Below are 57671 nucleotides of genomic sequence, written 5' to 3' on the forward strand. Positions count from 1 at the left end.
CAGGCGACCCGCCTGGGTGTAGGTGGTGCCGAGCACGGCGACCAGACCGAAGAACACGAAGACGCCGACCTCGCCGAGACCGAGGTAGCCGTAGGGGCGCTTGCCGCCGGTGTAGAACCAGGCGGCCAGCACGCACACGGCGCCGATCGCGAGCAGCCACCACTGGCCGGTCGCGGCGACCAGTCCGAACCCGAACAGCCCGGCGACGCCGAACGCCGCGAACGCGGCGAGCTTGACCTCGCGCGGGCGGGCGAGCGCGCTCGCGGTCAGCCGCAGCGGACCGACCCGGTTGGTGTCCGTGCCGCGCACGCCGTCGGAGTAGTCGTTGGCGTAGTTGACGCCGACCTGGAGCGCCAGGGCGACGCCGAGCGCCAGCAGGGCCAGGCCGAGGTGCGCGGCGTCGATCTGCGCGGCGGCTCCGGTGCCGACCAGCACGGGCGCGGCGGCGGCGGGCAGGGTGCGCGGTCGTGCGCCGGCGATCCACTCGGACGGGGTGGCCATGATGCTCCTGTCGTGCGGCGGGACGGGCGGGGGTGCCGAGGGCCGCGCAGCGACCGTACCCGGCGCGGCGGGCCGGGACGCAGCGGCCGGGGCGTGCCGGTGGTCACCCCGGTGTACGGTCCCGCGGGTCGGCGCCCGGGATGCGGCGGGCGAGCGCGTCGGCGGCGAGCGCGGCCGCACCCCGCCGGTCGGGCTTCCCGGGCCCGCGCAGCGGCAGCGCCGCGACGGTGACGAGGTGCCGGGGCGCGGCGGCGCGGCCCAGGCGGTCGGCGGCGGTGCGCCGCAGGTCCACGAGGTCGGGGCCGGTGGTGCCGGCGGCCGGGACGACGACCGCGACCAGCGCCTGACCCCACTCCGGGTCGGGGACGCCGACGACCAGCACCTCGCCGACGCCCGGCAGCCCGGCCAGGGCGCGCTCGACGGCGGCGGGGGCGACCTTCTCGCCGCCCGTGACCAGGACGTCGTCCGCCCGGCCCAGCACCTCGAGCCGCCGGTCCGCGCCGGAGCCCGTCCAGCGGCCCAAATCGCTGGTCCGCAGCCACCGGGTGCCGTCGGCGACCTCGAACAGCTCGGCGTCCAGGTCGGGTCGGCCGCGGTAGCCGGTGGCGAGCACCGGCCCGGCGAGCCGGATCCGCCCGTCGGCCTCCAGGTCGACCGTCACGCCGTCGAGCGGCACGCCGTCGTACACGCAGCCCCCGGACGTCTCCGACATGCCGTAGGTCGTCACGACGTGCGCGCCGGCGGCGAGGGCCCGGTCGACCAGCTCGGGCGGGGCCGCCGCACCGCCGAGCAGCACGGCGTCGAACGCGGCCAGCGCGTCCCGGCCGGCGGGGTCGTCGAGCAGCCGGTGCACCTGCGTGGGGACCAGCGAGGTGTACCGGGGGAGGCCGTCCGCGGGGAGCGCGGCGACGGCGACCGCGAACGCGTCGACGCGGAACGGCCCGGCCAGCACGTGCGGCGTGGTGCCCGCGACGATCGACCGCACCAGCACCTGGAGCCCGGCGACGTGCGCGGGCGGCAGCGGCAGCAGCCACCGGCCGGGTCCGGCGAGCCGCACCTCGGTCGCGCCCGCCGACGCCCGCAGCGCGGCGGCGGTGAGCATCACCTCGCGGGGGGCGCCCGTCGACCCCGACGTCCGGACCAGCAGCGCCACGTCGTCGGGCACCGGAGCGCCCGGGTCGGTCGTCGCCCCGTCCTCGACGGGCAGCACCGCAGGTCCCGACCCGTCGAGCGCGGCTGCGAGGGCGGCGGTCAGCGCGGGCACCGTGCGGGCGGACGCGGGCACGACGCGGACAGGGCGGCTCACACCGTCAGCGTAGGTGCGCCCGTAGAGTGTCGCGGGACGCGCGACCGGGCACCGCTGGGGCGCGGGACGCTGCACGAGGGGTTTGTCGCACATGATCCACACCACCAGGGGCCGCCTGCGGAGCGTCGCCGGGCTCACGCTCGCCGCCGCGATGCTGCTCGCGGGCTGCTCGCAGGGCGGCGAGCCGGCGCCGGAGGCGAGCACGGTCGGGCCGTCGCTGCAGGCCGACAAGGTCGCGGTGCCCGAGCCGGTCGTCGCGCCGACGTGGCCGCTGACCGGTGTCGCCGGCGAGCCGGTGAACCGCCCGGCGCTCGCGGTGAAGATCGAGAACACCGCCGTCGCGCGCCCGCAGTCCGGGCTGGACCAGGCGGACGTGGTCTGGGAGACCATCGTCGAGTTCGAGGTGTCCCGCCTGATCGCGGTGTTCCACTCGCAGACCCCCACGGAGGTCGGTCCGATCCGGTCCGTGCGTCCGATGGACCCGCCGATCGTGGCGCCGCTGAACGGTCTGCTGACCTTCTCGGGCGGTCAGGCGGGGATCCTGGCGCTGGTGGCCGAGGCCCCGGTGCAGGCCATCAGCCACGACGCCGGCGCGCCCGGGCTCTACCGGCTGAAGTCGCGGTCGGCGCCCCACAACGTGTACGCCGACACCAGCGACCTGTGGGTGCAGGCCGACGCGAACCACCAGAACAGCCCCGGGGAGCAGTTCGCGTTCGCCCGGTCCGCCGAGCGCGCCTCCGCCGTCCTCGCGGGCACCCCGGCCACGACGCTCGCGTTCAGCCTGTCCGGCCAGTCGAAGCCGTCCTGGACCTGGAACGGCTCCGTGTGGGAGCGCTCGGAGGGCAGCACGCCCGCCACCTCGGCGACCGGCGCGCGGCTGTCCGCGGTCAACGTCGTGTCGATCACCGCGTCGCACCCCGGTACCGGGTTCGGCGCGCAGAACGGCGCGGTCGTGCCCACCTACACCCTGGTCGGGACCGGTGAGGGCGTGCTGGCCACCGGCGGCAGGACCGTCCCGGTGACCTGGAAGAAGGACTCGCGCGACGCGCCGATGCAGCTGTTCACCGCGGACGGCGCGCCCGCGCAGCTCGCGCCGGGCAACACGTGGGTGGAGCTGGTGCCCGCGGAGACCGGCTCGCTCGCGATCTCCTGACCGGACCCGCCCGTCAGTAGGAGTGCGGGAACCGGCTCCAGTCCGGGTCGCGACGCTCGAGGAACGCGTCCCGGCCCTCGACGGCCTCGTCGGTCATGTACGCCAGCCGGGTCGCCTCGCCCGCGAACACCTGCTGGCCCGCGAGGCCGTCGTCGGCGAGGTTGAACGCGAACTTGAGCATCCGGATCGCCTGCGGGGACTTCGTCGCGATGACCCGGGCGTACTCCAGGGCCGCCTCCTCGAGCCGGGCGTGGTCGACGACGTCGTTGACCGCGCCCCAGTCGTAGGCGTCCTGCGCCGAGTACTCGCGCGCGAGGAAGAAGATCTCCCGCGCCCGCTTCTGGCCGACCTGGCGGGCCAGCAGCGCCGAGCCGTAGCCGCCGTCGAACGAGCCGACGTTCGCGTCGGTCTGCATGAAGCGCGCGTGCTCGCGCGAGGCGATCGTCAGGTCCGCGACGACGTGCAGCGAGTGCCCGCCGCCGGCCGCCCAGCCGTTGACGACCGCGACGACGACCTTCGGCATGGTCCGGATCAGGCGCTGCACCTCGAGGATGTGCAGCCGGCCGGCCCGCGCCGGGTCGATGTGGTCCGCGGTCTCCGCCTGCGTCGTGTCGGTGTACCGGTAGCCGTCCCGGCCGCGGATCCGCTGGTCGCCGCCGGAGCAGAACGCGTAGCCGCCGTCCTTGGGGCTCGGGCCGTTGCCGGTGAGCAGCACGGTGCCGACGTCGGACGTCATCCGCGCGTGGTCGAGCGCGCGGTAGAGCTCGTCGACGGTGTGCGGGCGGAACGCGTTGCGGACCTCGGGCCGGTCGAACGCGATCCGCACCACCGGCAGGTCGCGGGTGCCGTCCTCCCCGCGCACGACACCGCGGTGGTAGGTCAGGTCGGTGAGGTCCTCGAACCCGGTGACCGTGCGCCAGCGGCTCGGGTCGAAGGTGTCGGAGACGCGCGGGGGCAGGGAGTCGGTCACCGCCCCAGGGTAGGACGGCCGCGGACCCTCTACCCTGGCGACGTGCACGTCTACGCGATCCCCCTGCGGACGCGCTTCCGCCGGATCACCGTGCGCGAGGGCGTCCTGGTCCCCGGGGACGCCGGGTGGGGCGAGTTCAGCCCGTTCTGGGACTACGACGCCGCCGAGTCCGCCGCCTGGTGGCGCGCGACCCGGGAGGCGGCGGACGTCGGCTGGCCCGCGCCGGTGCGCGACCTGGTGCCCGTGAACGTCACGATCCCGGCCGTCGGCCCCGACGAGGCCCGCGCCCTGGTGCTCGCGTCCGGCGGGTGCACGACCGCGAAGGTCAAGGTCGCCGAGCCCGGGCAGGACGCCGCGCAGGAGGCCGACCGGCTCGCCGCCGTGCGGGACGCCCTGGGGCCGGGCGGCCGGATCCGGGTCGACGCGAACGCCGGCTGGGACGTCGACACCGCCGTGGACCGGCTGCTGCTGCTGGACCGGGCCGCGGGCGGGCTCGAGTACGCGGAGCAGCCGGTCGCGTCGGTGGCGGACCTGGCTCGCGTCCGCCGGCGGACACACGTGCCGATCGCCGCCGACGAGTCGATCCGCCGCGCCGAGGACCCGTTGGCCGTGGTGCGCGCCGACGCCGCGGACGTCGTGGTGCTCAAGGTCCAGCCGCTCGGCGGGGTGCGGGCGTGCCTGGAGCTGGCCGAGCAGGTCGGGCTCCCGGTGGTGGTGTCGTCCGCTCTGGAGACGTCCGTCGGCCTGGCCGCCGGGGTGGCCCTGGCGGCCGCGCTGCCCGAGCTGCCGTTCGCGTGCGGCCTGGCGACGGCCCAGCTGCTCACCGCCGACGTGGTGACCCACCCGCTGCTGCCGGTCGACGGCGCCCTGCGGGTCGCCGCGGCCCGGGACCTCGTGCCCGACCCGGAGCGGCTCGACACGACCGCCGCCGACGAGGCCACCGCCGCCCGCTGGGCCGAGCGGGTCGAGGCCGTCCTGGCGGTGTCCCGGTGACGCCCGGCGTCCCCGCCCCGGCACCCGCGCCGCACGCCGCCCGGGTGCTGGTCGCCGAGCTCGCCGCCCACGGGGTCCGGGACGTCGTGCTCGCCCCCGGGTCCCGCAGCGCGCCGCTCGCGTACGCGCTCGCCGAGGCCGCGCTGCCCGCGGACGAGCGCCCGGCCGGCGCCCCGGAGGTCCGGCTGCACGTCCGGGTCGACGAGCGGTCCGCGGCGTTCCTCGCCCTCGGGCTGGCCCGCGCCGCCGCCGTCGACGGACCGCCGCGGCCGGTCGCGGTCGTCACGACGTCCGGCACCGCGGTCGCGAACCTGCACCCCGCGGTGCTCGAGGCGCACCACGCGGGCGTCCCGCTGCTGCTCCTCACCGCCGACCGTCCGCACGAGCTGCGCGGCACCGGGGCGAACCAGACCACGGTGCAGACCGGCATCTTCGGCCCGGCGGTCCGGCTGGACGCCGACGTGCCGGCACCGGCGGGCCGCCCGGGGGAGGACCGCGACCTGCGGCACCTCGTCTCGCGGGCGGTCGCCGCGGCGCTCGGCACCCGCACCGGTGACCCCGGTCCGGTGCACCTCGACCTCGCCTACCGCGAGCCGCTGACCCCGGGTCCAGAGCCGTGGCCCGCCGCGGAGCCGTCGCCCGGCCGGGTCCAGGTCGCCGCGCGCGGCACGGCCGACGTGGCCGCGCCCGCCCGCGCCGCGCTGCCCGGCCCGGTGGTCGTGGTCGCCGGCGACGGCGCGGGACCCGACGCCCGGCGGCTCGCCGAGTCCGCCGGGTGGCCGCTGCTCGCCGAGCCGTCCTCCGGCGCCCGCGGCGGCACGCACGCGCTCGCGGCGTACCGCGTGCTGCTGGGCGACCCCGCGCTGGGCGGCCGGGTGCGCTCCGTCGTGCTGCTCGGCAGGCCCACGCTGTCGCGTCCGGTGAGCGCGCTGCTCGCCCGGGACGACGTCGACCTCACGGTCATCGCCCCGACCGGTGCCGGCTGGCCCGATGCCGGACGGGCCGCCGACCGGGTGCTGCCCGGCGTCCCGGCCGCGTGGCTCGCGGAGCCGCCGACCGAGCCCGGCACCTGGCTGCGCGCGTGGCAGCGGGCCGACGCCGCCGCGGGCACGGCCGTCGACGCCCTGCTCGACGACGACCCCGCCGCGCCGCCGACCCGCAGCACGCCGCCGATGACGGGGCCTGCCGCGGTGCGGGCCGTCGCGGCGGCGAGCGTGCCCGGCGACGTCCTGGTGGTGGGCTCGTCCAACCCGGTGCGCGACCTGGACCTGGTCGCGCGGTGGGACGAGCCGCCGGTCGTGCTCGCGAACCGCGGGCTCGCGGGGATCGACGGGATGCTGTCGACCGCCGCGGGCGTCGCGCTCGGCCTGCCGCGGCGCCGGGTGCGGGCGCTGGTCGGCGACCTCACGTTCCTGCACGACGTCGGCGGGCTGCTGCGGCCCGGTACGGAGCCGGACGTCGACCTCCAGGTCGTCGTGCTCAACGACGCCGGCGGGTCGATCTTCGCGACCCTGGAGCACGGCGCCCCCGAGCGCGCGCGGACGTTCGAGCGGGTGTTCGGCACCCCGCACACCGCCGACCTCGCGGCGCTGTGCGCGGGGTACGGGGTGCGGCACGTGCGCGTGTCCGACGCGACCGCGCTGGCCGCGGCGCTCGCGGCGCCCGGCCGGGGGACGTCCGTGGTCGAGGTGCGGGTGGACCGCGCCGACCGCCGGGGGCTCGGCGAGCGCCTGGTGGCGGCGGTCCGTGCGGCCGCGCGCACCGGCGCCGACCCCGGCTGAGCCGCCACCGCGCGCCACGCGTCATCGACGATTCGCAGCGGACTCCCAGGTTCCCCCGAGCACGGTTCCAGCGACGTGGGGTCTGATGGTGTCCACGAAGGAGGTACACCCCATGAGCAGCACCCCCGAGGGACCCCAGGACGCCGCCCGCGAGCCGCAGCCGGAGGGCACCGAGGCCGCCGAGCGCGCCGCGCACGAGCCCGCGACCGAGGTCGTCCCCACCCACGACGCCACCCCCGCGACCGAGGCCGTGCCGGCCCGCGACGCGCAGGACCACCCGGCCGCGCAGGACCACCCGCAGGACGCCCCGACGCAGCGCATCGCCCCCGCGGCGACGCAGCAGCTCCCGCAGACCCCGGCGAACCACACCCCCGCGCCGCAGGCCCCCGCGCAGCAGGCCCCCGCCGCGCCCCCGACGTCCGCGTACCCCGCGCCGTACCAGCAGCAGGCGCCGTACCAGCCGGCCCCGCAGCAGCAGGCGCCGCAGGGCTACCCCGGCGCGCCCGACCCGCGGCAGCAGCCGCGCTACGGCCAGTACGCCCCGCACCACCCGGGCGTGCAGCAGCACCCGGGGCAGCACCAGCACGCCGCAGGCCCCCAGCAGCACCCCGGCCCCCAGCAGCATGCCGGGCAGGGCCAGCAGCACCAGCAGCGGTCCGGCGACCCCCTGGCCGCGTTCCGCACGCCGGCCCCGGGCGCCCCCGGTGCGCCGGGTGCCCCCGGCCAGCCGCCGACCGGCGGCGGCGAGCACCCGACGGGCCTCGGCGCCGCGGGTGCGCCCGACGGGCACGGCGGCACGACCACCCGCACCCGCGAGCGCAGCATCTGGCTGCCGGTCGCGAGCGTCGGCGTGGCGGCCGCCCTGCTCGCCAGCCTCGGCACCGCGGCCCTGACCGGTGCGTTCGACGAGGGCACGTCGCGGGCCGCGGACATCAGCACCGTCGGCCGCTCCGGCACCGACACCGCCCCGGTCTCGGGCTCGACGGCCGAGAACCCGGACTGGCAGGCCGTCGCGTCGGCCGTGCAGGCGTCGGTCGTCGCGATCCAGGTGACGACCTCGTCCGGCGGCGCGGAGGGGTCCGGCGTGATCGTCGACACCGACGGGAACATCGTCACGAACAACCACGTCGTGTCCGGCGCCCAGGACGACAAGGTGCAGGTGACCCTCACCGACGGCCGCATCTTCACGGCGGACGTGGTCGGCACGGACCCCACGACGGACCTCGCCGTCATCCAGATCACCGACGCGCCGGACGACCTGACCCCGGCCTCGCTGGGCGACTCGACCGACGTCACCGTCGGCGACCCGGTGATGGCGGTCGGCAACCCGCTCGGCCTGGCCAACACGGTGACGACCGGCATCGTCTCGGCGCTCGACCGTCCCGTGTCCACCACGGAGAACGGCAGCAACGAGTCCGTCGTGACGAACGCCATCCAGATCGACGCCGCGATCAACCCCGGCAACTCGGGCGGTCCGCTGTTCGACGCGCAGGGCCGGGTCATCGGCATCACCTCGTCGATCGCGACGACGTCCAGCCAGTCCGGGTCGATCGGCCTCGGGTTCGCCATCCCGGTGAACCTCGCCGACATGGTCGCCCAGCAGCTGATCGCCGACGGCACCGCGGAGCACGCGTTCCTCGGGGTCGGCCTGTCGGACGGCACGGCGACGGCCGACGGCGTGACGCGCTCCGGCGCGCAGGTCGAGTCGGTGACCTCCGGGTCCCCGGCGGCCGAGGCGGGCGTCCAGAAGGGCGACGTCATCGTGGCGATCGACGGCAAGGCCGTCGCGGGCGCCGAGTCGCTCACCGGCTACGTCCGGGCGCAGGCGTCGGGCGACCAGGTCGCCCTCACGCTGGTCCGCGACGGCGCGTCGCAGGAGGTGGACGTCACGCTCGCTGTCCGCGAGGAGACCGCCGCGGACTCCGGCTCCGGCTCCGGCCAGGGCTCGGCCCCGTCGAACCCGGAGGACATGACCCCCGAGCAGCTCTGGGAGTGGTTCCAGCAGCAGCAGGGCGGCGGTCGCTGACGACCCCCTGATCGACCCGGGCGGGTCCCCCCTGCCCCGCCCGGGTCCCGGCGACCCCCGACGCGCGCTCACCCCCGGCCGCGCGTCGGGGGTCGCGTGCGTCCACCCCCGCGCCCCGAACCGCCGGGATGGCAGCGCTCGCCTGCGTCACCGGCCTCGCGCGGAGGCGGGCACTGCTATCTCGGCGAACGGGGTGGCGGAGGGGCGCGGGTGCGTCAGTCCGTGGCGAGGGCCGTGCGCATGGGGACGAGCTTCGCGCGGGACTCCGCGAGCTCCGCGGCGGGGTCGGACGCCGCGACGATGCCGCAGCCGGCGAACAGCCGCAGCCGGTGCGGGTCCTCGGCGTCGACCTGGGCGGACCGCAGCGCGATGCCCCACTCGCCGTCGCCGTCCGCGCCGACCCAGCCCACCGGCCCGGCGTACCGGGCGCGGTCCATGCCCTCGATGCGGCGGATCAGGTCGCGGGCGGCCTCGGTCGGCGTGCCGCAGACCGCGGCGGTGGGGTGCAGCGCCGCGGCGAGCGCGAGCGACGTCGGGTGCCCGGCGACGGCGGCCGGCGCCCCCGGCAGACCGGGGACCGTGCCGAGGGGCTCGCCGACGCCGGCCAGCACGCCGGTGACGTCGGAGGCCAGGTGCAGCACGTTCGGCAGGTGCAGCACGAACGGGGCGTCGGGCACGTTGGTGGAGGAGCAGAACGGCGCGAGGGCCCGGGCCACCGAGGTGACCGCGTACTCGTGCTCCTCGAGGTCCTTGGACGAGTGCGCGAGGATCGCCGCGCGGGCGAGGTCGGCGTCGTCGTCGCCGGTGCGCCGGATCGTCCCGGCGAGCACGCGCGAGGTGACCAGGCCCTTCTCGGACCGGACCAGCAGCTCGGGGGTGGCGCCGATCATGCCGTCGACGGAGAACGTCCAGCAGGTCGGGTAGTGCTCGGCGAGCCGCCCGAGGGCGTGCCGGACGTCGAGGGGCTCGGCGGTGCGCGCGATCTCGTCGCGGGCGAGCACGACCTTGTCGACCTCGCCGGCCCGGATCGCGGCGACCCCGCGGGCGACGACGTCGGTCCAGTCGTCGGCGGCGACGGAGCCGGGGGCGTAGGTCACCTCGCCCGGGGCGTGCACCGGGGTCAGCCCCGCGACGTGCCGGGCGAGCAGGCCCGCGTCGGGGGCGGCGCCGAGCGTCCCGGCGGTCTCCACCACGGTGAGCCAGGCGCGCCCGTCGCGCCGGCCGACGACGACGCGCGGGACGACGAGCACCCCGCCGGCGGCGGACGCGTCGTCGAAGGCGAACGACCCGAACGCGACGGGCCCGGTGCCGGGCAGCCGCACCTCGTCGCGGACGACGGCGTGCGCGACCAGCCGGTGCCACGCGCGCTCGGCGTCGGCGAACCGCTCGGCGCCGGCGACCTCGACGCGCACGGCCTCGCCCCAGCCGACGAGCCCGTCGCCGCGGCGCACCCAGGTCAGCGGCGCGTCCTGCGGCAGCAGGGACAGCAGGTCGTCGGGGGCGTCGAGGGCGATCGTGCGCACCACGAGGGGGCCGGGGTGCGAGGACGGCGCGCGGTCGTCGTCGCGCAGGGGGCTGGTCATCGCCGACCAGGGTACGACCGCCGCGGGAGCACCTGCGCGCCGGGCCCGGGTGACGCGTGCGCCGGTCCCCGGACGACGCGTGCGCCGGTCCCCGGACGACGCGTGCGCGCCGGGGGCACGACGACCTGACACGATGGGCCCATGCCTCGCGCCTCCCTCGACAAGGACCCCCACGACGTCGCCACGATGTTCGACGGCGTCGCCCGCCGCTACGACCTGACCAACGACGTGCTGTCGCTGGGCCAGGACCGGATGTGGCGCCGCGCGACGCTGAAGGGCCTGGCGGCGCTGCCGGGGGAGACGGTGCTGGACCTGGCGGCGGGGACGGGCACGTCGAGCGAGCCGCTGGCGGACGCGGGCGTGAAGGTCGTCCCGTGCGACCTGTCGACGGGGATGCTCGCGGTCGGCAAGCTTGCGGCGGCCCGACCTGCCGTTCACCGCGGGCGACGCGACGGCGCTGCCGTTCGCGGACGCGTCGTTCGACGCGGTGACGATCTCGTTCGGGCTGCGCAACGTCGTGGACACCGTCGGCGCGCTGCGCGAGATGCGCCGGGTGACGAAGCCGGGCGGCCGGCTGGTGGTGTGCGAGTTCTCGGCGCCGACGTGGGCGCCGCTGCGGACCGTGTACTCGGGCTACCTGATGCGGGCGCTGCCGAAGGTGGCCCGGGTCGTCGCGCGGGAGTCGGACGCGTACGCGTACCTGGCGGAGTCGATCCGCGACTGGCCGGACCAGCTGGGGCTCGCGGAGCTGCTGCAGGAGGCCGGCTGGCGCTCGGTGGCGTACCGGAACCTGTCCGGCGGGATCGTCGCGCTGCACCGGGCGACAAATCCTGGGATCAATTAACGACAAAACGTGGGACGAAAGTCCCGGCACGTCCTCAGGGAAGCGACGACGCTACTCAGGCAACCCTTCGCAGACATCCGGCGCGACTTCTCACTAGACTCGGTCGCATCAGGTGTGAAGGCATTCACAAATGGGGCGGACAGTGCACAGTGGCAAGAGCGACGACGCGGACGTCATCGTCGTCGGAGCCGGACCCGGCGGGTCCAGCGCGGCCTACCACTGCGCTGCCGCGGGCCTGTCGGTGCTGCTGCTCGACAAGGCGGAATTCCCCCGTGACAAGGTCTGCGGCGACGGTCTGACCCCGCGCGCGGTCGCCGAGCTCACCCGGATGGGCGTGCCGCTGCGCGAGCAGGACGGCTGGATCCGCAACGTCGGGCTGCGCGTGCTCGGCGGCGGCCACGTGGTCGAGCTGCCCTGGCCCGAGCTCTCCTCGTACCCGTCGTACGGGCTCGCGCGGTCGCGGATGTCCCTCGACCACCTGCTGCTCGAGCACGCGCGGGCCGCCGGGGCCAAGGTCCAGGACAGGACCAACGTCACGGGTCCCCTGATCGACGAGCGGACCGGCCGGGTCGTGGGCGTGCAGGCGCGTCCGGTCGACGGCGACGGCCGCCGCGCGGGCGACCCCGTCACGTACCGCGCCCCCGTCGTGATCGCCGCCGACGGCGTCTCCGCCCGGCTCGCGACCGGTATGGGCCTGGAGAAGCGGGTGGACCGCCCGATGGGCGTGGCCGTGCGCACCTACTTCCGGACCCCGCGCCACGACGACCCGTGGATGGAGTCGCACCTGGAGCTTCTGGGACGGCAGGCCGGGCGAGTCGGACCTGATGCCCGGCTACGGCTGGATCTTCTCCCTCGGCGACGGCACCGCCAACGTCGGCCTCGGCTCGGTGTCCTCGACCGCCGCCGCGACCAAGGTCGACTACAAGGACCTGTTCGCGAAGTGGATGGCGAACGCCCCTGCGGAGTGGGAGTTCACCGAGGAGAACCAGATCGGCCCGGTCCGCGGCGCCGCGCTGCCGATGGGCTTCAACCGCGGGCCGCTGTACGGCCGCGGGCTCATGCTGGTCGGCGACGCCGCCGGGATGATCAGCCCGTTCAACGGCGAGGGCATCGCCTACGCCCTGCAGGCCGGCCGCGTCGCCGCCGACGCGATCGTGCAGGCCACCGCCCGGGGCACCGCCGCCGGCCGGGAGCGCGCGCTCGCCACGTACGGCGCGCGGATGAAGGACGACCTCGGCGGGTACTACACGCTCGGCCGGGTGTTCGTGAAGCTGATCGAGCACCCGCAGGTCATGCGCGCGTGCACGCGGTACGGCCTGCCTCGCCCGCTGGTCATGCGCTTCACGCACAAGCTGCTCGCCGACTGCTACGAGCCGCGCGGCGGCGATGCGGTCGACCGGGTGATCGCCGGCCTGGCACGTCTGGCGCCGGCCTCGTGACCGCCCCGCCCTGACCCACGGGGGCACCGGCCTCGCCCGCCGGACCGCCCCCCCGCACACCTCCACAACCCCGCGGAAGCACTCCACCCCCCACCGGGAGAGCACCGATGACCAACCCGTACGTCCCCCTCCTCGTCATGATGGGGATCGCCGCGCTCCTCGCGATCGGCGGTCTCGCCGCCAGCGCCGTGCTGGGCCCGAAGCGCTACAACCGCGCGAAGCTCGAGGCCTACGAGTGCGGCATCCAGCCGACCCCGCACGCGGTCGGCGGCGGCCGCTTCCCCGTGAAGTACTACCTCGTCGCGATGACGTTCATCGTCTTCGACATCGAGGTGGTCTTCCTCTACCCGTGGGCCGTCGACTTCACGGAGCTCGCGATGTTCGGGCTCGTCGCGATGGTGGGTTTCCTGGCGCTGATCACGGTGCCCTTCCTGTACGAGTGGCGCCGCGGCGGCCTGGACTGGGACGAGGACTGACATGGGGATCGAGGACGCCCCCTCGGGGTTCGTGCTGACGACGGTCGAGAAGTTCGCGGGCCTGGCCCGCAAGGGCTCGGTGTGGCCGGTGACGTTCGGCCTGGCGTGCTGCGCGATCGAGATGATGGCGACGGGCGGGTCCCGGTTCGACATCTCCCGGTTCGGCATGGAGGTGTTCCGCGCCTCGCCGCGCCAGGCGGACCTGATGATCGTCGCGGGCCGGGTGAGCCAGAAGATGGCCCCGGTCGTGCGCCAGGTCTACGACCAGATGGCCGAGCCCAAGTGGGTCCTGTCGATGGGCGTGTGCGCCAGCAGCGGCGGCATGTTCAACAACTACGCGATCGTGCAGGGCGTCGACCACGTCGTGCCGGTCGACATCTACCTGCCCGGCTGCCCGCCGCGCCCGGAGATGCTGATCAACGCGATCCTCGAGCTGCACGAGCAGATCAAGGCCGAGCCGCTGGGCGGCAACCGCAGCCGGATCGCCGCCGAGGTCGAGGCCGCGGCGCTGCGGGCCACCCCCACCTCGCACATGACGGGACTGCTGCGATGAGCGACGAGAAGCGCGACGCCGCCGCGGCGGTGACGACCGGTGACGCGGCCGCGGCCGACGCGGGCTCCCAGCGGACCAGCGAGACCGCCCTCGAGGCCGGCTCGCAGCACGTCCCGGCGGACCGCACGATCCCGCTGGAGGTCGTCGACGTCCGGCAGGGCATGTTCGGCGTGCACGGCTCGGGCGACACCTCCGGGTTCGGCGGGCTGGTGCAGACGGTCGTGCTGCCCGGGCCGAGCGAGCGGCCCTACGGCGGCTGGTTCGACGAGGTCGTCGACGTGCTGGCCGAGCTGCTGGACGCGTCGGGCACCGGGTTCGACGCGGCGGTCGAGTCGGTCGTGGTCGACCGCGGCGAGCTGACCCTGAACATCGCCCGCGAGCACGTCGTCGAGGTGTCGCAGCACCTGCGCGACGACCAGGACCTGCGGTTCGAGCTGTCGCTCGGCGTCTCCGGCGTGCACTACCCGCACGACGCGGGCCGCGAGCTGCACGCCGTCTACCACCTGGTGTCCGTCACGCACGGCCGCCGGCTGCGCCTCGAGGTCGCGGTGCCCGACGGCGACGCGACCATCCCCACGACGGTCGGGGTCTACCCGGCCAACGACTGGCACGAGCGCGAGACCTGGGACTTCTTCGGCATCGTCTTCACCGGCCGCACCGACCTGGCGCGGATCGAGATGCCGGACGACTGGCCCGGGCACCCTCAGCGCAAGGACTACCCGCTCGGTGGCATCCCCGTGGAGTACAAGGGCGCCACCGTCCCGCCGGCCGACCAGCGGAGGCAGTACTCATGAGCACCCAGACCCCTCCGGACGTCCGCGCGACCGGGCACGTCGTCGACGACGAGACCGAGGGCGTGCGCACCTTCGAGGCCACCGGCGGCGACTGGTCCGACATCGCCGAGGAGGCCGCCCGGCTCGGCGAGCAGCGCATCGTCGTCAACATGGGCCCGCAGCACCCGTCGACCCACGGCGTGCTGCGCCTCATGCTCGAGATCGACGGCGAGACGGTGACCGAGGCCCGCGCGGGCATCGGCTACCTGCACACCGGCATCGAGAAGAACATGGAGCACCGCACCTGGACCCAGGGCGTGACGTTCTGCACCCGCATGGACTACGTCGCCCCGCTGTTCCAGGAGGCCGCCTACTGCCTGGCGGTCGAGAAGCTGCTCGGCATCACCGACGACATCCCGGAGCGCGCGACCCAGATCCGGGTCCTGATGATGGAGCTCAACCGGATCGCGTCGCACCTCGTGTGCCTCGCGACCGGCGGCAACGAGCTCGGCGCCACGACGATCATGACCATCGGGTTCACCGCCCGCGAGGAGGTCCTGCGGATCTTCGAGCTGGTCACCGGCCTGCGGATGAACCACGCGTACATCCGCCCCGGCGGCGTCGCGCAGGACATCCCCCCGGGCGCGCTCGACCAGGTCGGCGAGGCGCTGACCGGGGTCCGCCGCTACATGAAGCAGCTCGAGGACCTCATGCTCGGGCAGCCGATCCTCAAGGGCCGGCTGAAGGACGTCGGGGTGCTCAACCTCGCGGGCTGCATGGCGCTGGGGATCACCGGCCCGATGCTGCGCTCCACCGGCCTGCCGTACGACGTCCGCAAGGCCGCCCCGTACTGCGGGTACGAGACCTACGACTTCGACGTGCCGGTCTCCGAGGGCGCGGACTGCTGGGACCGCCTGGTCCTGCGCATCGAGGAGTGCTACCAGTCGATGCGGATCGTCGAGCAGGTCGTCGAGCGCCTGCAGCGGTCGGCCGGGCAGCCGGTGATGGTCGCGGACAAGAAGATCGCGTGGCCCGCGCAGCTGGCCATCGGGTCGGACGGCATGGGCAACTCCCTCGACCACATCCGCGAGATCATGGGCACCTCGATGGAGGCCCTGATCCACCACTTCAAGCTGGTGACGGAGGGGTTCCGGGTCCCGGCGGGCCAGGTGTTCCAGACCGTCGAGCACCCCCGCGGCGAGCTCGGGGTGCACCTCGTGTCCGACGGGGGCACCAAGCCGTACCGGGCGCACTTCCGCGACCCGTCGTTCAACAACCTGCAGTCCGTGTCGGTGCTGTGCGAGGGCGGGCAGGTGGCCGACGTGGTCTGCTCGGTCGCGTCCATCGACCCGGTGCTCGGAGGGGTGGACCGCTGATGTCGACGATCGACCACCCGCGCATGCCCGGTTCGGGGCGCCCGCGCGCGACCTACGACGAGGCCACGCGCGCCCGGCTCGCCGCCGACGCCGCGCAGGTCGTCGCGCGGTACCCGGACCCGCGGTCGGCGCTGCTGCCGCTGCTGCACCTCGTGCAGAGCGAGGACGCGTACGTCAGCCCCGCGGGCATCGCGTTCTGCGCGCAGACGCTCGACCTGTCCACCGCCCAGGTGTCCGCGGTCGCGACGTTCTACACGCAGTACAAGCGCCGCCCCAACGGCCGGTACACCGTGGGCGTCTGCACCAACACGCTCTGCGCGATCATGGGCGGCGACGCCATCTGGGAGCAGCTGACCGACCGGCTGGGCATCGGCAACGACGAGACCACCGCGGACGGCGCCATCACGCTCGAGCGGATCGAGTGCAACGCGGCCTGCGACTACGCGCCGGTCATGATGATCAACTGGGAGTTCTTCGACAACCAGACGCCGGAGTCCGCGGCCGACGTGGTCGGCCGGCTGATCGCGGGGGAGCCCGTGGCCCCGACCCGTGGCCCGGCGCAGGTGCAGACCTTCAAGCAGGTGTCCCGCGTGCTCGCCGGGTTCCCCGACGGGCTGGCGGACGAGGGCGTGGCCGCCGGCGAGCCGACGCTGCGGGGCCTGGCGCTGGCGCGCGAGCGCGGCTGGACCGCCCCGGCGTTCGAGGGCGGCACGCAGGGTGACTCCGCCCACGTCGACGCCCCGCACGCCGCCGAGGTCCCCACCGCGCCCGCCTCCGGCGGCGAGCAGTCGAGCGTCGACCGCCCCGCGGCCGGTGCCGAGGACCGCGGCGCCGAGCAGTCGGAGGCCGAGCACCGTGCGGACGACACCAGCGAGCCCGCCACCGACGAGACGAAGGAGTCGTGATGGGCGACACGACGCTCACCCCGGTGCTCAGCGAGCGCTGGGACGCCGACCGGTCCTGGACGCTGGCGACCTACCAGGCGCGCGGCGGCTACCGCGGCCTGCGCCGGGCGCTGACGATGGACCCCGCCGACGTGGTCACCACCGTGAAGGACTCCGGCCTGCGCGGCCGTGGCGGCGCGGGGTTCCCGACCGGCATGAAGTGGGGCTTCCTGCCCGCTCCGGACGGCGGCCCCCGCTACCTGGTCGTCAACGCCGACGAGTCCGAGCCCGGCACCTGCAAGGACATCCCGCTGATGATGGCGGACCCGCAGGTGCTGATCGAGGGCGTGGCGATCACGTCCTACGCGATCGGCTGCCACCACGCGTTCATCTACGTGCGCGGCGAGGTCGTGCACGTCTACCGCCGGCTGCTGAAGGCCGTCGAGGAGGCGTACGCGGCCGGGCTGCTCGGGAAGGACATCGAGGGCTCGGGCTACGACCTCGACGTCACCGTGCACGCCGGCGCCGGCGCGTACATCTGCGGCGAGGAGACCGCGCTGCTCGACTCGCTCGAGGGCAAGCGCGGTCAGCCGCGCCTGAAGCCCCCGTTCCCCGCGGTCGCGGGCCTCTACGCGCGGCCGACCGTGGTCAACAACGTCGAGTCCGTCGCCTCCGTGCCGGGCATCCTCGTCGGCGGCTCCGACTGGTTCCGCTCGATGGGGACCGACCGGTCGCCGGGCCACGGCCTGTTCTCGCTGTCCGGCCACGTCGCGCGGCCCGGGCAGTACGAGGCGCCGCTCGGCATCACGATGCGCGAGCTGCTGGAGATGGCCGGCGGTGTCCGCGAGGGCCACGAGCTGAAGTTCTGGACCCCGGGCGGCTCGTCGACGCCGATCTTCACCGCGGAGCACCTCGACGTGCCGCTCACCTACGAGGAGGTCGGCGCGGCCGGGTCGATGCTCGGCACCCGCGCCCTGCAGGTGTTCGACGACACCGTGTCGGTGGTCAAGGCCGTGGCGCGCTGGACGCAGTTCTACAAGCACGAGTCCTGCGGCAAGTGCACCCCCTGCCGCGAGGGCACGTTCTGGCTCGCGCAGGTGCTCGGCCGGCTCGAGGCCGGGCAGGGCACGTCGGGGGACATCGACCTGCTGCTCGACCTGTGCGACAACATCCTCGGCAAGGCGTTCTGCGCCCTCGGCGACGGCGCGACCAGCCCGATCACCTCGGCCATCCAGTACTTCCGGGACGAGTTCGAGGCCGGGACGCACACCCCGGCGGACGTGCTGTTCCCGCCGGAGCGCTCGACGCTCTTCCCCTACACGCCCCGCCGCACCGGCGCGCAGCTCGCGGGAGCCCACGCATGACCGTGACCGATCAGAAGAGCGCCGTGCCTGCGGTCCAGGACGGCGTCACGTTCACCATCGACGGCATCGAGACCACGGTGCCGAAGGGCACCCTGGTGATCCGGGCCGCCGAGCAGCTCGGCATCCAGATCCCGCGGTTCTGCGACCACCCGCTGCTCGCGCCCGCCGGCGCCTGCCGGCAGTGCATGGTCGAGGTCTGGGCCCCGGGCCGCGACGGCAAGGTCGCGAAGATGCCCAAGCCGCAGGCCTCCTGCACGCTGACCGCGACGCCCGGCATGGACGTCCGCACGCAGCGCACCTCGGCCGAGGCCGACAAGGCGCAGCACGGCGTGATGGAGCTGCTGCTCATCAACCACCCGCTGGACTGCCCGGTCTGCGACAAGGGCGGCGAGTGCCCCCTGCAGAACCAGGCGATGTCGAACGGCCGCAGCTCGACCCGGTTCGTCGACGTCAAGCGCACGTTCCCCAAGCCCCTGGCGATCTCCACGGAGATCCTGCTCGACCGCGAGCGGTGCATCCTCTGCCAGCGGTGCACCCGGTTCTCCCGGGAGATCGCGGGCGACCCGTTCATCGACCTGCAGAAGCGCGGGGCGATGCAGCAGATCGGGCGGTTCGACGCCGACGTGCTCGGGTTCGCGGGCGCGGGCGCGGGCGACGATCCTGACGGCTCGACGGGCACCCTCCCGGCCGGCGGCCCGGTGCTGCTCGGTGCGGAGATCCCCGTCGGACCCGCTGCGCCCACAGTGGACGACGACCGCTCTGGATCGCCGTTCGCCTCCTACTTCTCCGGCAACACCGTGCAGATCTGCCCGGTGGGCGCGCTCACCGGCGCGGCGTACCGGTTCCGCGCCCGGCCGTTCGACCTGGTGTCGACCCCCGGCGTCAGCGAGCACGACTCGTCCGGCTCGGCGCTGCGCGTCGACCACCGCCGCGGCGTGGTGCTGCGCCGGCTGGCCGGCGAGGACGCCGAGGTCAACGAGGAGTGGCTGACCGACAAGGACCGGTTCGCCTTCACCTGGCAGGCCGCCGCCGACCGGATCGCCACCCCGCTGGTGCGGGACGTCGCGGCGGACGGGACCCGCGGCGAGCTGCACCCCGCCTCCTGGGTCGAGGCCCTCGAGGTCGCCGCGCACGGCCTGGCGCAGGCCCGGGACGCCGGCGGCGTGGGCGTGCTGCCCGGCGGCCGGCTGACCGTCGAGGACGCCTACGCGTACGGCAAGTTCGCCCGCGTGGTGCTCGGCACCAACGACGTCGACCTGCGGGCCCGCCCGCACTCCGACGAGGAGCTCGCGTTCCTCGGCCACGCCGTCGCCGGCACCGGCCTGGGCGTGACGTTCCGCGACCTGGAGGCGGCCCCCGCGGTGCTGCTCGTCGGCCTGGAGGCCGAGGAGGAGGCGGGCGTCGTGTTCCTGCGGCTGCGCAAGGGCGTCGTCGCCGGTCGCACCCGCGTGCTGTCCGTCGCCCCGCTCGCGACCCGCGGGCTGGAGCGCCTCGACGGCGACCTGATCGCCGCCGCACCCGGCACCGAGCCGGAGGTGCTGAACGCCATCGGCACCGGCGACCTCGCCGACGCCGCCGCGGCGCTCGGCGCCGAGGGTGCGCTGGTCCTCGTCGGCGAGCGGCTCGGTGCCGTGCCCGGCGGTCTGTCCGCCGCCCTGCGGCTCGCCGAGCGCACCGGCGCCCGGCTCGCCTGGATCCCGCGGCGCGCGGGGGAGCGCGGCGGCGTCGAGGCCGGCGCCCTGCCGACCCTGCTGCCCGGCGGCCGCCCGGTCGTCGACCCGGCCGCCCGCGTCGACGTCGCCGCCGCCTGGGACGTCGAGCAGCTGCCCGCCGCGCCGGGCCGGGACGCCACGGCGATCCTGGCCGCCGCGGCCGACGGCACGCTCGGCGGCCTCGTGGTCGGGGGCGTCGAGCTCCGCGACCTGCCGGACCCCGCCGCCGCCCGGGCCGCGCTCGAGGCGTGCGGGTTCGTCGTCTCGCTCGAGGTCCGCGCCTCCGAGGTGACCGCCCTGGCCGACGTCGTGCTGCCGGTCGCCCCGCCCGTGGAGCGCCCCGGCACGTTCGTCACGTGGGAGGGCCGCCCGCGGCCGTTCCCGCAGGCGCTGACGTCCACCGCCATGCCCGACCACCGGGTGCTGGACGCGCTCGCGGACGAGATGGGCGTGACCCTGGGCCTGCGCACCGTCGCGGCCGTGCACGCGGACGCCGAGGCGCTGCGCGAGGGCTGGGACGGCGCACGCGTCGACGCCCCGGCCGTGCCCGCCGCCGAGCCGCCCGCCGTCGCCCCCGGGCACGCGGTGCTGGCGACCTGGCACCTGCTGCTCGACTCCGGCCGGCTCCAGGACGGCGAGCCGTTCCTCGCCGGCACCGCCAAGCGCGCGGTCGCCCGGCTGTCCGCCGCGACCGCGGCCGCCGCGGGCATCACCGACGGCGCACCGCTGACCGTGGCGACCGACGCGGGGACGATCACGCTGCCGGCGGTGGTCACCGAGATGGCCGACCACGTCGTCTGGCTGCCGACCGCCTCGGGCGCCAGCCAGGTCCGGTCCGCGCTGCACGCGCTGCCCGGCGACCTGGTGCGGATCGCGCCCGCGATCGACCCGACCGGCTCCACCGAGGACGAGGAGGGGGCCGCATGATCGGCACCGGCGCGGCCGACTTCAGCCAGGACGTGTTCTGGGTCTGGCTGCTCAAGGCCGTCGGCATCATCGTGTTCCTGCTGGTGAGCGTGCTCATCGCGATCTGGTTCGAGCGCCGCGTCGTCGGCCGGATGCAGCTGCGCCCGGGCCCGAACGTGCACGGCCCGTTCGGCCTGTTCCAGTCGCTCGCGGACGCGATGAAGCTGCTGCTCAAGGAGGACGTCACCGTCAAGGCGGCCGACAAGGTCGTCTACCTGGTGGCGCCGTTCATCGCGGTGTTCTGCTCGCTGCTGACCTACGCCGTGATCCCGTTCGGGCCCGAGGTGTCGATCTTCGGCGTCCTCACCCCGCTGCAGCTCACCGACTTCCCGGTCGCGGTGCTGTACGTCCTGGCGTGCGCCTCGGTCGGCGTCTACGGCATCGTGCTCGGCGGCTGGTCGTCCAACTCGACCTACCCGCTGCTCGGCGCCGTGCGGTCCACCGCCCAGGTGATCTCGTACGAGCTGTCGATGGGCCTGTCCCTGGTCAGCGTGTTCATCCTGGCCGGGTCGATGTCGACCTCCGAGATCGTGTCCTCCCAGACCACGGTCTGGTGGCTGATCCCGCTCGCGCCGGCGTTCGTCATCTACGTCATCTCGATGGTCGGCGAGACCAACCGGCTGCCGTTCGACCTCCCCGAGGCCGAGGGCGAGCTGGTCGGCGGCTACACCACCGAGTACTCGTCGATGAAGTTCGCGTGGTTCTTCCTCGCCGAGTACATCAACATGCTCAACGTCTCGGCCGTCGCGACCACGCTGTTCTTCGGCGGCTGGCGGGCCCCGTGGCCGCTGTCGGCGATCAACGACGGGATGTTCAACGAGGGCTGGTGGCCGCTGCTGTGGTTCGTCGGCAAGGTCTGGCTGTTCATGTTCCTGTTCGTCTGGATCCGCGGCACGCTGCTGCGGTTCCGGTACGACCAGTTCATGAACTTCGGCTGGAAGGTGCTGATCCCCTCCGCGCTGGTCTGGCTGGTCTGCGTCGCGGTGGTGCAGGGCGTGCGGCAGTTCGCCGACGTCGACATCCGCACGGTCGCCGGCGTGCTCGGCGGGATCATGGCCCTGGTCGTGATCGCGTCGTTCCTCATCCCGGAGAAGAAGCCCGCACCGGACGGCCCGGCGGCCGACGAGCCGTTCGACGCGTTCGCCGGCGGCTTCCCCGTCCCGCCGCTGCCCGGCCAGGTGCTGCCGCCGTCGCCGCGCGCCGCGCGCCGCGCCGCCCAGCAGCCCGCGGCCCCCGCCCTCGTCGGCGGGCCCGCGACCGACACCGAGCAGCCGGACCAGGGCGACGCGCCCGGGTCCCCCACCCAGGAGGTGCCGCGTGGCTGACACGCCCGACAAGGCCGTCCAGAAGCGTGCCGTGGGCGGTGAGGTCGCCGCCCACCAGCCGTACGAGTCGCTGATCCCGAAGCGCGGCCCGGTCGCCGACGCGCTCGGCCCCGCCGCCGGCTTCGGCGTCACGATCAAGAACTTCTTCAGCAAGACGGTCACCGAGCAGTACCCGTTCGAGACCGCCCCCGTGAAGCCGCGGTTCCACGGCCGGCACCAGCTCAACCGGTACCCCGACGGCCTGGAGAAGTGCATCGGCTGCGAGCTGTGCGCCTGGGCGTGCCCCGCGGACGCGATCTACGTCGAGGCGTCCGACAACACCCCCGACCACCAGATGTCGCCCGGGGAGCGGTTCGGCAGCGTCTACCAGATCAACTACCTGCGCTGCATCTTCTGCGGCCTGTGCATCGAGGCGTGCCCCACCCGCGCGCTGACCATGACCAACGAGTTCGAGCTCGCGGGCCCCACCCGCGAGGGCCTGATCTTCGAGAAGCAGGACCTGCTCGCGCCGATGGCCGAGGGCATGCTCGCCGCCCCGCACCCGATGGTCGAGGGCACCACCGACACCGAGTACTACCGCGGCGAGGTCATCGGGCCGACCGCCGCGCAGGTCGACTGGGTGGCCGGGCTCCGCCCCGAGGACCCGACGCTGGACGCGGCCCGTGCGCGCGCCGCCGCGACGTCCGCGCCGACCGGCACCGCAGGGCAGGAGGCCCGATGACCCCGAGCACCGCCGAGGCGGTCCTGTTCTGGGTGCTGGCGCCGATCATGGTGCTGGCCGCCCTCGGTCTGCTGCTGTCCCGCAAGGCCGTGCACGCGGCCCTGTGCGTCATCACGATCATGATCTCGCTGGCGTTCCTCTACATCGCGCAGGAGGCGCCGTTCCTCGGCGTCGTCCAGGTGGTCGTCTACACCGGCGCCGTGATGATGCTGTTCCTGTTCGTCCTCATGCTGGTCGGCGTCGACGCGTCCGACTCCCTCGTGGAGACCATCCGCGGGCAGCGGTGGGTGGGCTGGATCGCGGCGCTCGGCCTGATGGCCGTGCTCACCGGCGTCGTCGGCCGCGCGGTCTACCCGGACGCCGTCGGCCTGGCCGAGGCGAACGGGCCGGGCAACCCGGTCGGCGTCGCGCGGATCATCTTCGGCGAGCACGTGTTCGGCCTCGAGGTCGTCGGCGCCCTGCTGGTCACCGCCGCGCTCGGTGCGCTGGTGCTGACGCACCGCCAGCGGCTCAAGGCGGTCGTGAAGCAGCCCGAGCGGGCCGCCGCGCGCGTCGCCGCCGGCGCCCGCCTCACGCCGCTGCCCGCCCCCGGCGTGTTCGCGGGCCGCAACGCGATGGACGTCCCCGCGCTCGACCCGCAGGGCCGGCCCATCGAGGAGTCGGTGTCCCGCGTGCTGCGGATCCGCGGCCAGCAGGCGTCCACCACCCCGTACCGGGCCGACGCCGCGGCGATCGCCGCGGCCGACGGCGGCGACGGCGCGCCCGTGGCCGCCGACCCCGGCTCGACCACCGGGCCCACGAGCGACGTCGCGCTCGGCGGGGCCTCGACCCGGACGGAGACCCAGCCGTGAGCCTCACGCACTACCTGGTGCTGTCCTCGATCCTGTTCTCGCTCGGCGCCGCCACGGTGCTGCTGCGCCGCAACGCGATCATCGTGTTCATGGGCGTCGAGCTGATGCTCAACGCCACGAACCTCGCGCTGGTGACCTTCGCGCGGCTGCACGGCGACCTCACGGGCCAGGTCATGGCCTTCTTCGTGATGGTGGTCGCCGCGGCGGAGGTGGTCGTCGGCCTGGCGATCATCGTGTCGATCTTCCGCACCCGGAAGTCGGCGTCCGTCGACGACATCAACCTGCTGAAGAGCTGAGGGGACCGTGGACCTGAACTCCCTCGCACCGCTCCTGGTGGCGGTGCCCCTCGCGAGCGCGGCCGTGCTCCTGCTGCTCGGCCGGCGCGCCGACCGCTGGGGCCACTGGCTCGGGGTGCTGGCGTCCGGCGCGGCGTTCGTCGTCGCCGCGGTGCTGCTCACCGACCTGCTCGGCCGCGACGCGCACGACCGCGTGGTCGACGTGCACCTGTTCGACTGGATCTCCGCCGGCCGGTTCGACCTGGCCGCCGGGCTCCGCGTCGACCCGCTGTCGCTGACCTTCGTGCTGCTGGTGACCTTCGTCGGGACGCTGATCCACCTGTACTCGGTGGCGTACATGGCGCACGACGCCGCGCGCCGCCGGTTCTTCGCGTACCTCAACCTGTTCATCGCGGCGATGCTCGTGCTGGTCCTCGCGGACTCGTACCTGCTGCTGTTCGTCGGCTGGGAGGGCGTCGGCCTGGCGTCCTACCTGCTGATCGGGTTCTGGAACCACCACACCCCGTACGCGGTCGCCGCGAAGAAGGCGTTCGTCGCCAACCGCGTCGGCGACGTCGGCCTGCTGGTCGCGCTGATGCTGATGTTCGCGACGTTCGGCGCGGTCGACTTCGACACCGTGGCGGCGGGGGTCGGGGGCGCGTCGCAGGGCACGCTCACCGCGATCGGCCTCATGCTGCTGCTCGCCGCGTGCGGCAAGTCGGCGCAGTTCCCGCTGCAGTCCTGGCTCGGCGACGCGATGGCCGGCCCCACGCCGGTGTCCGCGCTGATCCACGCGGCCACGATGGTCACCGCCGGCGTCTACCTGATCGTCCGGTCCGCGCCCGTGTTCGAGGGTGCACCCACCGCGCAGCTCGTCGTCACGATCATCGGCGCGATCACGCTGCTGATCGGCGCGATCATCGGCTGCGCGAAGGACGACATCAAGAAGGCGCTCGCCGCCTCGACGATGTCCCAGATCGGCTACATGGTGCTCGCCGCCGGCCTCGGCCCGGTCGGGTACGCGTTCGCGATCTTCCACCTCGTCACCCACGGGTTCTTCAAGGCCGGGATGTTCCTCGGCGCCGGGTCCGTCATGCACGGCATGGACGACCAGACCGACATGCGCCGGTTCGGGGGCCTGCGGAAGTACATGCTCGTCACCTGGGTGACGTTCGGGGCCGGCTGGCTCGCGATCCTCGGTGTCCCGCCGTTCTCCGGGTTCTGGAGCAAGGACAAGATCATCGAGTCCGCGTTCGTGGTCCCCGAGGTCGGCGGCGAGTGGCGCGCCTGGCTGTTCGGCGCGGTCGCGCTGGTCGGCGCCGGGATCACCGCGTTCTACATGTCGCGGCTGTTCTTCCTGACGTTCCACGGCAAGCAGCGCTGGGCCCCGAAGGCCGACGGCCACGAGCAGCACCCGCACGAGTCGCCCGCGCTGATGACCGTCCCGATGGTCGTCCTCGCGATCGGCTCGGTCGCGCTCGGCTTCGTGCTCCAGCTCGGCGGCGGGTTCACCACCTGGCTCGAGCCGGTCACCGGTCACGTCGAGCACCACGAGCCCGTGCTCCCGGTGCTGGTCATCCAGGTCGCCACGCTGGTCGCGGTGGCGCTCGGCCTCGCGCTCGCCTGGCGGCAGTACCTGTCCCTGCCGGTGCCCGAGGTGGCGCCGGACGGGTCCGTCCTGACCCGCGCCGCCCGGGTGGACCTCTACCAGGACGCGGTCAACGACGCGGTCCTGGTCGAGCCCGGCCGGCACCTGACCCGCTCGCTCGTCTACGGCGACCGCACCGCGGTCGACGGGGCGTTCACGGGCCTCGGCCGTCTCACGGTCGGGATCGGGGAGATCGTGCGGAAGCTGCAGTCGGGCTACGCCCGGCAGTACGCCGCCACGATGCTCCTCGGCCTCGTCGTCCTCGCGGTCGTCGTCCTGGCGCCCCGGATCTGAGGGGAACTCGATGTCGTCTCCCGCCCTCGCCGCCACGGTGCTGTCCCCGGACGTGCCCTGGCTCACCCTCCTCGTCGTGTGGCCGCTCGTCGGCGCCGCGCTGCTCTGGGCCCTGCCCGGCGGCACCGCCGCCGACGGCACCAGCACCGGCGCGCGCCGCTGGTCCCGGCAGGTGGCGCTCGGCGTCGCCCTGGTCGAGGTGCTGCTCGGCGTCGCCGCGCTGCTCGCCTTCGACACCGGGTCCGCCGCGGTCCACCAGCTCACCGAGACGCACGGCTGGATCCCGCAGCTCGGCGTCTCCTACGCCCTCGGCGTCGACGGCGTCGGCCTCGCGCTGGTGCTGCTGTCCGTGGTCCTCGTGCCCGTCGTGATCCTCGCGGCGTGGCGGGAGCAGGACTCCGGCGCGGCGCCCACCGACCGGCTGCGGCACTACCTGGCGCTCGTGCTCGTGCTGACCACGTTCATGGTCGCGGTGTTCGCCGCCCGGGACGTGTTCCTGTTCTACGTCCTGTTCGAGGCCATGCTCATCCCGGTCTACTTCATGATCGGCGGCTTCGGCGGGGCGCAGCGGCGGTACGCGGCCGTGAAGTTCCTGCTGTTCTCGCTGGCCGGCGGGCTGATCATGCTGGCCGGCGTCATCGGCCTGTACCTCCAGGGCCCGGGCGGGGAGCAGGGGTTCCTCACCGAGAACCTGGTCGGCGTCGACATGCCCGTGGGCACCGAGCGCTGGCTGTTCCTCGCGTTCTTCGTGGCCTTCGCGGTCAAGGCGCCGATGTTCCCCGTGCACACCTGGCTGCCCGACGCGGCCGAGCAGGCCCCCGCCGGGACGTCCACGCTGCTGGTCGGCGTGCTCGACAAGGTCGGCACCTTCGGGATGCTCACGCTCTGCCTGCCGCTGTTCCCCGACGCGTCCCGCTGGGCGGCGCCGGTCATCATCGTGCTGGCGATCGTGTCGATCTTCTACGGCGCGCTGCTGGCCATCGGGCAGCAGGACCTGTTCCGGCTGGTCGCCTACACGTCGGTCTCGCACTTCGGGTTCATCGTGCTGGGCATCTTCGCCTTCACGTCGACCTCGATCGCCGGCTCGTCGTTCTACATGGTCAACCACGGGCTCTCGACCGGGGCGCTGTTCCTCCTGGTCGGGTTCCTCGCGGCCCGGCGCGGGTCCGCCCGCATCGAGGACTTCGGCGGCCTGCAGAAGGTCACCCCCGTCCTCGCCGGCGTGTTCCTCGTGACCGGCCTGTCCGCGCTGTCGCTGCCCGGCCTGTCGACGTTCGTCTCCGAGTTCCTGGTCGTCGTCGGCACGTTCGGCACCAACCGGGCGGCGGCCGTGATCGCCGCCGTCGCCGTGGTGCTCGCCGCCGTGTACGTGCTCTGGACCTACCAGCGCGTGTTCACCGGCCCCGTCCGCGACGACCTCGCCGGCACCCGGGACATCGGCGGCCGCGAGCGGTGGGTCGTCGGCCCGCTCATCGCGATCATGCTGGTGCTCGGCTTCTACCCGGCCCCGGCGCTGCGGCTGGTCGACCAGCCCGCCGCCGAGTCCGTCACCCAGGTCGGCGGCGTCGACGCACCCCCCGCGGAGATGCCCCTGACCGAGAGCCTCGAGGGGAGCGACCAGTGAGCGGCTTCACGGCGCCCGACATCGCGTGGGCCCAGCTCACCCCGATCCTGCTGGTGCTCGGCGCCGGCGTCCTCGGCGTGCTGGTCGAGGCGTTCGTGCCCCGGCGCGCCCGCCGGCCCGTCCAGCTGACCGTCGCCCTGCTCGCGCTCGCGGGGGCCGTCGTGGCCGTCGCCGCGCTCTGGTCCGACGTCGACGCGACCGGCGGCACCGACGTGCTCGGCGGGTCCGTGCTCGTCGACGGCCCGACGCTCGTCCTGCAGGGCACCATCGCGGTGCTCGCGCTGCTGGCGGTGCTCGTCATCGCCGACCGGACCGACACCGGTGAGGACGCGTTCGCCCCGCAGGGCGCCGCCATCCCCGGGTCGGGCTACGAGGAGGCCGCGCGCGCCGCCGGGCTCCAGCAGACCGAGGTCTACCCGCTGGTGCTGTTCGCGACCGGCGGCATGCTGATCTTCCCCGCCACCGGCGACCTGCTCACCCTGTTCGTCGCCCTCGAGGTGCTGTCGCTGCCGCTGTACCTGCTGACCGGGCTCGCGCGCCGTCGCCGCCTGCTCAGCCAGGAGGCGTCGATGAAGTACTTCCTGCTCGGGTCGTTCGCGTCCGCGCTGCTGCTGTTCGGCATCGCGCTGCTCTACGGGTTCGCCGGGTCGCTGCGCTACGTCGAGATCGCCGCCGCGATCCGCACCGTCACCGGCATGGACGGCCTGCTGCTCGCCGGCGCGCTGCTCGTGCTCGTCGGCCTGCTGTTCAAGGTCGGCGCGGTGCCGTTCCACTCCTGGACGCCCGACGCCTACCAGGGCGCGCCCACCCCGATCACCGGGTTCATGGCCGCGTGCACCAAGGTCGCCGCGTTCGGCGCGCTGCTGCGGATCTTCTACGTGGTGCTGCCCGACCTGCGGTGGGACCTCGAGCCGATGATGTGGACCGTCGCCATCGCCACGATGGCCGTCGGGACGGTCGTCGCCCTCGTGCAGACCGACGTCAAGCGGGTGCTCGCGTACTCGTCCGTCGCGCACGCCGGGTTCGTGCTCACCGGCGTCGTCGCCCTGACCCAGTCCGGGATCACCGCGGTGCTGTTCTACCTCCTGGCCTACGGCGCGGCGACGGTCGGGGCGTTCGGGATCGTGTCGCTGGTGCGCGAGCGGGGTGCCGTGCGCGGCGCCGCGCGGGTGCCCGCGGCGGCGGGGGCGGTCGCGGGGTCCGGGACGGTCGCGGTCGCCGGGGCGGGTCCGGTCGCCGGGACGGACGACACCGGCGACGGCTCCGACGGCGACGCGCCGCTCGAGGCCGAGGGTCCGGTCCTCGGCGAGGCGACCCACCTGTCGCAGTGGGCCGGGCTCGGTCGGACCAACCCGGTCCTGGCGGGCACGTTCGTGCTGTTCCTGCTGTCGTTCGCGGGCATCCCGCTGACCGCCGGCTTCACCGGGAAGTTCGCGGTGTTCAGCGCGGCCGTCGAGGGCGGCGCCTGGCCGCTGGCGGTCGTCGGCGTGGTGGCCTCCGCCGCCGCCGCGTTCTTCTACGTCCGGATCATCGTCCTGATGTTCTTCACGCACCCCGAGGGCGGACCGCAGACCCCGGCCGGCGGCGAGGCCACCGCCACCACCGCCGCCGCCCTGCGGCCCGGCACGGTCGTCGTCGGGTCCCAGGGGTTCGCGGTCGTCGCCATCGGGGTGTGCGCCGTGCTCACCCTCGCCCTGGGCGTCGTCCCCGGGCCCGTCCTCGACGCGATCGCGTCGGTCGCCCAGCTCCTCCCGTGACCGTCCGGCCACGCACCCGGTGCCGACCGCACCGGGTGCGTGGCCGCGTCGGTTCTGCCACGGCCCGTCCGGCCAGATAGGTTCGACCCGTGACCTCCCCGACCGCCCTGCCGCTCGCCGACCCCGTGCTCGCCGAGCGCATCGCGGGACGCCTCGACGTCGTCGAGGACCGCCTGCGCGGCGCCGTCGCGTACGCCGACCAGCTCGTGGACGACGCCGCGCACCACCTGGCCAACGCCGGGGGCAAGCGCCTGCGCCCGCTGCTGACCCTGCTGGCCGCCGAGCTCGGCGACGGCAGCCGCGACGAGGTGCTCGACGCGGCCGTCGTGGTCGAGCTCACGCACCTCGCCTCGCTCTACCACGACGACGTGATGGACTCCGCGCCGCTGCGCCGCGGGGCGCCCGCCGCGCACGAGGTCTGGGGCAACAACGTCGCGATCCTCGTCGGCGACCTGCTGTTCGCGCGCGCGTCCACCACCGTCGCCCACCTCGGCCCCGAGGCCGTGCTCATCCAGGCCGGCACCTTCGAGCGGCTGTGCCTCGGCCAGCTGCACGAGTCCCTCGGCCCCGGCACCGACGGCGACCCCGTCCAGCACTACCTGCAGGTGCTCGCGGACAAGACCGCCTCGCTCATCGCCACGTCCGCCCGGCTCGGTGCCATGTACGGCGGCTGCACGCCTGACGTCGTCGAGACCGTGGCCGCGTTCGGCGAGCGCATCGGCGTCGCGTTCCAGCTCGCGGACGACGTGCTCGACCTGACCTCCGACGGCGACGTCTCCGGCAAGACCCCCGGCACCGACCTGCGCGAGCAGGTGCCCACGATGCCCGTGCTCCTGCTGCGCGAGCGCGCGGCCACCACCGGGGACCCCGACGACGTCGCGCTCGTCGCCCGTCTCGACGGCGACCTGTCCGACGACACGGTGCTCGCCGAGGTGCTCGCCGCCCTGCGCGCCCACGACGTCGTGCGCGACACGCGCGCCCGCGCGATCGCCCTGGTCTCCGAGGCCGTCGAGCTGCTCGCGCCGCTGCCCGACGGGCCGGTCAAGGACTCGTTCGTGTCGTTCGCCGACGCGCTCGTCGACCGGGCGGCGTGACGCAGGAGCGCGACCGGCCCCGACGGCCGGTGCGCAGCGAGGGGGAGCAGTGACCACGGTCGGGAGCGGGAGCGGGGCTGACGCCGACGCCGCGTTCTGCGCCGCCTGCGGGGCCGCGCTCGAGCCCGGCGCGGTGTTCTGCGGGAGCTGCGGCGCGCGGGTGGAGCGCGTGGCGGGCCTCGAGCCGGGAGGCGCGTCCGGTCCGGGAGCCGCGTCTGCGGCCGGTACCGGGGCCGGAGCCGTCCGGCCGTTCGGCGACGCGACCCCGGTGGCGCCCGGTCCGGCGTCCGCGCGGCCCCTCCCGGCACCCCAGGCCCAGCCGCGCCGGACGCCGACCTGGTCGCTGGGCACCGACGTCGACGACGCCGTGGCCCCCGTGTGGCGGCGCCTGGTCGCGCTGCTCGTGGACCAGGCGCTCGCCGTGCTGGTCGGCGGGCTCGGCGCGCTCGCCGTGCTCCCGTCGCTGCGCGGCGACGGGTCCGTGGGCGCGCTGCTGGTGCCGGGCCTGCTCCTGCTGCTGCTCGCCGCCGGCCAGTGGTTCGCCGAGGCGTTCGCGGGCCGCACCGTCGGCGGCGCGCTGCTGGGCACCCGCACCGTCTCCGCCCGCACCGGCCGACCCGCCGGGCTGTGGGCGGTGCTCGTCCGCTCCGTGGTGCAGGGCCTCGGCGGGATCGTCGGCGGCATCGGCGTCTACGTCGTCGCGGGCTCCGGCGCCTGGGACGAGGGCCCCGAGCAGCGTGGCTGGCACGACAAGGCCGCGGGCACCCTCGTGCTGCGCGCCCGACCGCTGCCGGCCGGGCTCGACGGGAGCGCGCCCGGGGCGACAACCGGTGACGCGCCCGGTGCCGACTCGTCCGCGCCCGGCTCGTCCGCGCCCGATTCATCCGCGCCCGCGTCCCCCGCGCCCGTGCCCGCCGCGCGCCAGGGTCGTCCCACCACCGCGCCGCCCGCGCCGCGAGCCCCGGAACCCGCACCCGTGCGCGCCCCCGCCGCGCCGCTCGCCGCCCCCGCGCCGTCCGGGCCCACGCTCGCAGGGCCCCCGCCGGAGCACGCCGTACGGGTCGCCCGCCCCGCCCCGGTGGACCCCGCGCCCGCGGTGGGCGCGCCAGAGCTCCCGGCGAGCGCGCCCGCGGTGCCGGTCGCGGGTCCCGCCCCCGACGGGCCCCCGACGCACGCCGCCGAGCCGGTCCCGACGATGCTCGCCGGTCCCGCGCCGGTGACCCCGCCGGCACTCGGTCCCGAGTCGGACGCGGCCGAGCCGATCGCGGCCGAGCCGGCTGCGACGGAGCCCGAGCGTCCCGCCTCGGCACCGTTCCCCTCGGAGCCCGAGCGTCCTGTCTCGGCACCGCTGCCCGTGACGCCCGTCGACGACCTCCCGGACGCGACCATCCCCACCGTCCCGGTGCTCGGCGACCTGGAGCACACCCGTGTCGCGGGCTGGGGCGGGGCGGCGCCGCTGGACGTGCCGCTCGTGCTCGTCCTCGAGACCGGCGACCGCGTCGAGGTCGGCGGGCCCGGGCTGATCGGTCGCCGCCCCGTCGCCGGCACCGCGAGCTGGACCCACCTCGTCACCGTGGAGGACCCCGAGCAGTCGGTGTCCTCGACCCACCTCGAGTTCCGCCCGGTTCCCGGTGGCCTGGAGGTCGTCGACCGCGGCTCCACCAACGGCACCGTGCTCGTCGACCCGGCTGGCACCCCGTGGACGCTCCCGCCCGCCCAGCCGGCTCACGTCACCGCGGGCTGGACCCTCGTCCTCGGCAACCACCGCATCCAGGTCACCACCACCTGACGCGAGGGCGCATCCAACACCACGAGGGCGTACTCCCTGGCGTACGCCCTCGTGGTGTCTCATGCGCCCTGGCGGCTGGCGGCTGGCGGCTGGCGGCTGGCGGCTGGCGGGTGTCGCGAGAGCTGTCGGCCCCCGGGCCGCGCGCGGGCCGCGCTCGCCACCTGCGGGCGCGACGTCTCGTGAGGGCGCATCCGACACCATGAGGGCGTACTCCCTGGCGTACGCCCTCGTGGTGTCTCATACGCCCTCGCGGCTGGGTACGCGGCGGGTGCACGGGGGGCGGCGGGGGAACGGGGTGCGCGCGCCGCACCCGGGCGGGCGGGTCAGTGGGTGGGTGGGGTCCAGGCGAGCTGGACGACCTGGCGGCCGTGGTCGCGGGTGACGAGCTGCGCGCGGCCCGCGACGCCGGGGACGGGCTTCGCGCCGCCGATGAGCGCGCCCTCGTCGGGGCTGCCGGACAGGACCAGCCCGGGGGCGGCGAGGTCGCGCAGGGCCTGGAGCACGGGCTCGTACATCGCGCGCCCGGCGCCGCCGGACCGGCGGGCGAGCACGAGGTGCAGGCCGACGTCGCCGGCCTGGGCCAGCAGGGGCACCAGCGGGGCCAGCGGGTTGCCGGAGCTGGTGGCGACGAGGTCGTAGTCGTCGACGAGCACGTACACCTCGGCGCCCGTCCACCAGGACCGGTTCCGCAGCTGCTCGGGGGTGACGTCCGGGCCGGGCATCCGGGAGCGCAGGTAGTCGGCGAGGCCACCGATCTCCGCGGCGGCCTGCTCCTGGGTGGTGAAGTAGCCGGCCAGGTACTCCTCGGGGATCTCGCCGAGCAGCGACCGCCGGAAGTCGATCGCGAAGATCTGCGCCTGCTGCGGGGTGTGCAGGCGGCGGATCTCGGCGGCGACCCCGCGCAGCAGCGCCGACTTGCCGGAGCCGCCGTCGCCGAACGCGTACAGGTGCGCCTCGTCGGTGACGTCGACGCCGACGGGCGCGAGGTTCGCCTCGTCGATGCCGAGCAGCAGCCGGCTCGCGTCGCCGCGCGGGTCGGCGCGGACCGCGTCGAGCGTGATCTCGTCGGGCAGCAGCCGCAGCTTCGGTCCGGCGGGGCCCTGCCAGGCGGCGTTGACGGTCTCCACGAGGTGCGTGACGCCGGCGCCGAGCGTGCCCGGGTTCGGGTCGGAGTCGACGCGGGGGAGCGCGGTGAGCACGTGGTGCTTGGAGACGGACAGGCCGCGACCCGGGCGGTCCTTCGGGACGTTGACGGCGACCTTGCGGTCGAACTCGGAGTCCATCGGGTCGCCGAGCCGGAGCTTCGATCCGGGTGCCGAACACGTCCTTGATCTGGGTGCGGAAGTCCATCCAGCGGGCGGCGGACGCGACGAGGTGGACGCCGAACGTGAGGCCCCGGCCGGCGAGCGCCTGGATGCGCGCCTCGAGCTCGTCGAACTCGTTGCGGACCGTGGACCAGCCGTCGACCACGAGGAACACGTCCCCGTAGCCGTCGTCGGCGGTGCCCTGGGCGCGGCGCGTCCGGTAGGTCTCGATGGAGTCGATGCCCTGCTGGCGGAAGTACCGCTCGCGGTTGTCGATGATCGACTCGACCTCGGCGACCGTGCGGCGGACCACGTCGGGCTCGGCGCGGGAGGCCACACCGGCGACGTGCGCGAGCGCGGCCAGCGGGGCGAACGTGCCGCCGCCGAAGTCGAGGACGTAGAACTGCACCTCGAGCGGGGTGTGGGTGAGCGCGAGCGCGGTGACGACGGACCGCAGCACGGTGCTCTTGCCGGTCCGCGGCGCGCCGACGACGGACATGTGGCCGGCGGCGCCGCCGAGCGAGACGGTGAGGTTCTCGCGGCGCTGCTCGAGGGGGCGGTCGACGGTGCCGAGCGGCACGGTGAGGGTGCCGGCGGACCGCCAGCCCGCGGACACCAGGCCGAGCCGCGGGTCGACGGCCAGGTCGGGCATGAGCTCGTCGAGGGTGCGAGGAACGACCAGCGGGGGCAACCACACCTGGTGGGCGGGCGGGCCCTGGTCCTTCATCCGGTCGACGGCGATGTCGAACGTCGCGCGGGTCTCCTCGGCGTCCGCGGTGACGACCTCGGTGGTGGCGGGCTGCTCGGCGACGCCGCCGAGCACGGGCGCGGCGGTGAACGCCTCGAGCCGGGCGTGCCCGGTGCCCGCGGTGGCGCCGCCCTGCACGGACCGGCGGCGGCCCTTCGGCGGCCCGGAGACGTAGGCGGCACGGAACTGGATCATCGTCGTGGTGTCGGGCTTGAGGTAGCCCATGCCGGGGACGGGCGGCAGCGTGTACGCGTCGGGGACGCCGAGCACGGTGCGGGACTCCGCGGCCGAGAACGTCCGCAGGCCGATCCGGTAGGACAGGTGCGACTCGAGGCCCCGCAGCCGGCCCTCCTCGAGGCGCTGCGAGGACAGCAGCAGGTGCATCTGCAGCGACCGGCCGAGGCGCCCGATGGTGACGAACAGGTCGACGAACTCGGGCTTGGCGGACAGCAGCTCGGAGAACTCGTCGCAGACGATCAGCAGCGCGGGCAGCGGCGCGAGGTCGGTGCGGCCGCCCTTGCGGGCCTTCTCGTAGTCGGCGACGTTCGCGAAGTTGCCCGAGGCGCGCAGAAGCTCCTGGCGGCGGACCATCTCGCCCTGGAGGGCGTCCTGCATGCGGTCGACGAGCGTGAGCTCCTCACCGAGGTTGGTGATGATCGCGGAGACGTGCGGCATGTCCGCCATGCCGGCGAACGTCGCGCCGCCCTTGAAGTCGACGAGGACGAAGTTGAGGTCCTCGGAGGAGTGGGTCAGCGCGAGCGCGAGCACGAGGGTGCGCAGCACCTCGGACTTGCCGGAGCCGGTGGCGCCGATGATGAGGCCGTGCGGCCCCATGCCCTGCTGGGCGGACTCCTTGATGTCGAGGGAGACGGGCTGGCCCTGCGGGGTCACGCCGATCGGCACCCGGAGCTTGTCGCGGGCGAGCCGGGGCCGCCACGCCACGGACAGGTCGAGGTCGCGGACGTCGCCGACGCCCAGCAGGTCGACCAGCTCGGACGACACCTCCTCGTCGGACCGCTCGGGGCCGGACTCGACGTGCAGGGGCAGCAGGCGGCGGGCGGTCGCCTCGGCGTCGGCGAGGGACATCTGGTCGCCGTCGACGCGCACGGGCGGGTTCCCGAGGCGCAGCACGTCGACGGGCGCGCGCACGGCGTCGTCGGTGGGGACGGCCGCGCCGACGTTGAGGCGCAGGGTGGTGGGCTCGTCGAGCTCGCCCCAGCGGTCGGGCAGCTCGAGGACGGTGACGCCGAGCACGCCGTCGGCGGTGAGGATCGGGTTCCCGACGGGGACGCGCCCGCCGTCGACGACGACCAGCACGTGCGGGAGGGTCGCCTCGGCGGCGTAGCCGAACCGCGGCCGGTCGGTGAGGTCCTCCGGGAGAAGGCCCTCGATGTCGGCGAGGTCGGTCCCGATCATCCGGGCGGCGCCGACGGCGTCGCGCGACCGCGAGGAGTGGGCGTGCGGCAGCCACTTCACCCAGTCCCACTCGGGCATCGCGGCGTCGCCCGCGAGGACCGCGACCTGCAGGTCCTCGGGCGCGTGGAACGTGGCGAGCTGGCTGATGACCGCGCGCGCGAGCGCACGGGTCTCGGCGGCGGCACCGGTGACCTCGATCCGGGCGACGGACCGGACGTCGAACGCCAGCGGGACGCCCTGCTGCACCCGGTGGGTGACCAGGAACCGGTGCGCGGCGGACGCGGCGACCGGGTCGAGCTGGGCGAGCGGCGGGGTCTGCGGGGCCTCGAGGTCCAGGCACAGCGGCTGCGCGCCCACGCCGACGCGGGCGGCGAGGAAGTCGTCGTGCTGCGACCGGCGCTCCCAGACGCGGGTGCGCTCCTCCGCGACGGCGGCGAGCGCGCGCGGGTCCGGGGACGACCACTCGGCGGCACGGCGCTGCGCGCCCGCGGCCTGGCGCACGGAGCCGCGCAGGTCGGCCAGGTAGGCCAGGTACTCCCGGCGGGCGCCGACGACCTGCGCCTGGTGCTGCGACCGCTGCCGCCACCCGTTGACGCCGACGAACCCGAGGGACGCGAGCAGGAACATGCCCGCGGCGATGTACCCGCGGGGGCCGGGCTGGTTCATCGCGACGAACACGATGGAGCCCACGGAGCCGAGCATCGGGATCGCGTTGGCGAGCATCCCGCTGATGCCGTCGGACGGCTGGATCTCCGGGGGCGGCTGCAGGACGACCTGCCCGCTGGGGACGGCGGGCGGCTCCAGGCGCGTCCCCTGCTGCGTCGCGATCGACATCGTCGGCGCTCGGTCCCTCCTGCCGGGCGGGGAGCCGCACGCCCCCCGACGTTCCTGTGGCGTCAACCTACCGTCCGGGACGGACGTCGGCCCCGTCGCGCTGCGCCGGACGGGCGACCCCGGCAGGGCCGCCCGTGGGACGGGCGCCCGTGACGTGCCGTGCGGGACGGCGGGGACCGCATAGCATGACAGGCGCCACGCCCGGGGGCAGGCGGGTCCGCCGCCGACGCCCCGGCCCGGTGCGGGCACCACCGGCGGGAAGAGGAGGCGCGCGTGACGGTCCCGGCCACCGCCGTGCAGCCCCTGACCCGGGTCGCCGTGCACCTCGGGAGCCGGCGGCTCGACGTCGCGCTCGACGCCTCCCGGACCCTCGCCGAGGTGCTGACCGCCGCGGGCGTGACCCGCGCCCCGGGCCTGCTCGTGATCGACGCGGGCGGGCGCGCGCTCGACCTCACGTCGCCGCTGGCCGCGCAGGTCGAGGACGGCTCGCTCGTGCACGTCGTCGCGCCCGCGCCCCGGCCCCGTGGCCGCGCGGCCCGGGCCCGCGCCGCGTGGGTGGCCCGCCGTCCCGACCCGCAGCCCGCGCTGATCGGTGCCGCCGGGGCGTCCGCCGCGGTCCTCGGTGCCGTGGAGCTGCTCGACCCGGCCCACCGGGGGTGGGTCGCGTTGGTCGCCGCGGTGGTGCTCGGCGTCGGCGCGCTGCTGCTCGCGACCGCGCGTACCACGGCGGAGTCGGCCGCCACCCTCGTCGCCCCGCTGCTGGGTCTGGCCGCGGGCGTCGCCGCCGTGGACCCGGCCGGGGACGCCGACCGCCGGCTCGCGCTGGTGGCCGGGCTGGTCGCCGCGACCGGCGCCGCCGCGGTCCGGTTCGTCACCACCCGCGCGCAGCGCCGAGGTCAGGACCTCGCGACCGTGCTGCTGACCGCCGTCGGGGTCGTCGCCGGGCTGGCCCTGGCCGTGCTGCTCGCCGGGCTGCCTGCGGTCGTCGTCGCGGCCGTGCTGCTCGGCCTGGTGCCGTTCGCCCTGCGGCTGCTGCCCGTGTGGTCGCTGTCCGTGCCCGACGACCAGCTCGTCGACCTCGCGCACGTCGCCCGCACCGCCCCGTCGGTCCGCGGGCCGCGGCCGCGCGGGCTCGGCCGGGTCAACGAGCGCCAGGTCGGCCGCACCGTCGACTCCGCCGAGCGGCGGTCCGACGCGGGCGTGCTGCTGGTCTGCGCGGTGCCGCCCGTCCTGGTGCCGGTGCTGCTGGTCGCCGCGCTCGGCGACACGCTGCGCGGCTGGGGTGCGGTCGTCCTCGTCGCCGGGCTCGTCGTCGTGCTCAGCCTGCAGCCCCGGTCCGCGCGCGGCGCCGTCGCGCGCTGGGCACCGCGGGTGGCCGCCGCGCTGGTGCTCGTGGAGCTGGCCGCGGTCGGCGGGTCGCGGCTCGACGACGGTGCGCTGGTGGCGGTCGGCTGCGTGCTGCTCGCGCTGGTGGCGGCGGCGGTCAGCATCGCCCTCGGGCGTGGCTGGTCCTCGGTGGTCGCGTCGCGGTTCGGCGACTTCGTGGAGGGCCTGGGGGTCGTGGCGGCGATGCCCGCGGCGCTGATCGCGGCCGACATGATCGAGACGCTCCGCCGGATGACGTCGTGACGCCGCGGGGTGGGCGCGTGACCCGGCCGGGTGGCGCGGGCCGGGGCCGGCGGCCGGACGATGGCAGGATGACGCGCATGACGGGGGTCGGGACGTGGAGCCGAGCATGAGCACGACGACTCCCGGTCCCGCCGGCGGCGTCGGCACGGTCGCCGTCCGCGAGTGCGCGAGCTGCCGCCGCCCCGTGCGCGCCGACGCCCGGTTCTGCACCGCGTGCGGCCAGCCTGTTCAGGCCGACGTCACCGTGCACGTCGTCGAGGCCCAGCCCCGGACCCGCGTCGAGCAGCGCCCCCGCGAGCCCCGGCCCGCGGTCCTGCACCCCGCGTTCGGCGACGCGACGCCCGCCGGCCCGGGCCGCCGGGTGCTCGCCTACGCGATCGACGCCGCCGCGGTCGGTGCCGTCGCCGGCGGGGTGCTGGCCGCGACCGGGTCGCTGCTGCTGACGGCGCTCACCGTCGTCGAGCTCGCCGTCGGGCTCGTGGTCTGGGAGGCGCACACCGGCCGCACCCTCGGCAACAGCCTGCTCGGCCTGCGCACCGCCCGCGAGGAGACCCCGTACTCCGTGGGCCCCGCCCGCGCCGCGCTGCGCGGCCTGGTGCTCGCCGCCGGGCACGCCGCCGCCGGGCTCGGCCAGTGGCTCGTCGTCGCCTCCACCGCGTTCGACAAGACAGGCCGGTCCCAGGCCTGGCACGACCGGGTGGGACGCGCGGTCGTCGTCGACGTGCGCGCGCACGAGCGGGCCGTCGAGGAGGCGCTCGACGCCGCCGACGCCGCCGCCGGACGGCCCGTGCCGGCGCAGGCCCGGCCGCAGGGAGCCGGCTCGGTGGCCGTGGGCGGTCCCGCGGTGAGCGCAGCACCGGTGCCCGTGGCCCCGCCGTCCCCGGTGGTGGGAGGGACCGCGCCGACGACGACTCCGCCCTCTGGTGCCGGTGCGGCGACCGCCGCCCCGACCGGCCGCCGCGCCGCCCGCGAGGCCGTCGCACCGCCCGCGGGTCCCGGTGCGGTCCCGGGTGCGGCCTCGGACGGCTGGACCGGCGTCCGCCCCGTCGTGCCCGCGCAGGCGCGCCCCGACGAGCCCGCCCCCGCCCGCGTCGCGCACCAGGCGCAGCCGGCGCCGTTCCTCGTCACGCTCGACACCGGCCAGGTCATGTCCGTCACCGGCCCCGGCCTCATCGGCCGCGCACCCCGCCCCACCCCGGGCGAGCGCTGCGACCACGTCATCGTCGTCGACGACCCGGAGCGCAGCGTCTCCCGCACCCACGCACGGTTCGGGATCGACGGCAGCACGTTCTGGGTCTCCGACGCCGGCTCCGGCAACGGGACGACGCTGCGGCTGCCCGACGGGCGGGTCGTGGCGGTGCCCGCCGACCAGCGGGTGGCGGTGCCGTCGGGGGCGACGATCCAGGTCGGGGACCGCGGCGTGCGGATCGACGCGCCGGGGGCTGCGCGGGGCTGAGCGCGGGCAGCTCGCCGCGCTGAGACGAGGTCCTCGGCGCTGGCGGTGCCCACGGTGACGGACGCGGACGCCCCGGGAGTCCACGCGACGGCGGGGTCGTGCCCGCCGTGATCTCCACGGTGGGCACGACCCCGCTGGTCGTCGGTCCCTGCCTCAGGCAGGAGCGCCTGAGGTCACCACTCGTCGTCGTCGGCCTGGACGGCGGCCGGAGCAGGAGCCCGCAGCGCGTCACGACCACCGGCACCGGCGCCGGCGCCGAGGTCGGGCCGCTGAGCGCCGTCCTCGACCGCGATCTCCGGGGCGAGCAGGCCCGACGACTGACGCCGCTTGGAGCCGCTGCCCGAGCCGACACCCGCACCGCCGCCGCCCATCGGACCCATCGGCCCACCGGCACGCTGGCCGGACGCTGCCGCACCGGAGGCACCGGTCTGCGAGCCCTGCCCGAGCGCGGACGAGGTCGAGCCCGACAACGCGGACCCCGAGCTGCCCGCACCGCCGCCGAAGCCGCCCGCCGAGCCCGCGCCACCGGCGCTCACCCGACCCAGGCCACCGGCACCGCCGCCACCACCCGAGCCGCCGATGCCACCGACGGCACCCTGGCCACCGGCACCGCCCGAGCCGCCCGACACCGAGCCGGCCGCGAGCCGGTTCAGGCCGGCGCCACCGAGCGCCGCGCCGCCGACGGTCAGTCCGCCGGCCAGACCGCCAGCACCGAGGCCACCCAGGCCGCCGGAGCCGTAGCCGCCGCTGCCCGAGGACCCGGAGCCGCCCAGGTACCCGCCGCCAGCCGATCCCGAGCCGCCGGGGACGACGCCGCCGACGCTGCCGTCGGAGGAGCTGCCGTCACCGGTCCCGGGGATGTGTCCGCCGCCGGTGCCGGAGCCGCCGGGGTAGATCGGGGAGACCGTGCCGCCGCCGCCGATTCCGCTGCTGCCGTTCGACCCCGAACCGTGGTCGGAACCACCGGACGTCGGTGGGGTCCACGAGGGCTGGACGGAGCTGCCGCCGGTCCCGCTGCCCGTCCACGAGGAGCCGACAGTCCCGCTCGACGTCCCGTTCGGGGTGTACCCACGCGGACTCCCGGCGGACGGTGCCGAGCTCGCTGCTCGAGGAGTCGGTGGCGTTGCTGTCCGGGAGATCGCGGAACTCGTCGTCGCGAGCGTTCTCCGACGTCAAGGCGATGCCCTGGAGGGACGACTGGAGAGTGGCGAGCGCAGCGGCTGCGTCGCTCTCTCGCCGAGCCTCGTGGCGAGCGAGGTAGCTGGCACTCGTCGCCAGGCCGACCGCCGGGCCGACGACCGGTGTGATCCGGGCCGCGGTGACGACGGCGCGCTCCTGCGCGGTCAGCTCGACCTCGGGGAGGACGTGGAACTTCTCCTGCGCCTGCGAGATCGCCTCACCCGCAGCGCGTGCTCCCGTCTGGAGGGTCTCCAACTGGGTGGCGAGCGCCTTGATCTTCCCGGCCACCTCGATGAGTCGGGTGTCGGCGGCGTCCGCGCTGTCGCCGTCGAGCCCGACCGCGCCGACGAGATCGGAGAGCGAGGACGCGGTGTCAGTCGCTGCCGTGGCCTGGAGCCCCAGCGTCACGTCTGTCTGCCCGATCGTGCCGAGGTCGGCATCCAGTGTCCGCTTCAGCTCTTCGGCGCTGTCACCCATGGTGGTCTCCCCCGTGCTCTGCGTGGTCGATGGAACGAAGGTGTCGTCGACGGAGTACGACCGCGAGCACCGTGCCGAGGATCAGGACGAGGATCCCGACCCCCAGGACCATCAGAAGCGGGCTCCGTGCGGAGTCCGTCTCGGTGTCCGGTTGGGGCGTGGCGGTCGGCGCCTCGGTCGCCTCGGGCTGAGCGGGCGGGGCGAGGCCGAGGAAGTCCTCAGCCGGCGGCTCAGCCCAGGCGGTGTCGAAGATGAACGGGTTCTCATCGGGCATCGTCGACGGGTCGGACGCGAGCAGCTGCCGGATGTCGACCGTCCCGAAGCCCCGCTCTCCCGTCCGGCTCGGCTCGTGCTGGCTGCCGTCGGTGGTCCGGACCAGCGCCTGCAGGACCTGGTTGGTGCTTGCTTCCGGGAACGCGGAGATGGCGAGGGCGAGGGCACCGGCGGTGAAGGCGGCGGAGTTGGACGACCCCGTGGTCGTGCCGTAGTAGCTGTACGTCGGGTCCATCGACCGGGTGTCGGTGCCGGGAGCGACGACGCCCAGGAGGTCGCCAACGGGGCTTCCTGGGTCTGTCGTGCCGTCGGCGGAGGTCGTGCCGGTGGAGATCACACCGTTGTACCCGGCGGGGGGACCGGTCACCGGGCCCCCGAGGTTGCCGCCCGCGGCGACCACGACGACCCCTGCGCGTACCGCCTCCACGACGTCCTCCGGGTCCACATCAGTCGTCCCGGGGACGACGATGATGTCGGGACCTGATGCGAGTGCGTCGAGGAAGGCAGCGTTGTACGCCGGCTTCTCCACCGAGGTCGGGCACAGGCCTTCGTCGAGGCGGGACGCGAACGCCGTCACCGAGGCACCGGGAGCGACACCCTTGATGCCCGCCTCCCCGCCGGTGCCGGCTCCGGTCCCGAGGATCAGGGATGCCATCGACGTCGCGTGTCGCGCGCGCGGCGACGCGTCTGTCGCCGCAGCGGCCGGACCGCCCTCGACCTCGGCGCAGTAGGACGGCTCGTGGACGGTGAGGGACGTGCCGACGAGGTCGGCGGCCGCCGGGTTGACCGGTCCGTCGATCAGAGCGATCTGGACTCCTGCACCGGTGACGGTCTGGTGGATCTGCTCGAGCCCGGTGTCGTTGTAGTACCAGAACCCGTCCTGGATGTCCGCGGCGGCTGCGGCCGTGGGGGACAGCAGGACGAGTGCGGCCGTGACGCCACCGGCGAGTCGTGCTGCGCGACGCATCAGACGGCGCGCATCCGGTGCGCGGTCGTGAGCTCGCGCACGGTCTCGAGCCGCTTCGCGAGGGCCTGGAGCCGCTCGGCCTCGGCCTCGTCGCGGGCCTGGAGGGTCCGGGCGCTCTCGGCGAGGGCGAGGCGGCAGGCCTCGATCTCCTCCTCGACGCCACGGATCTGCGTGGCGGAGGCGCTCAGGGCGGAGCGGTACCGGTCGGCGAACTCCGCGACGCCGGTGATCGCGGGCCACACGTTGCTCGTCTGCTGCCCGCGCAGCGTCGTGACGCGGTCGCGCATCCGCTGCACGTCTCCGTGCAGGAGGATCAGCTTGTCGAGATTGGCCTCGATCTGCTCGAGGGTCAGCCCGGTAACGCCAGACACGTCCCGTCCTCCTGTGTTGTCCCGACGGCGCGGGTTCCGACATCGCCCCCTGCGACGCGATGGCCGCGCGGTCGCGCCCTGCCGTCCGGGGACGGCGGTCGCGACCGCGCGGGTCGTGCTGTGCGCCCGGCCGGTCCCGCGTGGGGTCAGGTCCGGGCGGCTGCGTTCACCAGCGGGCGGCGTTGTTCCGCTCGGTGCTCTGGTACTCCTCGCCGGAGGTGGACACGGCGCGACCGACGTCGGCGAGCAGCGCCTTCATGTCGGTCAGCGCGGCCTCCCACTTGGCCTTGGCGGCGGTGTAGGCGGTGGAGGCCTCACCGGACCAGTTGGCGCGCAGCGGCTGCAGCGAGGCGTCCAGGTCGTGCAGACGCGACTCGATGTTGCTCGCGGAGGCCTGGATGTCGGCGGCGGCGGTCGACAGACCCCCGAAGTTGACCTTGAGGTCGCTCATCGTCTGATCCTCTCCCGATCAGCCCAGCCGGCCCTGAAGGCGGCTCATGGCGGACTGCTGGGCCTCGTCCGACGCGGTGTACGTCGACTGCGAGGTGAGCAGGTTGGACTCGAACTCGTTGAGCGCGGACACGATCTTGTTCGCGTCCTCGCGCCAGCGGGCCATGAGCTGGTTGAACGCCACGGCGCCCTGACCCTGCCAGTGCGACCCGATGCTGGAGAGCTTGCCCTCCAGGCTGCCGAGCTCGCTCTTCAGCTCGCCGCGGCTCTGTGCGACCGCGTCGGCGCCCTGCTTGAGTGCGCCGTCTGCTGCGGAAACCTCTGCTGCCATGTCCACCTCCCCCTACACGGCCCGGTGGGCCTTGCGTGACGTGCGCCCGGTCGGCGCCGCCTGAACCGAGCACACGTCCCGGACCGATCGCAGGCTACTTCACAGGTTCGGATCACGTCAGGTGAGGTCACCCGACCTGTGGACGACCACGCTGACCGGTGTCATGGTTCACCCGTTCGGCCCAGCACCAACTGGGTGATCCGTCAACTATCGACCGATTTGTCCTACCCGATCCGGTGCCCGCGCAAGCCCCCTGGGTGCGCGGGCCGACGGCGGCCGCGACGCGGTGCGTCGGCGGGGTGCCACCCGGACGGACCTGCCCCCGCCGGTCCGGGGCGGCCGGAGTCCCACCCCGTCGCTATGCTGACCGCCGACCTGCCCAGGGATTACAGGGGACCCCATGACAGACGCACCCACCTCCGCGACGTCCGTCGGGACGCTCGTGCGGGTGTCGGTGACCGCGGGGGACCGACGCCTCGACCTCGGGGTCCCCGGCGCCGTGCCGATGGCCGAGGTCGTGCCCGGCCTCGCCCGGCAGCTCGGCCTGCTCGACGCGACGACGGCGCACGGCGGCTACCGCCTGGTCCGCGCCGACGGCACGCCGATCGACTCCGCGCGCAGCCTCCTGGCCGAGGGCGTCGCCGACGGCGCGGTCCTGACCCTGGAGTCCGGCGCACGCCGCGAGCAGGAGCGGATCTACGACGACGTCGTGGAGGCCGTGGCCGACGCCGTCGAGCACCAGTACGCGCCGTGGACGCCGCGCGACTCCGCGCTCAGCGCCGCGTGGGCGTCGGGGGCGCTGCTGCTGGCGGGTGCCGCGCTGCTGCTCGGTGCGGACCAGGCGTCGCTGGTCCCGCCGGTCGTCGCCGCGCTCGCCGCGGTGCTCGCCCTCGTCGCCGGCGCCGTCATCGGCCGGGTGGGCACGGAGCCCGCCGCGGGCCGGGTGCTCGTGCTGGTCGCGCCGGTGCTCGCGGGCGTCGCCGGGCTGACCGCCACGTCCACCCCGCCGTCGTGGGGCTGGCCGGCCGCGCTCGCCGGCACCGGGGTGCTCGTCGCCGGGCTGCTCGGGATGCCCGCGCTGGTCGACCGCCGCGAGCTCAGCGCGGCACCGCTCGCCGGCGGCCTGGCCGTGGCGGTCGCCGGGACGGCGATCGCGCTGACCGACGCCCGACCGGGCGAGGTGCTGGCCGTGGTCGTCGCCGTGGTCGCGACCGCCAGCATCGGCGTGCCGTGGCTCGCGCTGTCGAGCACGCCGCTGCGGGTCGTCTCGCCGCGCAACGACGCCGAGATCCTCGCGGACCCGCCCGCGGTGCAGTCGGCGCGCGTGCAGGCGCAGCTCGCCGCGGGGCACCGCATCCAGGTCGCGCTGCGCGTGGCGATCGGGGCGCTGGCGCTGCTGGCGACGCCCGCCGTCGTGCAGACCGGGATCGCCGGGACCGTCCTGCTCGTGCTCGCGTCCGCGGGCCTCCTGCTCGCCACCCGGCAGACGTACTCCCGCCTCGACGTGCTGCTGACCGTGAGCATCTCCGTCATCGACCTGGTGGTGGTGGCCGTCGTCGCCGCCGCGCAGCACCCGTCGTGGCGTCCGCTCCTGGTGGTCGTCGCCGGCGCCGCCGCCGCCCTGGTCATCGGGCTCGGCCTGGTCGCGCCGCGCCGCCGCGTCGGCCTGGCGCGGCTCGGCGACTTCCTCGAGATCCTCTGCCTGGCGCTGCTGCTGCCGCTGGGCGTGACCGCGGCGGGCCTGGTCTGACCCGTGGCCTCCAAGCGTGACCTCGTCGAGGCGCAGACCTACAGCCGCCGGCGCCTGCTCACCGCGTTCACCAGCGGCGCCCCCGGCGGGCGCGAGCTCGAGCCCACCAAGCCGCTGCGCGGCGTCGTCGCCGGCGTCTCGCTGAGCGTGCTGCTGGTGCTGGGCAGCCTGGGGCTCGGCCTGCTCAGCCCGTCCCTGGCGGACGGCTGGGACGACCAGTCGCTGGTCATCGTCGAGGGCGACGGCAGCCGGTACGTCGGCATCCAGGGGACGCTGCACCCCGTGCTCAACGTGACCAGCGCGCGCCTGGTGCTCGACTCGGGGTCGTTCCACGTGGTCGACGTCAGCGAGGACGACATCACCGACGCCCCCCGCGGCGCGACCATCGGCATCCCGGGCGCCCCCGACGAGCTGCCCCTCGCCGGCCGGCTGACCTCGACGGGCTGGCTCGCGTGCGTCGCCCCCGACGGCACGACCGCGCTCGGGATCGACCCCGACACCACCGCCACCCCCGCCGGCCCCGGCACCGGTGCGCTGGTCGAGGTCGCCGGGACGCTCTACCTCGTCAGCGAGGGCACCCGGCACCGCATCCCCACCGGCGACGAGGCCGCCGTGCTGCGCGCCCTCGGCATGGACACCGCCGAGCCGCTGGCCGCAGGCGCGGACTGGCTCAACCTCGTGCCCGCCGGCACCGACCTCGCGCCGCTCACGGTCGCCGACGCCGGCTCGTCGGCGCTGCCGCAGGGCGGTCTGCCGATCGACACGCGGGTGGGCACGGTCGTCGAGGTGTCCGGCACCGGCGACGGGACCCGTCGCTACGTGGTCGACGCCCAGGGCGAGCTCGCCCCGCTGTCCGACCTCGCGTACCCGCTGTACCTGCTCGGCGCCGGGGACCTCGCGACGACGCCGCTGCAGGTCACGCCGTCGGAGATCGCCGCCGTGCGCACGTCCACGACGCCCGTCGCCCCGGCCGACCTGCCCGCGGCGGTCCCGACGCTCCCCGGTGCCGGCGCCACGACCTGCGTCGCGCTGACCACCGGCGACGCGGGGGAGTCCGTCGACCTGGTCGTCCGCGAGGGCGCACCCGTCGAGCCCGGTGTGCGCGTCGCCCCCGGGTCCGGCGCCCTGGTGCGCGCGCAGAGCGCCGACGGCGCCGCGGCGACCGTCCGGCTGGTCGACGGCTCGGGTCGCGCGTACCCCGTCCCCGACGCGTCCGACGAGGTGCTCGCCCGCCTCGGCTACACGCCCGACGACGTCACCCGCGTGCCCCCGGCCTGGGCGGACCTGCTGCCCACCGGGCCGTCCCTGACCGTGGAGGCCGCCGCGACCGAGGTGTCCGGCGGGACCGCCGCCGGCTCGACCGGGACGGCGACCGGCACCCAGACCGGCACCGGCACCGCGACCGGCACCGCGACCGGGGCGCCGTGACCCTCGCGCACGGCGGCCCGGCCCGGCGTCGCGCCGCCGTCACCGGGCTGCTCGTCGCGCTGACGCTGCCCGCGTCGGGCCTCGCCGCCGCGGCGGCAGCCCCCGCGACCACGGTCCCCGCCGCCGCGGGTCGGCAGTGCGACCAGGCCGTCGTCACCTACGTCCCCGACTCGCCGCCCGCGCTCACGCGGCTCGCCGCGCAGCGCGCCTGGTCCTCGGCGACCGGCGCCGGCGTGGTCGTCGGGGTCGTGGACTCGGGAGTCGACAGCCGGAACGCGCACCTCACCGACGCGGTGCTCCCGGGCGTCGACCTGGTCGGCGTCGCGGGCGACCCGACCGGTCGCACCGACACCGCCGGGCACGGCACCGCGGTCGCGGGCCAGATCGCGGCGCGGCCCGTGACGGGGTCCGGGGTGGTCGGTCTGGCGCCGGACGCGACCGTGCTGCCGGTCCGCGTGTACTACGCCGACGACGACCAGGCCCGCGAGCAGGGCGTCGCGCCGGACGCGGGGCGGATCGCCGCGGGCATCGACGCCGCGGTCGCCGGCGGGGCCCGGGTCGTCAACGTCTCGATGAGCACGCCGGTCGACACCCCCGCGCTCGCGGAGGCGGTGCAGCGCGCGACCGCCGCCGGTGCGCTCGTCGTGGCCAGCGCCGGCAACCGCACCACGAGCTCCGACGAGACCGACGGCCCCCGCTACCCCGCGGCCTACGAGGGCGTGCTGGCCGTGACGGCGGTCGACGTCGACGACAACCCGTCCGGCGACGCCATCCACGGCGCGCACGTGGACGTGGCGGCCCCGGGGACGAACATCCTCACCGCGTTCCACGCGGCGGGCGACTGCATGCTGTCCGGCGACGGGGTCTCCACCAGCTTCGCGACCGCGTACGTCAGCGCGGCGGCTGCCCTGCTGGTCCAGCGGTACCCCGAGGAGACGCCCGCGCAGTGGGCCCACCGCCTCGAGGTCACGGCCGCGCGCGACCAGCCCGCGGCACGCGACGACCTCGTCGGCTGGGGCGTCGTCCGCCCGGACGAGGCGCTCGCGTTCGTGGACGACGGCACCGCCCTCGGCCCGCCCAGCCCGGTGCACGCCGCCGCCGCGGGGGAGGCCGCGGACGCCCGGACGGTCGACGTGTCGCCGCGGGTCGACCCGCTGGCCGGGGCGCGTCGGGCCGCGGTGTGGTGGGGGATCGCCGGGGCTGCGGTGGTGCTGCTCGCCGCGCTCGGCGCGCGCGTCACGGGCCGACGACGCCGGGGCTGACCGCGGCACGCTGCAGCCGCTGGGCGCGCTGCGTGCGCAGCCCGTCGACGGTCAGCACCACCAGCGCCACCCACACCAGCGCGAATCCCCACCACCGCGCGGGCGCCATGGTCTCGTGCAGCACCAGCACCCCGATCGCGAACTGCAGCACCGGCGCGACGTACTGGAGCATCCCGACGACGCTGAGCGGCAGCCGGCGCGCGGCCTCGCCGAACAGCAGCAGCGGCAGCGCGGTCGCGACCCCCGTGCCGGCGACGGCGAGCGCGTGCCAGCCCCCGTTGACCCCGAACGTCGCGTCGCCGGTCTGCTGCAGCCAGAGCAGGTAGACCAGCGACGCGGGGGCCAGGACCAGCGTCTCGGCGGCCAGGGCCGGGGCGGCGGTGACGCTGCGCCCGACGCGGTTCTTCAGCAGGCCGTAGACGCCGAACGAGCCGGCCAGCGTCAGCGCCACCCACGGCAGCCGCCCGAAGCCGAGGGTGATGACGAGCACCGCCACCCCGCCGAACGCCAGCGCGACCCACTGCAGGGGACGCAGCCGCTCGCGCAGCACCAGCACCGCGAGCCCGACGGTCACGAGCGGGTTGATGAAGTACCCGAGCGCCGCGTCCACCACGTGCCCGCTCAGGGCGGCGAACACGAACGTGAGCCAGTTGACGGCGAGCAGCACCGCGGCGGTCGCGACCAGGCCCATCGTGCGGCCGGACCGCAGGACGGTGCCGAGCGCGCGCCACGTCCGGGTGAGGCTGAGCACCGCGGCGCAGAACACCAGCGACCACAGCACCCGGTGCGCGACGACCTCGACCGCGCCGGACGGCTTGAGCAGCTCGAAGTACAGCGGGAGCACGCCCCAGAGCAGGTAGGCGCCGAGGCCGGTCGCGAGGCCCCGGGGGTCGAGCGCGGTGGCGGGTGCGGCGGGGGGTGCGACGGGGGTCGGGGAGCTCACGCGCCGACCGTAACGCCCCCGCGGCAGGGGGTCGGTCGGGCGGCGGGGGCAGGTCCGCAACTTGGCAGGAGTTCGAGGCCCGCTGGCGCAGTGAGGTCGGCCTTACACTGGGGCGCACCACCCGGTGAGTGCAGCGCCGGGCGACGGCCGTGACGTCCTCAGCGATGCCGCCGGAGCCCCGCCCGCGCCGGGACCTCGAACACGGAAGGCACCTGCGTGAGCTCGAACCGCCCTGTCCGCGTGGCCGTCGTCGGCGCCGGACCCGCCGGGATCTACGCCTCGGACATCCTGTCCCGCTCCGGTCTGGACGTGTCCATCGACCTGATCGAGCGGCTGCCCGCGCCGTTCGGCCTGGTGCGCTACGGCGTCGCGCCCGACCACCCCCGGATCAAGCAGATCATCGTGGCCCTGCACAAGGTGCTGGAGCGCGGCGACATCCGGCTGCTGTGCAACGTCGACTACGGCACCGACCTCACGCTCGAGGACGTGCGCCGGCACTACGACGCGGTGATCTTCGCGACCGGCGCCATCAAGGACGCCGAGCTGGGGATCCCGGGCATCGACCTGGACGGCTCGTACGGCGCCGCGGACTTCGTGTCCTGGTACGACGGGCACCCCGACGTGCCGCGCACCTGGCCGCTGACCGCGCAGCACGTGGCCGTCCTGGGCGCCGGCAACGTGGCGCTCGACGTGGCGCGGGTGCTCGCCAAGCACGCCGACGACCTGCTGCCGACCGAGGTGCCGGCGAACGTCTACGAGGGCTTGAAGGCCAGCCCGGTCACCGACGTGCACGTCTTCGCGCGTCGCGGGCCGGCGCAGGCCAAGTTCTCGTCGCTCGAGCTGCGCGAGCTCGGCCACGTGCCGGACGTCGACGTGGTCGTCTACCCGGAGGACTTCGACTTCGACGAGGGCTCGGTCGCCGCGATCAACTCGTCCAACCAGACCAAGCAGGTCGTGAAGACCCTCACGGACTGGACCCTGAAGGACCCCGAGGAGATGACGGCGAGCCGTCGCATCCACCTGCACTTCCTGCACCGGCCCGTCGAGGTGCTCGGCGAGGACGGGAAGGTCGTCGGGCTGCGCACCGAGCGGACCGCGCTCGCGGGCGACGGCAGCGTCGCCGGGACCGGGCAGCTGCACGACTGGGACGTCCAGGCCGTCTACCGGGCGGTCGGCTACTTCGGGTCGCCGCTGCCCGACATCCCGTTCGACCACGCCGCGGGCGTCATCTCGAACCGCGAGGGCCGCGTCGTCGGTGCCGACGGCGAGCCGGTGCCCGGCGTCTACACGACGGGGTGGATCAAGCGCGGGCCGGTCGGCCTGATCGGGCACACGAAGTCCGACGCGAGCGAGACCATCCGGCACCTGGTCGAGGACGCGGGCGACGTCGACGCGCCCGGCAACCCGTTCCTGTCGGCCACCGAGCCCGACCCGGCGGCCGTGGTCGACGCGCTCACGGGTCGCGGCGTCGAGGCCATCGAGTGGTCCGGCTGGGAAGCTCCTGGACGCGTACGAGCGCCAGCTCGGCGAGCCGCACGGGCGCGAGCGCGTGAAGGTCGTGCCCCGCGAGGACATGATCCGGATCGCGCTGGCCCGGGCCGCCGCGGAGGCCTGACCCGCCCGCGTCCCCGCCGCCCCGCCGCCCCGCCGCCGGCGCAGAGTGGAAGGTCCCTGCCCGACACGCCCGGCGTGTCCGGCAGGAACCTTCCACCCGGGTGGGGCGGCGGCGTCACGCCGCCAGGGGCAGCCGCCCGGGGGCCGTGGCCCGGACCGCCGCGGCGACCGGCAGGGTGAGGCCGATCAGCACCACGGCGACGGCCAGCGACCCGAGCACGACCGGGTCGAGCACCGGCAGCGGGACCCCCAGCAGCCCCTGCCCGACGCCGAGCAGCGCGGGGAGCACGCTGGCGACCCCGACCACCAGCGCCGTCACGGTGAGCAGCACGGACTCCGCCGCGACCATCCGCACCAGCTGCCGGCGGGTCGCGCCCGTCCGGCGGAGCAGCGCGAGCTCGGCGCGGCGGGAGCCGACCAGCTGGACCAGCGCGTTGCCCGCGCCCACGGCGACGAACGCGAGGAGCGCGACCAGCAGGGCCAGGGACAGCCCCTGCTCCCCGGCCGCCGCCTCCCGGACCGACCGGGCGTAGCCGGCGACGTCCGTGGGGTCGAGCCCGGCGTCGGCCACGGCCGCCCGGACGCCCGGCACGTCACCGGGGGAGTCGGTCCGGACCAGCAGCGTCGCGTCGGACGCCCCGGCCGCGAGACCGGGTCCGACCAGGTAGTCGCCGAGGCCGAGTCCCCGCTCGTACACGGCGACGACGGTCAGCGTCCGCTCGGCGTCGCCGAGACGCACGTCCACCGGGTCGCCGACCGCGGCGAGTCCGGTGAGCGCCGCCTCGCTGCTCAGCGCGATCGTGCCCTCCCGCGCCAGGTCGTCGAGCGACCCGGCCCGCACGTCGGCGTCGACCAGCGCCGTGCCGACCGGGACGGTGCGCAGCACGGTGGCCTCCCACGACAGGTCCTCGAGGAACGGCAGGTCCTCGTCGTCCTGGTCGACGCGCACCTGAGCGGGGAGCAGCGCCGTGGTGCCCACCTCGGCGACACCGGGCAGGGCGGCGACCGTCGCGGCCTGCGCGTCGGTGACCCCGTCGGGGGCCTCGACCACCAGGTCGGCGGCCAGGGACGCGCGCACCTGCTGCTCGCCCGCGTCCAGCACGGCGCCGTTGACGCCGGACTGCACGGTCCCGAGCGCCAGCAGCAGCGCGAGCGGGACGACCACGCCGGTCAGCCGCCGGGAGAAGCCGCGGGCGTTCGCCAGCGCGAGCGTCGCCGCCGCCCGCGGCCGGCCGGCCGTCAGCGCGAGCCCGCGCTCGGCGGCCCACCCGACCAGCAGCGGCCCGATCAGCGCGGCCGCGATCAGCAGCAGGAACGCCGAGGTGGTGGCCGCCGCGCTGCCGAGCAGGCCCGGCGCGACGAACGGCACCCCCGCGACCACCAGTCCGCCCACCGCGAGGACGGCCGCGGCGGTCGCCCGCACCCGGGACACGCCGCGCGGCTCGACGGCCGACCGCTGCACGGCGCTCGCCGGGCTGAGCCGGGCGCTCTCCCGCCCGGCGAGCCGCGCGCCGAGCAGTGCGGTCGGCACGAGGAGCAGCAGCGTGCCGAGCACCGGCCAGGGGGACAGCGGCACCGCGGACCCGGCGGGGACGATGCCGCCGGACTCCAGCACCCCGCGCAGCAGCGGCGCCAGCCCCAGCCCCGCGACGGCACCCACCGGCGCGGCCACGGCGAACACGAGCAGCACCTCGGCGGTGACGAGCTGCCGCACCTGCCGGGTCGTCGCCCCGACGGCGCGCAGCAGCGCGAACTCCCGGCCGCGGGGTCGCAGGGCGCCGGCGAACGTCGACGCGACGACCAGCAGCGCGATCAGCACCGCGGTCCCCGCGAACGACGACGCTACGGTGACCAGCAGCGACGCGGCCGGGTCGGTCGACCCGGCGGCGAGCCGGATCCCGGCCTCGATCCACACGCCGGTGGCGGTGAGCAGCGCGGCCGCGAGGGCCACGACCAGCGCGCTGCCCGCCATGCTCCCGCGGTGCACGCGCACGGCGGAGCGGGCGGACGACCACACGGCGCTCATCGGCCCAGCACGATCATGCGGGCCGTGACCTGCTCGGCCGTCGGCGCGTCGAGGTGACCGGCGAGCCGGCCGTCCGCGAGGAACAGCACGCGGTCGGCCGCCGCGGCGACGTGCGCGTCGTGCGTGACCAGCACGAGGGTCTGCCGCAGGGTCGTGGCGGTGTCCCGCAGCACGTCCAGCACCTGCGCGCCGGTGTGCGAGTCGAGGGCGCCCGTCGGCTCGTCGGCGAACACGACCGCGGGGCGCGTGATGAGCGCCCGGGCGATCGCGATGCGCTGGGCCTGGCCGCCGGACAGCTCGCCGGGGAGCCGGTCGCCCATGCCCTCCAGCCCGACGGCGGCCATCAGGTAGCGCCGCAGGTGCGCGTCGACCGGGCGGCCGCCGAGCAGCAGCGGCAGCGCGATGTTCTCGTCGACCGTGAGGTGCCCGACCAGGTTGTAGGACTGGAACACGAACCCGATGCGGTCGCGCCGCAGGCGGGTCACCGCGTCCGGCGACATCGCGGTGAGCTCCGCGCCGCCGACGACCACCCGCCCGCTGGTGGGGGCGTCCAGGCCGGCCGCGCAGTTCAGCAGGGTCGACTTGCCGGAGCCCGAGGGCCCCATCACGGCGGTGAACGAGCCGGGCGCGAGGGCGAGGGTCACGCCGGCGAGCGCGGCGACGCTGCCCCCGCCGTTCGGGTACGAGCGGCGGACGTCGTCGAGCAGGACGGCCGGCGGGGCGTCGTCCGACGGCTGCGGCGCGGGGTCGTGGGTGGGGCTGAGTGCGGTCATGGTGCTGCTCCTCGGGGGCCGTCGGGACACGTGCTTCGTCCCTGACGACGCTAGGAACCCGCGCGGCGCGCCTCCAGGTGCCTGCGACGGAACCTGCGACCGGCGTCCTGCGACGGAGGTCGTGCGACCTGCGACGGAGCCGGCCGCCGCTGTCGCCGACCGGTGCTGCGCGGGTCCCGGTCAGCCCGTGACGCGGCGGAGGAACTCCTGGGTGCGGGGCTCGCGCGGGGCGCCGAGGACCTGGTCCGCGGGGCCGCGCTCGAGGATGCGGCCCTCGTGCAGGAAGCAGACCTCGTCGGCCACGTGCCGCGCGAACGCCATCTCGTGGGTGGCGACGACCATCGTCGTGCCCTCGTCCTTGAGCTCCCCGAGCAGGTCCAGCACCTCGCCGACGAGCTCCGGGTCGAGCGCGCTCGTGACCTCGTCGAGCAGCATCAGCGCCGGCTGGGTCACCAGCGACCGGGCGATGGCGACGCGCTGCTGCTGGCCGCCGGACAGCTCGTCGGGGAACGCGCGGGCCTTCGCGCCGAGGCCGACGCGCTCGAGCACCGCGGCGGCGCGCTCGCGGGCCTCGCGCCTGCCGACCTTGTGCACCAGCCGGGGCGCGAGCGCCACGTTGTCCAGCACGCGCAGGTGCGGGAACAGGTTGTACGCCTGGAACACCATGCCGATCCGGGCGCGGACCGCGTTCGCGTCGACGCGCGGGTCGGTGACCTCCTGGCCGTCGACCTCGATGACCCCGTCGTCAACCTCCTCCAGCAGGTTGATGCAGCGCAGCAGCGTCGACTTGCCCGAGCCCGACGCGCCGATCAGCACGACGACGCGGTGCTCCTCGACGTCGAGGGACAGGTCGTCGAGCACGACGTGGTCGCCGAACGCCTTGCGGACGCCGGACACGCGCAGCAGCGGGGCGGTCACCGCATCGCCCCCGCCCCGGCGAGGCCGCTCTGCGAGCCCAGCCAGCCGCCGCGCCGGGCGAGCGCGTCGGTGAACCGGGTCAGCGGGATCGTCAGCAGCACGAACAGCACGCCGGCGACGACGTACGGGGTGAAGTTCGCGTAGGTGGCCGTCTGGATCTGCGCGGCGCGCACGGCGTCGACCGCGCCGAGGATCGAGATGAGGCCGGAGTCCTTGGACAGCGCGACCAGGTCGTTCAGCAGCGGCGGGACCACCCGGCGCACGGCCTGGGGGAGCACGACGTGCCGCATCGTCTGCCCGCGGCTGAGCCCGAGCGAGCGGGCGGACGCGATCTGCGAGGGGTGCACCGACTCGATGCCGGCGCGGAACACCTCGGCGACGTACGCGGAGTAGGTGAGCACCAGCGCCAGCCCGCCGAGGACGACCGCCGACGTCGGGACGCCCTGGAGCCGCAGCCCGGGCAGCCCGAACCCGACGAGCAGCAGCACGAGGATCAGCGGCAGACCGCGGAACACGTCCACGTACCCGGTGGCGAGCGCGCGCAGCGGGAAGAACGCCGGCCCGCGCAGCGTGCGCGCCAGGGCGAGCAGCAGGGCGACGACCACGATCAGGACCGCGCAGACCGCCATCACCCGGACGTTCAGCCACAGGCCCTCGAGGACCTTCGGCAGCGCCGCCCACGCGACCTCGGGGTCGAGGAACGACTGCCGGACCCGGGGCCAGCCCGGCGAGCGGACCAGCGCCAGCACCGCGACGCCGGCGACCAGGACGGTGCTGACCAGCGCGACCGCGGTCGACCGCCGGGTCTGGGTCCGCCGGTACGCGTCCCGGTCACGCTGCCGCTCGGACGGCACCCACCCGGTGCGGGGGGTGCCGTCCTCGGGCACCGGCACTACTGCAGGACCGGCGCGCCGGCCGCGTCGGTGAGCCACTGCGCCTCGAGGTCGGCGAGCGTGCCGTCCTCGCGCAGGGCGTCGACGGCGTCGGTGACCGGACCGGTCAGCGCGGAGCCCTTGTCGAGCACGAGGCCGAGCTGGTCCGCGTCGTCGCCGGCCGGCAGCTGCCCGACGAGCACGCCGCCGTCGAGCTCCGCCGCCGTGATGTAGAGCGCCGTGGGCAGGTCCACCACGATCGCGTCGACCAGGCCGGCGGTGAGCGCCTGCTTCACCTGGTCGTTGTCGTTGAACACCTGCAGGTCGGTCGTCGGGTCGATCGCCGCCTGCGCCACGGCCAGGCTGGTGGTGCCGACCATCGCGCCGAGCTTCAGGTCCTTCAGCTCGGCGAGCGTCGTCGCGCCGGCGGCCGCGGTGCCCTCGAGCGTGACCACGGCCTGCGCCGTGTCGTAGTAGGACGACGAGAAGTCGAGGTTCTCGGCGCGCTCCGGGCTGATCGACACCTGGTTGATCGCGAAGTCGAAGCTCTTCGCCCCCGGCGCGATGATCTGGTCGAACGTCACCGGCACCCACTCGACCTGGTCGGCGTCGTACCCGAGCTCCTCCGCGACCGCGTACGCGACGGCGGACTCGAAGCCCTCGCCGCTGGTCGGGTCGTTGTCGACCACCCACGGCTCGTACGCCGGGTCGGAGGTGCCGATCGTCAGGACGCCGTCGGTCAGGGTCGCGAGCGACCCGTCGGAGGCGGTGGCGTCGCCCGACGAGCCGGAGCCCTCGTCGACGGGGGCGCACGCCGCGAGCGCCAGCGCGCTCGCGGCGGCCAGGGCAAGGACTCGGGCAGTGCGCACGGTGGTCTCCTCGGGGGGGTGCGGGATGTGCGGGGGACAGCGTAGGGGAACCGTTCGGGGCGGCACGGCGTTGTCCTCCCTGCGGGACGGATCGACGCCCGCGCGGGTGCTGACACGGAAGGACGCACATGGGACACCGGCACTACAACGGCCTCAAGACGGCGCTGCTGTTCGGCGTGCTCTGGGCGGTGCTGCTCGGCATCGGCACGTTCGTGGCGAACGGCCGGTTCATCTTCCTGTTCGCCCTCGCCGGGGTCGCGATGACCGCGTACTCCTACTGGAACTCCGACAAGATCGCGATCCGCGCCATGCACGCGCGCCCGGTGTCGGAGATCGAGCAGCCCGCGATGTACCGGATCGTCCGCGAGCTTCTCCACGGCCGCCCGCCAGCCGATGCCCCGCCTCTACGTGTCCCCGACGGCCGCCCCCAACGCGTTCGCGACGGGCCGTAACCCCCGCAACGCCGCGGTCTGCTGCACCGAGGGCATCCTCGCGATCCTCGACGAGCGCGAGCTCCGCGGCGTGCTCGGCCACGAGCTGATGCACGTCTACAACCGCGACATCCTCACCTCGTCCATCGCCGCGGCCGTCGCCGGGGTCATCACCTCGGTCGCGCAGTTCGCGCTGTTCTTCGGCGGCGGCAACGACCGCGAGCGCGGCGGCAACCCGATCGCGGCGCTGCTCATGGTCTTCCTCGCGCCGCTCGCCGCGACGCTCATCCAGCTCGCGATCAGCCGCACCCGCGAGTACGACGCCGACGAGGACGGCGCAGCCCTCACCGGCGACCCGCTGTCGCTCGCGTCCGCGCTGCGCAAGCTCGAGCGCGGCACCCAGGCCCGGCCCCTGCCGCAGGAGCGGGACCTCGTCGACGTGTCGCACCTGATGATCGCGAACCCGTTCAAGGGCGCCGGCATCGGGCGGATGTTCGCCACCCACCCGCCGATGGACGACCGCATCGCCCGACTCGAGCGGATGGCGGGCACCGGGGGGATCGAGCGGTACTGACCTGAGCGGCGGTCCTGATCGCGATCTCAGGGTCAGCAGCCGGGCACCACGGGCGCTCCCCCGGGCGAGGCGGCCGTCGCTTGCAGTGAGCTCTGCTGCTCCGGCGTCAGATCGTCCACCGTCAGGGCGGTCGCTCCCTGGATGACCGTGACGCTCGACAGCGCGACCCCCGGGCGTCCCTGCTGGAGGAGGCCGAGCGTCTGCACCAGGACGCATCGTGCGTCCGCGTCGGGTGCGACGACGACGTCCCCTTCATAGCGGGACCCGTTGCCGAACGAGTTGTCGAACTCGACGTCGGAGGAGTCGACCCCGTCGAGTGTCGCGATGGCGTGCAGGATCACGTCGTCCCGGGCGAGGGCGTCGTCCTGACGCTGCTCACCGACACACCCCGACACGGCGAGCACGCCCAAGGCGAGCGCGAAGGCGACCAGTGCTCGAGAGCGGCTCACCGAGTCACGTCCTCACGACCGGATGCGAGCGCTGCAGCGGTGACGCCGAGGGTCTGGTCCAGCACGCACAGAGCGTCGGCCTCGTCGTCGACGACCACGGTGCGCATGTACCCGGGCGCGTTCCCGAAGTTCGAGCTCCCAGCGCAGGTCGGCGCTCTCCACCCCTGGCAGGTCGGCGATCTGCCAGAAGAGCACGACGTCCGGGGCCGGGCCGTTCACCTCGCTGCTGAGGCCCGGGGTGCACGCGGC

Annotated in this window: 44 protein-coding genes and 4 pseudogenes (1 of these 48 cut by a window edge); 29 read left to right on the forward strand and 19 right to left on the reverse strand. The window is 75.3% G+C overall.

Annotation, left to right across the window (positions count from 1 at the left end; translation table 11 throughout):
- Both AC1VL8_RS06540 and menE read right to left on the reverse strand, forming a co-directional pair.
- Nucleotides 1-501: the 5' portion of a 1,4-dihydroxy-2-naphthoate polyprenyltransferase gene (locus AC1VL8_RS06540; protein WP_483074603.1), read on the reverse strand. The gene continues 369 nt to the left of window position 1, outside the view; only the first 501 of its 870 coding nucleotides appear in the window; its start codon is at nucleotides 499-501; the stop codon falls past the left edge of the window.
- Nucleotides 502-604: 103 nt separating this feature from the next.
- A complete protein-coding gene (menE, locus tag AC1VL8_RS06545; protein ID WP_483074604.1) occupies nucleotides 605-1807 on the reverse strand; it encodes an o-succinylbenzoate--CoA ligase in 1203 nt (400 codons plus the stop codon).
- Nucleotides 1808-1898: 91 nt separating this feature from the next.
- Between menE and AC1VL8_RS06550 the strand changes: the two genes are divergently transcribed.
- On the forward strand, nucleotides 1899-2960 hold the full coding sequence (locus AC1VL8_RS06550; protein WP_389233306.1) for a DUF3048 domain-containing protein: 1062 nt from the start codon (nucleotides 1899-1901) through the stop codon (nucleotides 2958-2960).
- Nucleotides 2961-2973: 13 nt separating this feature from the next.
- On the opposite strand, the gene AC1VL8_RS06555 is transcribed toward AC1VL8_RS06550, so the two are convergent.
- Nucleotides 2974-3930: a 1,4-dihydroxy-2-naphthoyl-CoA synthase gene (locus AC1VL8_RS06555; RefSeq protein WP_483074605.1), complete on the reverse strand. Its 957-nt coding sequence runs from the start codon at nucleotides 3928-3930 to the stop codon at nucleotides 2974-2976.
- Between the two features lie 42 nt (nucleotides 3931-3972).
- Here AC1VL8_RS06555 and AC1VL8_RS06560 point away from each other — a divergent pair, with 42 nt between their 5' ends.
- From AC1VL8_RS06560 to AC1VL8_RS06570, 3 genes are all read left to right on the forward strand, one after another.
- Nucleotides 3973-4923, forward strand: coding sequence for an o-succinylbenzoate synthase (locus tag AC1VL8_RS06560; protein WP_389233300.1), 951 nt, complete (start codon nucleotides 3973-3975; stop codon nucleotides 4921-4923).
- Complete coding sequence (gene menD, locus AC1VL8_RS06565; RefSeq protein WP_483074606.1) at nucleotides 4920-6704, forward strand: 2-succinyl-5-enolpyruvyl-6-hydroxy-3-cyclohexene-1-carboxylic-acid synthase; 1785 nt, start codon at nucleotides 4920-4922, stop codon at nucleotides 6702-6704. The genes AC1VL8_RS06560 and menD overlap by 4 nt, the downstream gene beginning before the upstream one ends.
- A 112-nt stretch (nucleotides 6705-6816) precedes the next feature.
- On the forward strand, nucleotides 6817-8730 hold the full coding sequence (locus AC1VL8_RS06570; protein ID WP_483074607.1) for a S1C family serine protease: 1914 nt from the start codon (nucleotides 6817-6819) through the stop codon (nucleotides 8728-8730).
- A 215-nt stretch (nucleotides 8731-8945) separates the two neighbouring features.
- Here AC1VL8_RS06570 and AC1VL8_RS06575 read toward each other — a convergent pair whose 3' ends face one another.
- A complete protein-coding gene (locus AC1VL8_RS06575; RefSeq protein ID WP_483074608.1) occupies nucleotides 8946-10313 on the reverse strand; it encodes an isochorismate synthase in 1368 nt (455 codons plus the stop codon).
- 141 nt (nucleotides 10314-10454) lie between these two features.
- On the opposite strand from AC1VL8_RS06575, the pseudogene AC1VL8_RS06580 reads away from it, so the two are divergent.
- The 18 genes and pseudogenes from AC1VL8_RS06580 (at nucleotide 10455) to AC1VL8_RS06665 (ending at nucleotide 32078) form a co-directional block, all read left to right on the forward strand.
- Nucleotides 10455-11157 (forward strand): annotated as a pseudogene (locus tag AC1VL8_RS06580) (demethylmenaquinone methyltransferase).
- Between the two features lie 130 nt (nucleotides 11158-11287).
- Nucleotides 11288-12610 (forward strand): NAD(P)/FAD-dependent oxidoreductase, encoded by a 1323-nt coding sequence (locus AC1VL8_RS06585; protein WP_483076197.1) that lies wholly within the window; start codon nucleotides 11288-11290, stop codon nucleotides 12608-12610.
- Between the two features lie 93 nt (nucleotides 12611-12703).
- Complete coding sequence (locus AC1VL8_RS06590) at nucleotides 12704-13072, forward strand: NADH-quinone oxidoreductase subunit A (protein ID WP_389233282.1); 369 nt, start codon at nucleotides 12704-12706, stop codon at nucleotides 13070-13072.
- 1 nt (nucleotide 13073) lies between these two features.
- Nucleotides 13074-13625: an NADH-quinone oxidoreductase subunit B gene (locus AC1VL8_RS06595; protein WP_389233279.1), complete on the forward strand. Its 552-nt coding sequence runs from the start codon at nucleotides 13074-13076 to the stop codon at nucleotides 13623-13625.
- Entirely contained in the window at nucleotides 13622-14419 is a 798-nt protein-coding gene (locus AC1VL8_RS06600; protein WP_389233276.1) for an NADH-quinone oxidoreductase subunit C, read from the forward strand. Before AC1VL8_RS06595 ends, AC1VL8_RS06600 begins: the two co-directional genes overlap by 4 nt.
- Nucleotides 14416-15774 carry an NADH-quinone oxidoreductase subunit D gene (locus tag AC1VL8_RS06605; RefSeq protein WP_389233273.1) on the forward strand — a complete coding sequence of 453 codons (1359 nt, stop codon included), beginning with the start codon at nucleotides 14416-14418 and terminating at the stop codon, nucleotides 15772-15774. The genes AC1VL8_RS06600 and AC1VL8_RS06605 overlap by 4 nt, the downstream gene beginning before the upstream one ends.
- Entirely contained in the window at nucleotides 15774-16679 is a 906-nt protein-coding gene (gene nuoE / locus AC1VL8_RS06610; RefSeq protein ID WP_483074609.1) for an NADH-quinone oxidoreductase subunit NuoE, read from the forward strand. Before AC1VL8_RS06605 ends, nuoE begins: the two co-directional genes overlap by 1 nt.
- Nucleotides 16679-18022: an NADH-quinone oxidoreductase subunit NuoF gene (nuoF, locus tag AC1VL8_RS06615; RefSeq protein WP_483074610.1), complete on the forward strand. Its 1344-nt coding sequence runs from the start codon at nucleotides 16679-16681 to the stop codon at nucleotides 18020-18022. The genes nuoE and nuoF overlap by 1 nt, the downstream gene beginning before the upstream one ends.
- Nucleotides 18019-20661 carry an NADH-quinone oxidoreductase subunit G gene (locus AC1VL8_RS06620; protein ID WP_483074611.1) on the forward strand — a complete coding sequence of 881 codons (2643 nt, stop codon included), beginning with the start codon at nucleotides 18019-18021 and terminating at the stop codon, nucleotides 20659-20661. The genes nuoF and AC1VL8_RS06620 overlap by 4 nt, the downstream gene beginning before the upstream one ends.
- Nucleotides 20658-22025: an NADH-quinone oxidoreductase subunit NuoH gene (gene nuoH, locus AC1VL8_RS06625; RefSeq protein ID WP_389233261.1), complete on the forward strand. Its 1368-nt coding sequence runs from the start codon at nucleotides 20658-20660 to the stop codon at nucleotides 22023-22025. Before AC1VL8_RS06620 ends, nuoH begins: the two co-directional genes overlap by 4 nt.
- Nucleotides 22018-22746 carry an NADH-quinone oxidoreductase subunit NuoI gene (gene nuoI / locus AC1VL8_RS06630; protein ID WP_483074612.1) on the forward strand — a complete coding sequence of 243 codons (729 nt, stop codon included), beginning with the start codon at nucleotides 22018-22020 and terminating at the stop codon, nucleotides 22744-22746. Before nuoH ends, nuoI begins: the two co-directional genes overlap by 8 nt.
- Complete coding sequence (locus AC1VL8_RS06635; RefSeq protein ID WP_483074613.1) at nucleotides 22743-23597, forward strand: NADH-quinone oxidoreductase subunit J; 855 nt, start codon at nucleotides 22743-22745, stop codon at nucleotides 23595-23597. Before nuoI ends, AC1VL8_RS06635 begins: the two co-directional genes overlap by 4 nt.
- A complete protein-coding gene (gene nuoK / locus AC1VL8_RS06640) occupies nucleotides 23594-23893 on the forward strand; it encodes an NADH-quinone oxidoreductase subunit NuoK (protein ID WP_389233252.1) in 300 nt (99 codons plus the stop codon). The genes AC1VL8_RS06635 and nuoK overlap by 4 nt, the downstream gene beginning before the upstream one ends.
- Before the next feature lie 7 nt (nucleotides 23894-23900).
- Nucleotides 23901-25814 carry an NADH-quinone oxidoreductase subunit L gene (gene nuoL / locus AC1VL8_RS06645; RefSeq protein WP_483074614.1) on the forward strand — a complete coding sequence of 638 codons (1914 nt, stop codon included), beginning with the start codon at nucleotides 23901-23903 and terminating at the stop codon, nucleotides 25812-25814.
- A 10-nt stretch (nucleotides 25815-25824) separates the two neighbouring features.
- Nucleotides 25825-27438, forward strand: a complete 1614-nt coding sequence (locus AC1VL8_RS06650) for an NADH-quinone oxidoreductase subunit M (protein ID WP_389233246.1) — start codon at nucleotides 25825-25827, stop codon at nucleotides 27436-27438.
- Nucleotides 27435-29195, forward strand: coding sequence for an NADH-quinone oxidoreductase subunit NuoN (gene nuoN, locus AC1VL8_RS06655; RefSeq protein WP_483074615.1), 1761 nt, complete (start codon nucleotides 27435-27437; stop codon nucleotides 29193-29195). The genes AC1VL8_RS06650 and nuoN overlap by 4 nt, the downstream gene beginning before the upstream one ends.
- A gap of 89 nt (nucleotides 29196-29284) precedes the next feature.
- A complete protein-coding gene (locus AC1VL8_RS06660) occupies nucleotides 29285-30289 on the forward strand; it encodes a polyprenyl synthetase family protein (RefSeq protein ID WP_483074616.1) in 1005 nt (334 codons plus the stop codon).
- A 49-nt stretch (nucleotides 30290-30338) separates the two neighbouring features.
- A complete protein-coding gene (locus tag AC1VL8_RS06665; RefSeq protein WP_483074617.1) occupies nucleotides 30339-32078 on the forward strand; it encodes an RDD family protein in 1740 nt (579 codons plus the stop codon).
- Nucleotides 32079-32401: 323 nt separating this feature from the next.
- Here AC1VL8_RS06665 and eccCb read toward each other — a convergent pair whose 3' ends face one another.
- Both eccCb and eccCa read right to left on the reverse strand, forming a co-directional pair.
- Entirely contained in the window at nucleotides 32402-33361 is a 960-nt protein-coding gene (gene eccCb, locus AC1VL8_RS06670; protein ID WP_483076198.1) for a type VII secretion protein EccCb, read from the reverse strand.
- Between the two features lie 4 nt (nucleotides 33362-33365).
- A pseudogene (eccCa, locus tag AC1VL8_RS06675) lies at nucleotides 33366-36380 on the reverse strand (type VII secretion protein EccCa); the annotation flags it as partial.
- 273 nt (nucleotides 36381-36653) lie between these two features.
- Here eccCa and AC1VL8_RS06680 point away from each other — a divergent pair.
- Entirely contained in the window at nucleotides 36654-38009 is a 1356-nt protein-coding gene (locus tag AC1VL8_RS06680) for a hypothetical protein (RefSeq protein ID WP_483074618.1), read from the forward strand.
- Between the two features lie 106 nt (nucleotides 38010-38115).
- Nucleotides 38116-39465, forward strand: a complete 1350-nt coding sequence (locus tag AC1VL8_RS06685; RefSeq protein WP_483074619.1) for an RDD family protein — start codon at nucleotides 38116-38118, stop codon at nucleotides 39463-39465.
- Between the two features lie 173 nt (nucleotides 39466-39638).
- Here the strand turns inward: AC1VL8_RS06685 and AC1VL8_RS06690 are convergent, their stop codons facing one another.
- From AC1VL8_RS06690 to AC1VL8_RS06715, 6 genes are all read right to left on the reverse strand, one after another.
- A complete protein-coding gene (locus tag AC1VL8_RS06690; RefSeq protein ID WP_483074620.1) occupies nucleotides 39639-40001 on the reverse strand; it encodes a hypothetical protein in 363 nt (120 codons plus the stop codon).
- Between the two features lie 307 nt (nucleotides 40002-40308).
- The gene (locus tag AC1VL8_RS06695; protein WP_483074621.1) at nucleotides 40309-41121 is read right to left on the reverse strand and encodes a hypothetical protein; all 813 of its coding nucleotides are present in this window, start codon (nucleotides 41119-41121) and stop codon (nucleotides 40309-40311) included.
- Nucleotides 41114-42361 (reverse strand): S8 family serine peptidase, encoded by a 1248-nt coding sequence (locus AC1VL8_RS06700; RefSeq protein WP_483074622.1) that lies wholly within the window; start codon nucleotides 42359-42361, stop codon nucleotides 41114-41116. The genes AC1VL8_RS06695 and AC1VL8_RS06700 overlap by 8 nt, the downstream gene beginning before the upstream one ends.
- Nucleotides 42361-42732 carry a hypothetical protein gene (locus AC1VL8_RS06705; protein ID WP_483074623.1) on the reverse strand — a complete coding sequence of 124 codons (372 nt, stop codon included), beginning with the start codon at nucleotides 42730-42732 and terminating at the stop codon, nucleotides 42361-42363. Before AC1VL8_RS06705 ends, AC1VL8_RS06700 begins: the two co-directional genes overlap by 1 nt.
- A 166-nt stretch (nucleotides 42733-42898) precedes the next feature.
- Nucleotides 42899-43183 (reverse strand): WXG100 family type VII secretion target, encoded by a 285-nt coding sequence (locus AC1VL8_RS06710; protein WP_483074624.1) that lies wholly within the window; start codon nucleotides 43181-43183, stop codon nucleotides 42899-42901.
- 18 nt (nucleotides 43184-43201) lie between these two features.
- Nucleotides 43202-43513 carry a WXG100 family type VII secretion target gene (locus AC1VL8_RS06715; RefSeq protein ID WP_389233199.1) on the reverse strand — a complete coding sequence of 104 codons (312 nt, stop codon included), beginning with the start codon at nucleotides 43511-43513 and terminating at the stop codon, nucleotides 43202-43204.
- A gap of 400 nt (nucleotides 43514-43913) precedes the next feature.
- Here AC1VL8_RS06715 and eccD point away from each other — a divergent pair, with 400 nt between their 5' ends.
- The 3 genes from eccD to AC1VL8_RS06730 are packed head-to-tail and all read left to right on the forward strand — an operon-like array spanning nucleotide 43914 to nucleotide 47953.
- A complete protein-coding gene (eccD, locus tag AC1VL8_RS06720; protein WP_389233196.1) occupies nucleotides 43914-45263 on the forward strand; it encodes a type VII secretion integral membrane protein EccD in 1350 nt (449 codons plus the stop codon).
- A gap of 3 nt (nucleotides 45264-45266) precedes the next feature.
- A complete protein-coding gene (eccB, locus tag AC1VL8_RS06725) occupies nucleotides 45267-46691 on the forward strand; it encodes a type VII secretion protein EccB (protein ID WP_483074625.1) in 1425 nt (474 codons plus the stop codon).
- Nucleotides 46688-47953 carry a S8 family serine peptidase gene (locus tag AC1VL8_RS06730; RefSeq protein WP_483074626.1) on the forward strand — a complete coding sequence of 422 codons (1266 nt, stop codon included), beginning with the start codon at nucleotides 46688-46690 and terminating at the stop codon, nucleotides 47951-47953. The genes eccB and AC1VL8_RS06730 overlap by 4 nt, the downstream gene beginning before the upstream one ends.
- On the opposite strand, the gene rarD is transcribed toward AC1VL8_RS06730, so the two are convergent.
- On the reverse strand, nucleotides 47928-48896 hold the full coding sequence (gene rarD / locus AC1VL8_RS06735; RefSeq protein WP_483074627.1) for an EamA family transporter RarD: 969 nt from the start codon (nucleotides 48894-48896) through the stop codon (nucleotides 47928-47930). The two genes, AC1VL8_RS06730 and rarD, sit on opposite strands and share 26 nt — an antisense overlap.
- A 216-nt stretch (nucleotides 48897-49112) precedes the next feature.
- Here rarD and AC1VL8_RS06740 point away from each other — a divergent pair.
- A pseudogene (locus AC1VL8_RS06740) lies at nucleotides 49113-50511 on the forward strand (FAD-dependent oxidoreductase).
- Between the two features lie 114 nt (nucleotides 50512-50625).
- On the opposite strand, the gene AC1VL8_RS06745 reads toward AC1VL8_RS06740, so the two are convergent.
- The 5 genes from AC1VL8_RS06745 to AC1VL8_RS06765 form a co-directional block, all read right to left on the reverse strand.
- Nucleotides 50626-52536 (reverse strand): FtsX-like permease family protein, encoded by a 1911-nt coding sequence (locus AC1VL8_RS06745; RefSeq protein ID WP_483074628.1) that lies wholly within the window; start codon nucleotides 52534-52536, stop codon nucleotides 50626-50628.
- The gene (locus AC1VL8_RS06750; RefSeq protein WP_483074629.1) at nucleotides 52533-53309 is read right to left on the reverse strand and encodes an ABC transporter ATP-binding protein; all 777 of its coding nucleotides are present in this window, start codon (nucleotides 53307-53309) and stop codon (nucleotides 52533-52535) included. The genes AC1VL8_RS06745 and AC1VL8_RS06750 overlap by 4 nt, the downstream gene beginning before the upstream one ends.
- A 180-nt stretch (nucleotides 53310-53489) precedes the next feature.
- Nucleotides 53490-54227, reverse strand: coding sequence for an amino acid ABC transporter ATP-binding protein (locus AC1VL8_RS06755; protein WP_389233175.1), 738 nt, complete (start codon nucleotides 54225-54227; stop codon nucleotides 53490-53492).
- Entirely contained in the window at nucleotides 54224-55114 is an 891-nt protein-coding gene (locus AC1VL8_RS06760) for an amino acid ABC transporter permease (RefSeq protein WP_389233172.1), read from the reverse strand. Before AC1VL8_RS06760 ends, AC1VL8_RS06755 begins: the two co-directional genes overlap by 4 nt.
- 5 nt (nucleotides 55115-55119) lie before the next feature.
- Nucleotides 55120-55968: an ABC transporter substrate-binding protein gene (locus tag AC1VL8_RS06765; RefSeq protein ID WP_389233169.1), complete on the reverse strand. Its 849-nt coding sequence runs from the start codon at nucleotides 55966-55968 to the stop codon at nucleotides 55120-55122.
- A gap of 128 nt (nucleotides 55969-56096) precedes the next feature.
- Between AC1VL8_RS06765 and htpX the strand changes: the two are divergent.
- Nucleotides 56097-56973: pseudogene (gene htpX, locus AC1VL8_RS06770) on the forward strand (zinc metalloprotease HtpX).
- Nucleotides 56974-57005: 32 nt separating this feature from the next.
- Here the strand turns inward: htpX and AC1VL8_RS06775 are convergent.
- Nucleotides 57006-57422, reverse strand: coding sequence for a hypothetical protein (locus AC1VL8_RS06775; RefSeq protein ID WP_483074630.1), 417 nt, complete (start codon nucleotides 57420-57422; stop codon nucleotides 57006-57008).
- Nucleotides 57423-57671: the final 249 nt, after the last annotated feature.

The organism is Cellulomonas sp. KU4C, from assembly GCF_056868065.1.

Coding starts and splice junctions, on each gene's coding strand:
- AC1VL8_RS06575 (WP_483074608.1), bottom strand. CDS start 10,313: ATGACCAGCCCCCTGCGCGACGACGACCGCGCGCCGTCCTCGCACCCC.
- AC1VL8_RS06745 (WP_483074628.1), bottom strand. CDS start 52,536: ATGAGCGCCGTGTGGTCGTCCGCCCGCTCCGCCGTGCGCGTGCACCGC.
- AC1VL8_RS06590 (WP_389233282.1), top strand. CDS start 12,704: ATGACCAACCCGTACGTCCCCCTCCTCGTCATGATGGGGATCGCCGCG.
- AC1VL8_RS06700 (WP_483074622.1), bottom strand. CDS start 42,361: ATGCGTCGCGCAGCACGACTCGCCGGTGGCGTCACGGCCGCACTCGTC.
- AC1VL8_RS06585 (WP_483076197.1), top strand. CDS start 11,288: ATGGGGCGGACAGTGCACAGTGGCAAGAGCGACGACGCGGACGTCATC.
- AC1VL8_RS06695 (WP_483074621.1), bottom strand. CDS start 41,121: ATGGGTGACAGCGCCGAAGAGCTGAAGCGGACACTGGATGCCGACCTC.
- AC1VL8_RS06710 (WP_483074624.1), bottom strand. CDS start 43,183: ATGAGCGACCTCAAGGTCAACTTCGGGGGTCTGTCGACCGCCGCCGCC.
- AC1VL8_RS06650 (WP_389233246.1), top strand. CDS start 25,825: ATGTCGTCTCCCGCCCTCGCCGCCACGGTGCTGTCCCCGGACGTGCCC.
- AC1VL8_RS06570 (WP_483074607.1), top strand. CDS start 6,817: ATGAGCAGCACCCCCGAGGGACCCCAGGACGCCGCCCGCGAGCCGCAG.
- AC1VL8_RS06600 (WP_389233276.1), top strand. CDS start 13,622: ATGAGCGACGAGAAGCGCGACGCCGCCGCGGCGGTGACGACCGGTGAC.
- AC1VL8_RS06550 (WP_389233306.1), top strand. CDS start 1,899: ATGATCCACACCACCAGGGGCCGCCTGCGGAGCGTCGCCGGGCTCACG.
- AC1VL8_RS06685 (WP_483074619.1), top strand. CDS start 38,116: ATGAGCACGACGACTCCCGGTCCCGCCGGCGGCGTCGGCACGGTCGCC.
- nuoF (WP_483074610.1), top strand. CDS start 16,679: ATGGGCGACACGACGCTCACCCCGGTGCTCAGCGAGCGCTGGGACGCC.
- AC1VL8_RS06635 (WP_483074613.1), top strand. CDS start 22,743: ATGACCCCGAGCACCGCCGAGGCGGTCCTGTTCTGGGTGCTGGCGCCG.
- nuoH (WP_389233261.1), top strand. CDS start 20,658: ATGATCGGCACCGGCGCGGCCGACTTCAGCCAGGACGTGTTCTGGGTC.
- AC1VL8_RS06605 (WP_389233273.1), top strand. CDS start 14,416: ATGAGCACCCAGACCCCTCCGGACGTCCGCGCGACCGGGCACGTCGTC.
- AC1VL8_RS06715 (WP_389233199.1), bottom strand. CDS start 43,513: ATGGCAGCAGAGGTTTCCGCAGCAGACGGCGCACTCAAGCAGGGCGCC.
- eccD (WP_389233196.1), top strand. CDS start 43,914: ATGACAGACGCACCCACCTCCGCGACGTCCGTCGGGACGCTCGTGCGG.
- AC1VL8_RS06620 (WP_483074611.1), top strand. CDS start 18,019: ATGACCGTGACCGATCAGAAGAGCGCCGTGCCTGCGGTCCAGGACGGC.
- eccCb (WP_483076198.1), bottom strand. CDS start 33,361: ATGGACTCCGAGTTCGACCGCAAGGTCGCCGTCAACGTCCCGAAGGAC.
- AC1VL8_RS06595 (WP_389233279.1), top strand. CDS start 13,074: ATGGGGATCGAGGACGCCCCCTCGGGGTTCGTGCTGACGACGGTCGAG.
- nuoE (WP_483074609.1), top strand. CDS start 15,774: ATGTCGACGATCGACCACCCGCGCATGCCCGGTTCGGGGCGCCCGCGC.
- AC1VL8_RS06750 (WP_483074629.1), bottom strand. CDS start 53,309: ATGACCGCACTCAGCCCCACCCACGACCCCGCGCCGCAGCCGTCGGAC.